Origin of the sequence: Kosakonia sp. (assembly GCF_032052965.1) — a bacterium.
Lineage (GTDB): Bacteria > Pseudomonadota > Gammaproteobacteria > Enterobacterales > Enterobacteriaceae > Kosakonia.
Genome location: NZ_DAMBVN010000003.1, coordinates 112,366 through 170,036 on the forward strand (window position 1 = coordinate 112,366; position 57,671 = coordinate 170,036).

Genomic DNA, 57,671 nt, shown 5'->3' on the forward strand with positions numbered 1-57,671 from the left:
CAATTATTCTCTGTAAAGAATACTCATCATTTAATATCGCATCCTGAGTCAGGAAAACTAAAAAATCGCTTCGCTCAGAATACAATACTGCTTTATTCCGTGTGCCGCCATGATTAAATTCCGCAGGTGATATAACTATTGGCTCAATGTTATATTGACGCGAGAGTTGAATAGTTTCGTCAGAGGATGTTGAATCAATGATAATAACTTGTTGTGGCTGAAGCGTTTGTATTTTTAATGCCTCAAGCCATTCCTGCCATTTTTTTCCTGCATTGTATGTAGGAACAATTAAAGTAAACGTTGTCATTTCGCATCCAAAAGCTCAAGTATTTTACTGCCAAATTCTTTTTTATCAACGACATAAAGTTTGTCGCAATTTTTAACACCTTCCGCGCCAACAGGCGTGGCAACCACATTTGCACCGGCGTCTAATATTTGTAACACCTTAATTTTCACGCCTGCGCCATATAATAGAGGTGCGATATTTAATTCAGCTTTTTGAAAAGCTAATGTTGGATCCGAAACAGGCCCAACAACATGGATGTTTTTGCGGAACGCACCTAATAATCTAAGCGTCATCCGAGGGGCCAGACCCAGAACCCATAAATGGACGTCTTTCTTTTTCTTTATGATTTGAGGAAAGACAAAAAGTATGAACCAGACTATAGACCAATGATTTTCCGAACGTTGCATATTTCCAAAAAAGACAAGGTTGTTTTTATTTTCAAACAGCTTAACAACATCCTCAATCGCCGTGTTGTTAAACACCTGTCCAACCCGTTGTTTTCCCAGTTCGACAACAGAAATATCACCCTGAAAATTTGTTTCTCGTATAAGTTGCTTGTCTTTTTCAGACATAGCCACTATTGCGTGAACCTTACTAAAAAGTCTGGTCTCATGAGCTCTCACAAAAGGAAAAATCATTTTCTTAAGATGTGTTCTGGCAATCCGCTGAAAAACAACGTCATGGGCGAAATAATGTATATTCTTATGCTTAATATGATTCGCAAGGCCTAAAACAGAAGGAAAGTCTAACCAAACTATATCATATTCGTTTTTCTCAAGCATACCATTCACTATGCTGATTAATTTACCAGACACTCGAGTATAAAACCAGGGAGCCAAAAAAGACATTTTTTCAATATTAGATATTATGCTGGTGAAGTACGATATTTTATCTGCAGCAATGACATTATAAGAATTACATAATTTTGTTAGTTCTTCATTTTCACATTGTGAAGTGGGAGAGTTTACAACTACGTCAACCTGATAGCCTTGTTCAACAAACCTTCTCAAGCTATCGCCACAAATAGCCTCTCCCGCTCCGATTTTACCATTTGCGCCTGGATGGAAGGCACTAACGAAAAGTATTTTTTTCATTTTTTAATCTCAGCAGCAATTACTTTTTTGGGCATTACGGAATATATAAAATAAAAAGCAACCATCAGTAAAAATAATAAAGAGATATATTTTACGCCATATGTCAAATCTTTTCTCATTCCTACAAAAATAAGTGATACTAAAGGAAAGTGATAAAGTATCATTTTTGTTCTTTTTGCTGCTCTGTAAAATGAAATTAACAATATTCCCAAAAAAAGACCGTGAACAAAAACACCTATATAACCCATTGCATGAAAGGATTCTGTAAAAATAAACTGCCCACCCTTGTCCATATAGAGTCTTGGTTCACTGTTAACAAAAATTTGATCTTTATTTAAACCCAATAACGTATAAAAGAAAGCTGGAATAATAAACAGTATCGGCATAAGTAGCGTCATCAGCCCGCCATAGGGCATACCGTTATCTAAATGCGTCCTAACCTCGTTGGCAAGTGTCGCCAGGGAAAAGTGAGTTTCATACATTATAGCAAAGGGTATTGCCGTAATAATACTTCCGCCAGAAGTGGATGTTGTTTCACGCAAATAAAGCCCTATACCAGCGAAAAGAAGTATAGCTGATACAAGTAATGTTACTTTAAAAAGCAAGGCCAGATTCAGTTTCCGTCCAATAATATAATATGATACGAAGCATAAAAATAATAGGATCAAATTCTCACGGCGCCCCTGAACGAAAATTGAAAGTAAAACAAAAAAACCAACCAAGATTATCATGCATCCGACAAAAGGGATATTTTTAATGCGCTGCTCAAAAGAAGTCAGGATTGCAAAGATTGCTAATAACCCAGATGACGATATCATTACGTCACGTAATGTGTTCCCTGCGCTACCAGCATATATTGCAATATATGGAGACTGTATGAACTTAATATATCCACCATATTGCGCCACTCCAACAAAAAATGTAACTAATGACATAAAAATAAAGCATGATGAGCAAAACCGTATAAACTCTGTTTTACTGAAATCTTTTATCCCAGGTAATGCTATATAAGAAAAAGTATAGTAACCGAAAATAACGCCCAATGTACCTAAAGATACTACACCCAATAAATCATCGACTGTATTTGGAAATACCAGCGCACCTAAAGGAGAAAGTTCTGGAAACGTTAAATATAATAACCCAAAAAAAATATAAAAAACCAAGATTGATAACCAAAGAATAAGGATCATTGTTCAGTCTCTCATATAATAGTAAGAAATATGATTTGGAAATCATTCTTTTTCTAAGTCAAAACAAAATGCTTTAAAAAAATCATAACTCAGGCTCTTGCCATCGACTCATCAAAAAGCCACACGCGCAAGTTTACTCAATCAATCTCAAAGAAAGTAATGAACAACAATTTTTACTCCCTCAAACTAACCATTTTAACAAACAAGTCATTTTAATATTTTTTTGGTTATTTTTTTCAATAAAGGTGATTTTTTTAATGCTGTAGCGATAGGTCCCAGAATGAATAGCAGATTGGTCATCAATTTTTGGTGGCCTAACCGTTGCTGATAAAAAGCAAACTTATCCCTTTCTTTAGCGTTAGCATATGATGCGATCATCAATGTGGTATATATATATGGGCGTTCTCTGGAGAGGATACTTTCGAATTTTTCTTTAACTAAAGGCTTATTATGATACAAAGCGTCAGAGAGTTTGAAATAGCCAGCATAATCGATAAGAACTCTTTTGGCTTTACCAGCAGATTCAAATGTATCATTATCTCCGCGGCAGAGTGCTAAAGGTTCAGATAAATAACTTAGCGAACTACCTTGAACCTGTATGATCTTTAACAAAATGTAGACATGAGGATATGCTGTACCGATAAAACTTTCATCGAAAGCGATTTCCTGCCACGCCGCGCGCCGTACAATGATAGAGCTTAAATAACTAAATACACCACCTACTGACTCACAATCATTAAAATATTCTATGCGATCGTCATCATTGTTAAAAACGTACTCTTTTGTCCCTTTAGACAACCATTTACGATGCGCATTTTTAACAGTGGACATAGTGATATCCAGCTCACGGCGATCGCATAAATAGATATCAAAACTCTTGTTCAGTTCGTTTTCTATTGATACTAAAGCATCCGATCGCAACATATCGTCGCTACCAAATATCCAGCAGTAATCCCCTGTAGCTAAATCAATAGCCGCCAGGTAGTTTCGATCTGGCCCAATATTATTTGCATGCTTTTTATACCGTATTGGAATGCCAAACTTCTCTTCCCATACAGGGATTAACTCTTCAGTAGAATCAGTGGAAGCATTATCAGCGATACAGATTTCTAAATCAAGACTATGGGCCTGCTGTGTCTTTATACTTTGAAGCAATAGTTCAAGATATACCGCACGATTATAAGTTGGTATGCAGAATGATACTTTCACTTAACAGATTCCTTATTCACTACCTTGAAATATGTCACTGGCAGCCCCCAAAATACAGTCAATAAAAATGAGAGGGTTAATCCAATGAGAACACCTAATATCCCGTATTTACCAGCCAGAACCCACTGAGCCCAACCGCTAATGACAGCCTGACAAGGTACAAAAAACCACAATACTTTTAGAGAATTCATACTTTGCAGCAGCATTGCAAATGTATCGCACCACACTCGTGTCGAAAAATACACTGCCAACAAAATAAAAATATAAATACTGATATTTGTATCTAATTCAGGGGAAAGAATACCGTAAATCGTTTTCTTGCATAAGTAGATGACGATAGTACTGACAATAATAAAAACAATACCAACCGCAATATTAACCGCTACCGTTTTCTTTAACTTTATCCATTCCTTTCGGATTCGGTATTCAGCACAAATGGGCCATAAAGCCTGCAATACGGCCGTATATATAAAGAAAACGAGTCCGAATATTTTCATGGTGATTGTATATTTCACAATATCAGCAGGTGACAGTTTCTGTGAAATAACAATGTAATCTGCTTGCAGAACTAATATGGAAAGTAATGTAAAAATGAAGAAACCGTAAGTCCGTTTCAATATATCCAGATAATATTGTTTGCCCGGCATGACAGCGACCAATTTAAAATACCGGTACACAATATAGAACATTGAAAGCAAGGCAACGGGGGCATACAGCGCAAGTAGCGCTAAGACCACATCGATTTTTATCTGCAAGAAATACAGCACAAGAACACAAATGAGGCCTAAAAGGTAAGATACTCCATTTATTACATTTGCTTTCCAGCCAATCAGTTCAGCAAAGAGGATTTTGTAACCAACAGCACCTACCCCAACCAAACCGAAGACAATAATTGCACTTACAAAGACAAAACTCTCATGCCCTTTTAATGTTTCGCTAAATGATGCCAAATAGAACTCAGAAATTAATTTTGATAATAATACCATGATGCCTATAAAGGCAACGGCTGCAACGAATAGCAATCGTAGGGCAGCTTTAATATACGAGTTGTAATCTTCATTTTTCGCGCGAAGTTCTGATATGAAATTTTGTAAACTACTGCCTATGCCAAAATCAATCAGAGTGCACCATATCATCAATCCTGTTAGCAGGCTAAAAATCGCATAATTATTTTCGCCTAACATTTCCAACAGATACTTCACGCTCAGTAATTGTACGCCTGCAATTATAATTTTTGAAAGCCATGATGAAGCGGCTGTTATCAGATGCGTGGGGATTTTTAACATATTGACCATCAACTAGAGTAAATTTCAGGCGTGTTGCTTCTGTTGCGAATTAAAACAAATGCTCGCTTACGCGAGCATTTATTATTATAAAGAACTGGTCCAATCATACATTCTTTGGACACCGTCTTTAGCAGACACACCTGGATTCCATCCAATAGCTTTATTAATTTTTGTAATATCAGCAACAAATACTTTTTGGTCACTTTCACGGACAGGAAGCTGGGTGTATTTCATCTCAATATTTGCATGTTCTTCAAGAATACCAAACAACTCAAGTAATGAGAGACTATTCTGAATTGTGCCACCTACGTTAAACGCATTGCCTCGGATATTACCAACGTTTGCCAGAGCCGTATAATAAAGAGACACCATATCTTCCGCGTGCAAAACATCACGAACTTGTTTGCCATTTCCGGAGATAGTGAATGGTGAAACGATTCCTTTATGGATTTCGTAGGCTTTCTGGCAGAACCAGCCTACCCAGCCTTGATCGTAAGTCGCAAACTGTCTGCCGCCATACATGGATGAATGTCGGAAGACAACGGTATTCAGACCGAAGACTCGTGCAAAATCGAGCATATACTGATCGGCAGCACCTTTCGAACATCCGTAAGGAGAATGGAAATCCAATTGCGTTGTCTCATCAAAACCGTTCGGTTTTTCGGCACAGACATAGCGGGTTTCTAATTCGTTATAGGTAAACTGTTCGAGATCACCATACACTTTGTTTGTTGAAGAGTAGATGACGTTACATGCAGGATTGGTCTGCCGTATTGCATCCAGCAGATTGAATGTGCCGCCAACGTTGGTTTCAAAATCCGCAAAAGGATTATCGATCGACGTGGTCATTGCCACCTGCCCAGCCAGATGGAAACAGCTATCCGGTTTGTATTTATTTATTAGACGTGTCACGTCATTTTTGTTACGGATATCGCCATGAACAAACTCAAATTTGCCATGAGTTCCTAACCATCCCAGGTTATCAATGGCACCTTTTCTTGATAAATTATCGAAAATGATAACATCATAACCTTCACTGATACCATGAGCAGCCAGATTGCTGCCAAGGAACCCGCAGCCACCAGTAATCAATAATTTCATTTTTTTTCCTTACGAACTATTTCAACAATTGCGTCTTCGTGTGAATATTTCCGTGACCAACCCATAGCATTCAGCCTGGCTGTATTAGCACAGCTGAACATCAGTTCATTACTACGGCTTTCAATCGCACCAAAATTCAGCACCGAATTGCTGCCAGTGCTCCGCCGAACAAGTTCAGCGAACTCCTTAAGTGAAATGCCTTCTCCGGAGCCAACTTCAATCTCATCAATTTTTTCAAAAGAAGATAAATGACGAATAATGACGTCAAAAGCGGACAGCAAATCACCGATATACATAAAATCTCTTTTTTGCACGCCGGAGGTGAGATCAATGCTTTCGTTGGCAAGGCATTTTCTGATAAGCATAGCGGTGAATTTACTATCCGCATCATGCTCACCATAAAAGTGCTCTAACTTTAGTTCAACAAATGAAGCATTTATCTTACTGCTGCTTAACAGACTCTTTGCCAAATCAACGAATTGGTGTTTGGTTAAAGCATACTGGTTAGTTTGTGCAGGAAGGGAGGTACCACAGTTGATAAATACGCTTTTTCTATCAAGCACAGACTCAAGTAAATGAAGCGGGAAAAGAACATTACTTTCTACCAAGGTAGATAAGTTTTCTTTATTTCTGCCGTAGCACGTTACTGTATTAATAATAACATCAGGCTCGTACGCATTTACTTTTTTATGCCAATCACTTTCTGAAATATTTATTTGAAGCCAGGTGCCATCACTTTCTATATTCCGTCGACATAATCCGGCAACGCTATGTCTCTTCGATAAAAAAGCAATCAACTGCCGGCCCAAATAGCCGGTTGCTCCAGATACCAGAATTTTCATATGGCTTGAGGGGGCAATGCCCCCTCCCTTAGTAATTAGAAATTCAAACCAAAGAACTCTTCAAATTTGGACACCACAAAATCCAAATGCTCTTTGGTCAGGCCTGGGTAAATACCGATCCAGAAGGTCTGATTCATAATACGGTCAGTATTTGTCAGCTCACCAACAACGCGGTATTTCACGTTGGCGAAGTAAGGCTGGCGAGTCAGGTTCCCGGCGAACAGCAGGCGCGTACCAATTTTGGCTTCATCAAGGAACTTCACCAAATCAACACGCGTTACGCCGCTGGTTTCTTTCAGGGTAATAGGGAAACCAAACCACGACGGATCGGATTTCTCTGTTGCTTCCGGCAGTTCGAGGAATTCCGCACAGGACTGTAACCCCTGCTTCAGGTACGCAAAGTTCTCTTTACGCAGGCGCACAAATTCGTCAATGCGCTCCAGCTGTGCCAGACCGCAGGCTGCCTGCATATCGGTGATTTTGAGGTTGTAACCCAAGTGGGAATAGGTGTACTTGTGGTCGTAGCCGAACGGCAGAGAACCCAGCTGATGGCCAAAACGCTTGCCACAGGTGTTGTCGCAACCCGGCGCACAATAGCAGTCACGGCCCCAGTCACGGAAGGACTCAATCAGCTTTTTCAGCTCGGAAGATTTGGTGAATACCGCTCCGCCTTCCCCCATTGTGATGTGGTGCGCCGGGTAAAAGCTGACGGTACCGATATCACCGAAAGTACCGACCATTTTTCCGTCGTAGGTTGTACCGAGCGCGTCGCAGCAGTCTTCAATCAGCCACAGATTATATTTATCCGCGATGCGGCGAACTTCAGTCAGATCGAATGCGTTGCCCAGTGTGTGCGCGATCATGATCGCTTTGGTTTTATCCGATACGGCGGCTTCGATAAGTTTGGAATCGACGTTGTACGTCGGAATATCGACATCGATAAATACCGGGATCAGGCCGTTCTGGATGGTTGGGTTAACCGTAGTCGGGAAGCCAGCAGCCACGGTGATCACTTCATCGCCCGGCTTCAGTGCACGATCGCCCAGCTTCGGGGAAGTCAGCGCGGTCAGTGCCAGCAGGTTTGCAGAAGAACCAGAGGTAGTGGTCAGTACATGCGGTACACCGATAAACTCACCCAGTTTTTTCTCGAACGCGTCATTGAAGCGGCCCGTTGTCAGCCAGCCATCCAGGGAGGCTTCAACCATCAATTGAAGCTCTTTCGCGCCAATCACTTTACCAGAGGGCGGTACGACGCTGCTGCCAGCAACAAACGGCTTCGGACTTAACGCTTCGTCAGCATATTGGGCAACTAATTGAGAGATTTGCTCACGCAGGTTGTTTGCGCTCATTGCTTCGTTCCTGTTATTCAATTATTTCAAAGGAGTGTTCATGTATTCGCTGATTTCGTTCCGGGTGCGCATCAGCATGTCTTCGCCAGCAATCCATGCTTTGTGCCACTTCACAATACGCTCCAGCGTTTCAACAAGGTCCCAGCGCGGCTGCCAGCCCAGACGCATACGCGCCTTTGAGCAGTCAAGTTTCAGATAATGGGCTTCATGAGGATGCTCATTACCGTCCAGCAGCCATGCCGCGTCGTCTCCCCAAATGTTCACCATGGTTTCGACGATAAATTGCACCGGCTTTGCATCATCTTCACGCGGACCAAAATTCCAGCCCTCGGCAAATGCCGGCCCTTCGTTATACAGCCGCTGAGCAATCGTAATGTAGCCCGACAGCGGTTCCAGCACGTGCTGCCACGGACGTATCGCGTGAGGGTTGCGGATGATAACAGTTTGTTGCTTCTCAAACGAACGCAGAATGTCAGGAATCAGGCGATCTTTTGCCCAGTCGCCGCCGCCAATCACATTGCCTGCGCGCACGGAAGCGAGTGCAACACCATGTTTTTCGTAATCTTTCTCATTAAAGAAAGAATTGCGATACGCCGAAGCCACCAGCTCTGCGCAACCTTTACTGTTTGAATAGGGATCATATCCCCCCATCGCTTCGTGCTCGCGATAGCCCCAGACCCATTCGCGGTTGTCGTAACATTTGTCGCTGGTGATATTCACCACCGCTTTTACGCCACCAACACGTTTAACCGCTTCCAGTAAATGGACGGTACCCATAACATTGGTCGAATAAGTATCAATAGGCTCATCGTAGGAGAGTCTGACCAATGGTTGCGCAGCCATATGGAAAACAATTTCGGGTTTGAACTCGCCAATCGCCGCGGACAGTTGTTCAAAGTTGCGGATATCACCAATGGTGGAATCAATCAGCTTATCCACCCCGGCGCTGTCGTATAAAGACGGCTCTGTCGGCGGATTCAGCGAATAGCCTTTAAGCACGGCGCCCATGGATTGCAGCCACAGCGTCAACCAGGAACCTTTGAAACCGGTATGTCCGGTAATAAAGACACGTTTGCCCTTCCAGAATGAAGCATCAATCATACGCATTACTCCCACGTTTTCCATGGAGCGGTGCCTTTTTCCCAGAGACCTTCGAGATAAGTTTTATCTCGCAGGGTATCCATTGGCTGCCAGAAACCAGGATGTTCGAACGCCATTAGCTCACCCTGATCGGCCAACTGCATCAATGGTTCCTGTTCCCAGGTCGTCGCATCGTTATCAATTAAATCGATAACGGAAGGATGCAGAACAAAGAATCCGCCATTGATCATAGCACCGTCACCTTTCGGCTTCTCTTTAAAAGAGCGAACTTGCTTGTTCTGGATATCCAATGCACCAAAGCGTCCTGGCGGGAAAGTCGCCGTCAGCGTCGCTTTTTTGCCATGTTGACGATGGAAATCAATGGTGGCGGTAATATCAAGATCGGAGACGCCGTCGCCATAAGTAAAAAGAAAAGCTTCGTCATCTTTGACGTAATCGCGAACACGTTTCAGTCGCCCGCCGGTCATGGACGCTTCACCGGTATCAACGAGGGTAACATTCCAGGGTTCAACGCGTTTTTGATGAACTTCCATGCGGTTTTCCGCCATATGGAAGGTCACATCTGACATATGAAGAAAATAGTTGGCGAAATACTCTTTAATCACATATCCCTTATAGCCGCAGCAAATGACGAAATCACGGATACCGTGAGCAGAGTACATTTTCATAATATGCCACAGGATGGGCTTCCCACCGATCTCAACCATCGGCTTTGGTTTTAATACCGTTTCTTCACTTAAACGTGTACCCAGGCCACCGGCTAATATCACGGCTTTCATATCTTTGTCCTCAAATTATTTTGATACGGTAAACGCGTCTGAATAAAAATGTTTAGCCGGCAATCCCAACGTCATCAAATCCTTTCGACTAGCTTCGATCATCACGGGCGAACCACAAGCATAAACATCAAAATCTTCTAAATTATCGAAATCCTCTACAACCGCATTATGGACAAAACCTCTGCGGCCCTGCCACTCGCCTTGATCGCTGGAGACGACGGGAATAAAACGAATATGGGTATATTGCGAAGACCATTGCTGCGGTAAAGAAGAGTAGAAATGTTCTTCCTGTTGCATGCCCCAGTAAATATAAATATCGCGCTGTGTCTGCTCAGCCAGTAATGACTCCACCATGGCTTTAACCGGGGCAAAACCAGTACCACCAGCAATAAATATAACCGGGCGATCATTTTTACGGATAAAAAAGGTTCCGCATGGGCCTTCAATACGCATTAAGGTATTCGCGGCCAGTCCGCCAAATACCAACTGACTCATTTGCCCGCCGGGTACATTACGGATATGCAGCTCAATGCCTTGTTTCTCATCGGCGTTTGCCACCGAATAACTGCGCGTGACGCCCTGATATTGCAAATTGATGTACTGCCCCGGCAGATAGTTAATTTGTGCGGTCGGCGGAAAGCGGAGGATCAGTTTAAGCACGTCCGCAGAGACATATTCGGCAGAAACGACCTTACAAGGCGTGATTTTTTTCATCTGCCCGGCGAGCTCCGGATAATAGGTCGCCTGCAGCGACACATCTCCAACAGGGTGGCAACTGCAAGTCAGAATGTTATTGCCCGCCGTAATAAGGCTCTCTTGCGCATCGCGAACCTCACCTGAAAGCAATTGCGCTTCGCAAACCCCACAGCTGCCATTCTTGCAACTGTGCTCCAGGTGGATACCTGCATCCAGCGCAGCATCCAGCAGGGTTTTTTCGCTTTCACCGGAAAAGGAGATATCCGCGGGGAAGATTTTAATTAAATGAGACACAGGCTTTTACTCAAACATTTTTGCATCGGTAAAGGAAGGCGCGGCAGCATCTTTCGCCGAGAGCTCGGGCTCTGCGTTAAGCGGCCATTCGATATTCAGTTGCGGATCATTCCAGGCAATGCTGCCTTCAGACTGTGGAAAATAATAGTTGGTGGTCTTATAAACAAATTCTGCCGTTTCACTGAGAACCACGAATCCGTGAGCAAATCCTTCCGGGATCCATAGCTGGCGTTTATTTTCCGCCGACAAATGCACGCCGACCCACTGGCCAAACGTGGAGGAGCTTCGGCGGATATCTACCGCCACGTCAAACACCTCACCGGCAACCGCGCGAACTAATTTGCCCTGCGCATGAGGTGCCAACTGATAATGCAGACCACGCAGCACCCCTTTTTTGGATTTGGAGTGATTATCCTGAACAAAACGGACTTCGCGGCCAACAGCCTCTTCAAAAATGCGCTGGCTAAAGCTTTCAAAGAAAAATCCGCGATCGTCACCAAAGACTTTAGGTTCAAAAATCAGTACATCGGGAATCGCAGTTTTGACAATATTCATCTTAATAACCTTTAACCATTTTCAGCAGATACTGACCATAGGCATTTTTTTTCAGCGGTTCTGCTAAAACTTTCACCTGCTCCGCATCGATAAATTTCTTACGGAAGGCAATCTCCTCAGGGCACGAAACTTTCAATCCCTGGCGCGCTTCGATGGTTTGAATGAAGTTACTGGCTTCAATCAAACTCTGGTGCGTGCCGGTGTCCAGCCACGCATAGCCACGCCCCATCATCGCCACGGACAAACGGCCCTGCTCCATATAAATCCGGTTGATGTCGGTAATTTCCAGTTCACCGCGTGCAGAAGGCTTAAGATTTTTCGCCATGTCGATAACATCATTATCGTAGAAATAGAGCCCGGTCACCGCATAGTTACTTTTCGGCTCAAGCGGCTTCTCTTCAAGGCTGATGGCAGTGCCTGCACAGTCGAACTCCACCACACCGTAACGCTCTGGATCGTTAACATGATAAGCAAACACCGTCGCGCCGCTCTCCTGATTAACCGCAGTATCCATCAGTTTTGGTAGGTCATGGCCATAGAAGATGTTATCACCCAGCACCAGCGCACAAGGATCGTTGCCAATGAACGCTTCGCCGAGGATAAAAGCCTGTGCCAGGCCATCCGGGCTTGGCTGGAGTTGATATTGCAGATTAAGGCCCCACTGGCTACCATCGCCGAGCAATTGTTCAAAGCGAGGCAGATCCTGTGGCGTGCTGATGATTAAAATGTCGCGTATCCCTGCCAGCATTAACGTGGACAAAGGATAATAGATCATCGGCTTATCATAAATTGGCAGCAGTTGTTTACTCACAGCCATGGTCACCGGGTACAGGCGTGTGCCGGAACCGCCCGCCAGTATAATTCCTTTACGTGTTTTCATTTTGTTATCTCGAACAAAAGTGGCCATCACACAGAAAAATGACGCCTCGTTAAAGCGTCACAGAGGTAAAAAGTTCTTCCAGCATGCGTTTTACACCCGTTTCCCATTGCGGAAGCACAAGCCCAAACGTGCGCTGGAATTTCTCTGTGTTGAGGCGTGAATTATGCGGGCGTTTTGCCGGTGTAGGAAAGGCTTCAGTGGACACGGCATTAACGTTGTTTACCGCAAGGGTAATGCCCGTTTTACGCGCCTGCTCGAAAACCAGTTGCGCATAGGCATGCCAGGTGGTTGTTCCGCTGGCGACGAGATGGTAAAGCCCCGCGACGTCAGGCTGCTGCTGTGCAATGCGAATAGCATGTGCCGTACAGTCAGCCAGCAGTTCCGCGCCGGTCGGCGCACCAAACTGATCGTTAATCACGGACAGGGTTTCACGCTCTTTCGCCAGTTTTAGCATGGTTTTAGCGAAATTATTCCCTTTACCGGCATATACCCAACTGGTACGAAAAATCAGATGTTTCGGGCAAAACTGCTGTACGGCCTTTTCGCCCGCTAATTTTGTTTCACCGTAGACATTCAGCGGTGCCGTTTCATCGTTTTCGCACCAGGGTTTATCCCCGGTCCCCGGGAAAACGTAATCGGTCGAGTAGTGAATCAGCCATGCATTGAGGGCGGCAGCTTCGCGCGCAATCGCGGCAACACTGGTCGCGTTTAACAGTTCAGCAAACTCGCGTTCTGATTCTGCCTTATCTACCGCGGTGTGCGCTGCGGCGTTAACAATTACATCAGGACGGATACGGCGCACCGTTTCAGCAACCCCATGCGGGTTGCTGAAGTCTCCACAGTAGTCGGTGGAGCTTACATCAACCGCGATAACATTGCCCAGCGGGGCGAGCGCGCGTTGCAGCTCCCAGCCGACCTGCCCGGTTTTGCCGAATAACAGAATATTCATCATGAGCGTTTCTCGTAGTTCTGTTCGATCCAGCTTTTGTAGGCACCGCTTTTAACATTCTCAACCCATTGCTGGTTATCCAGATACCACTGCACAGTCTTGCGGATACCGGACTCGAACGTTTCCTGCGGTTTCCAGCCCAACTCGCGGCTGATTTTATCCGCATCGATCGCATAGCGGCGATCGTGACCGGGACGGTCAGTAACATAGGTGATTTGATCGCGGTATGACCCAGCCTTCGGCACCATTTCGTCCAGCAGATCGCAAATGGTGTGCACCACTTCCAGGTTCTGCTTCTCATTATGGCCGCCAATGTTGTAGGTTTCACCCGCCACGCCGCCAGTCACCACGGTATACAGCGCGCGAGCGTGGTCTTCTACATACAGCCAGTCGCGGATCTGATCGCCTTTACCGTAAATTGGCAATGGCTTACCTTCGAGAGCGTTGAGGATCACCAGCGGGATCAGTTTTTCCGGGAAATGGAACGGACCGTAGTTGTTCGAGCAGTTGGTCACGAGGGTCGGAAAACCGTAGGTTCTGCGCCAGGCGCGAACCAGGTGATCGCTGGAAGCTTTAGAAGCAGAGTAAGGGCTGCTCGGCGCATAGGCGGTCTGTTCTGTGAACAGCGGCAGCGCCTGCCCGGCGGAGACTTCATCCGGATGCGGCAAATCGCCGTACACTTCATCCGTCGAAATATGGTGAAAGCGGAAAGCCTGTTTTGCTGTGCTCTCCAGCGTGGTCCAGTATGCGCGCGCCGCTTCAAGCAAAACATAGGTACCAACAATGTTGGTTTCAATAAAAGCGGCCGGGCCAGTAATAGAACGATCGACATGGCTTTCGGCCGCCAGATGCATGACGGCATCCGGTTTATGTTCCGCGAAAATACGCGCCATCTCTGCGGCATTGCAAATATCGGCATGCTCAAAAAAATAGCGGTCATTGTCCGCAACAGTAATAAGTGATTCAAGGTTGCCGGCATAGGTTAATTTATCAACGTTAACCACAGAATCTTGCGTATTATTAATGATATGCCTGACAACGGCCGACCCAATAAAGCCAGCGCCACCTGTGACCAGTATTTTCACGAGATTTTTCCGTTCTTGCTTTGCATTGTCTTAAATGAAGGAGAGCGATGAAGAATAACGCAGGGAAATTCAGACACGCTACCGCCCCTGGCTCTTCAGCTACCAGTGTACTGTACGATGACGGCTCATTTTTATGCCAGCGCATTTAGCTGACCATCAAGCACAAAAAGTTAAACGGCTATTCTCCGCCGAAACAGCCCCGGAAACAAGGGAAAATCACACCCTCCCCCTTGTATTGCTCACACACTGACCTTTGCTTATTTATTGATTCATATACAAAATAAAAGGGCAGAAAGAATATGCCGAAGACATTATCGTCTTACCGCCACTCTTTACTGCCCCTGCAAACGTATTGCGAATTATTCGCTTATTGCGCCAGCAATTTTTTAATGCTTTCGCGGAATTTCTGGCCTTCTTTCAGATTACGCAGCCCATAGTTAACAAAGGCCTGCATATAACCCATTTTTTTACCGCAATCGTAGCTTTCGCCGGTCATCAGCATCGCGTCGACGGACTGTTTATTCGCTAATTCAGCAATGGCATCGGTTAACTGAATACGGCCCCATGCGCCCGGCTCGGTTTTTTCCAGCTCCGCCCAGATATCGGCAGAAAGTACATAACGCCCTACCGCCATCAGATCGGAGTCCAGCGTCTGTGGCTGATCCGGTTTTTCAATAAACTGAACAATACGGCTGACTTTTCCTTCGCTGTCCAGCGGCTCTTTGGTCTGAATCACTGAGTATTCAGAGAGGTCGCCTTTCATGCGTTTCGCCAGCACCTGGCTACGGCCCGTTTCAGCAAAGCGCGCAACCATCGCCGCGAGGTTATAGCGCAGCGGATCGGCGGTAGCGGTATCGAGAACGATATCCGGCAGAACGACAACAAACGGGTTATCGCCCACAATCGGACGTGCGCACAAAATCGAGTGGCCCAGCCCCAGCGGCTGTGCCTGACGCACGTTCATAATGGTCACGCCCGGCGGGCAAATGGATTGCACTTCCGCCAGTAATTGACGCTTAACACGCTGTTCAAGCAGCGCTTCAAGCTCATAGGAGGTGTCGAAGTGGTTCTCAACCGCGTTTTTAGACGAGTGAGTGACCAGCACGATTTCTTTGATCCCTGCAGCAACAACTTCGTCGACGATGTACTGAACCATCGGCTTGTCGACAATCGGTAGCATCTCTTTTGGAATTGCTTTGGTGGCGGGAAGCATATGCATCCCCAGACCCGCTACCGGAATAACTGCTTTCAAATTAACCATTGATTTCTTCCACCTATAAATAATTGGATGAATTATAGACCTTTACGCTATTTTCGCCAGTGGGTTCGCAGCCCGCTACAGTGAAAGATTGTTACGCCAAATGTCCCGGGCTGTAGATTTACGCCTGTCCTGCAGATCAAATCACCAGGATTTATCGTAAACTGACTTATCGTTTTTGAGCGGGTAAACGGAAATTCAAATTATTGGTATTCACCACATGCTGATCGACATTGTCGATATCCACTGAACTTTGCCCATGTTCATTTACCGCATGAATATTCGCCAGCGACAGCAGCGTATCTTGTTTGGCCATAAAACGGCCACGCACATCTTTGCGTAAATCAAAATTCAACTTCAGCGCCGGGCCGACTGCGGCTTCCTGCATCACATTGATATCACGTAAAAAAAGATGCTGAGGTTTGTTATGCAGCGTGAGCGTTGCGCGTTGCATTTTCAGTTTTGTTATTGCCACAAACGAGGTGGCATTACCCGATGATATCTGGATACCGCGCAGCTTATATTTACTGCTGGTGTTGTCCTGATGGATGTCGTTGAGCTTAAAATTCTGAGGAATTGAGAGGTAGTTACCCTTAATCACCCCATAGCCGATTAACATTCCCGCACTGTTAACCATGCTGACATTATCAATCACAAAGTTGTCGCAGCCATAAATGGCCACCGTCGCATTATCAATCCCCGCCGTTTTGCTGAAATCCGGGGTGATATTTTCCGCTTTGATATTACGGATAAGGAAGTGCTTACCGTTCTCCACATGCACCAACTGACGACAGTTGCTGCCAGTGATATTCGCCACAACAAAATTCTTAACCGCCTGATCTTCAGGGTAAGTATTGTCGTAGGTACTGCCCGCCAGACCAATACCGATGCCCCAGTTCACCTTGCCGTTTGTGCAATCGATATTGTTGATGACATGGTCAGAAATCAGAATGTTGCGATCGTTAATCGCCACGTTCCATTCAATCGCATCGCCCTGCAAATCACTAAAATGACCGTTGGTAATGCGCACGCCATCCAGCTGATTATGATAGCCCTGACGCAGGATCGCGTAGTTTGCTTTGGTGACGGTGATTTGGTCGATCACCAGGTTGCGCATCACCCGTTTTTCTTTGCCGCCAATGTAAATTTGCATCACCGGCCCATAGCCGCTCATCGATACGCCTTTGATGACGCAGTCAGAGCCGCGCACATCCAGCGTAATGTTGTAGAGGCTACCACCGTTCTCGCCAATGACGCGGCTACCATCCTGCAGGACAAAACGACCGCGGCCGCTGCCCTTCAGGGCTCCGCGTATCAGCAACGTTTTGCCTGCCGGTATAAAAATCCCGGTGTTGATATTTTCACACACCAGGCCTGCGGGGATCTCCACCGTTTGCCCATCGTTAAAGGCCTGCTTCAACGCCGCAGGCCAGTCGTTATTATTGTACTTACGGATATCAACGGTGCCGCCCCCCGTGACCGCACGCGCGGCCGGAGAGTGCAAAAGGGGCAAAGCCGCCAGGGCTGAACCGGCGGCGAGGAAGGAACGTCGGGTAAGGGCTGTTGATTTCTTAGCGGCCATAAAACCTCTGTTCAAAGCGTTTGCAGCAGACTTGCCAGTTGCTGATTAATGATTTTTTGGTTGAAGTCGGACTCGACCTTTTCGCGCGCACGGGTAACGACCGGCACCAGATCCTGATCCTGCATCTTGCCGAACGCCGCGAGGCGCTGCGCCAGCGCTTCCGCATCGTTTTCCGGTACCAGCCAGCCAGATGCGCCAGCTTCAATCAATTCCGGAATGCCGCTGTGCACCGTAGAAACCACCGGGATCCCCACCGCCATAGCTTCCATCAAGGCCACCGGAATGCCCTCCATGTCGCCATCCGCGCCGGTAACTGAAGGCAGCAGAAACACATCTGCTTCATCGAGCATCGCTTTGACTTCATGGCTGGGCTTGAAACCCGGCATCTCAATGACATCTTCCAGTTGAAACTGTTCGATCAGCGTGCGCAGGCGTCGTTCCCACGGGCCAATGCCAAGAATGCTGTATTTAAAGGCGACGCCACGTTCTTTTAGTAAACGGCAGGCTTCAATCGCCACATGCAAGCCCTTCTTCTCGGTCAGGCGGGCAACGGAAATAATCTGCAGCGGAGAGCCTGGCGCCTTGACCGGACGCAGGCTGAAGCGGGTCATATCAACACCCATGCGTGAAACGGCAATTTTCTGTTCCGGGCAGCCCATACTCTTCAGGCGCCCGGCCCACAATTCACTGATCGGCAACATCAAATCGCCACGCTGAAACAGTCGCTGATACTCCGGGGTGTAGTGATTAAGCACCTCGCGGTGCGAAACATCGATACCGTGAAAAACCGTCGCAATTTTACCCTTCAGCACCCCCAGCTCGCGCAGCTTAGCTGCCGTGACGCCCGCGGGACCAAAATGGGCAATAAACACATCCGCGCTAAAGGCGCGCGGTGCGAGCGCGCAAATGGCCGAGAGGATCAAATTGCGCGCTTCATCCCCGTAGCGTGACATGTTCAGCGCTTTCCAGGTGGACGATTTCCAGCAGCCGCGCGCGATGGCTTGCGCGCGATAGCTCAGTTTCGCCAACTTCCCTTCCGGCTCAGCCAGCAGCCAGTGCGTCTTCTCCGCTAGCTTATAGTCGGTATACGCTGCGTGCGTATTACTCATATCGCCCTTATGCAGGGCGACGATTTCCACCTCAAATCCCATATTGATAAAAGCAACAATCTGGTTGAGGACAAAAGTTTCAGACGAGAGAGGAAACTTCAGCAGAAAAAAGCTGACTTTCATTTCACCCCCTGCACGCGATCGAGCACCGATTTCACCATCGTCATGCCCTTCTCGCGCTCCGCCGCCACTGCGGTCGCCAGGCGCGCATTGATGGCAGGCAGTTGACCAAGCGTATCGGCAGCCATTGATGCCAGCGAACCATCCAGCAGGTGGCGAATATCCACGGCCATTTCCGGCATCCCAAGTTGTTGCATAATGCCGGCCGACTTGTGTTCGTAGTTAATGGCAATTGCCGGCGTGCCAAAGTTCATGGAGATAATGGCCGAATGCAGACGCGTCCCCACGGTTAAATCACAAGCGCCGAGGATTTTGCCCATTTCCAGGTCGTTCAGCTCATCCATGACCACATGGTAGCGCGACGGGTCGCTGACATACTGGCGCATATTCAAGGCCACCATCCGGTCATCCTTGTTATAGCTATCGATCCCGGTACAGGTCGACAGAGCAATAACCTGGTAACCCGCATCAATAATACGATTCACCACGCCTGCAAAGGCCTGTTCGTAGGCTTGCTGCGTGGTGTTAAGGCGCTTATCAAACGGCGCCAGCTCACGCAGCGTGATCGCCACGGTCTTCTCTTTCGCCGCCAGATCCAGCCAGTGCTGCACCGCATAGCTGGCAACAAAATCCTGCTGGTGATGATCTACCAGCCAGGCCGTGTCGACGCCCTGCTCCACTTTGCTGGTGGTGATATTGCTTTGCTTCATTAAGTTCAGGCTGACGGTTTCACGCAGTATCAACGCCTGGCAGTGACCGAACACATAATTCGCCAGTTGATTGAACTGCTCATTCTGGAACGGCCCAACGCTGTGACCAATCATGTAGAGCGGTTTTTTCGCCATAAACGTACAGAGTGCATGCTCAAACTGCGGCACGCCATAGAGATCGACGAAGAAGGAGCCGCCCACCTGAATAATGGCGTCGTAGCCGGAGAGTAGACGAACAAAATCGGTAAAGCCCTGCGCAATCGCAATGTTGCGCAGCTTGCCGGTGTCGGTCACGCGCGACAGCAGCACCTGGTGCTGATAGCGGCGACGCAGCACTTTTTTCACGCGCCCCATCAACCCGGCTGCGTTATTGTGCTCTTTCATCTGACTGTAAAGGGGATCGCCCATCACCGGGCGATTTAACAACCACGATGAGCTCACCGGATAACGGCTCATCACATCGACTTCTGCGTCAGGCTCAATCAGGGCAATCGCATCCAGCAATCCGCGTAAAATTGCGCTGTCGCCACGGTTACCGCAGGTGTGATTGCCAAGGATCAATAATTTCATAACGACCTCTTAAAGGGGTTCAATAACGTTTCTTAGCCTGCGCGGAGCAGCGTTTTTAATTTCTCGTTGCGGCAGAACTGACGCTTCATTTCCACCACCAGCGCATTGCGCGAAACAATCAGCATCAGCGCAAAAGCGACCACACCGGCAGCAACCTGAATTGCCAGCATGGCGGCCAGCGGCATATGGCCATTCAGTGCCAGCCCCAGGCCATAGCTGACCACCAGCGTCGGCAATGACAGGTAGAACGGTAGCCACAGGCTCAAAATGTACTGACGGTAGCTGGAGCCCAGTACCGGTTTAATCATCACGAAGTAGCTCAGGATGGTGTTGATAATTTGCACCAGCAAGAAACCAAGCGTTACGCCCAGCGCGCCAGCCAGATGCCCGCCGATGATGATGGCCGGGATAAACAGAAACGTTTTAAAGACATTGAATTTAAAACTGATATCCACGCGCGCTTTTGCCATCAGCAGTGAGCCAATCGGGTTACCGACCGCACGCAGCAGCCCCACGATGCACAGCAACTGCAGGATCGGAATAATGCTGTTCCATTTGTCGCCAAATACCAGTGGCACGAAGTTATTCGACACCACCATCAGCCCGAGCAGGATTGGAAAATTAATGATCCCCACGACCGACAGCAGTTTGTAGAAGTTCACGCGCAGTTTCTCAGTATCGTCCTGAATTTTTGCAAAAGCCGGGAACAGCACGCGGGTGATAATTGGGTTTAACTTCATCGGCGGCACCACCGCCACGTTGTACGCCAGGTTATATCCCCCGGCGACGCTGGCACCAAGAATGCGCGCCAGCACCAGTGTTGAGAGGTTGGTGTTGACGTAATTGATAATGCTGTCTGCGGTCAACCATGCGCCAAAACGCAGGTTTGAACTTACCGATGCCAGGGAAAAATGCAGCCCGGGACGGTAGATCTTACGACCAAAATAGCCGAACAGCAGCGTGCGCACGGCGCTATTGACCAGATAACCGAGGATAGCGGTCATCGCCAGCGGCCAGAAAAAGGCGCTCACCACGGTGAAGCTAAAGCCCGCCAGTACCGACAGCGTTTCAATGGCGCCGATTTTGTTGAACTCCAGCTCCTTTTGCATCAAGGCGCGGAACTGCTGACCGTGCGGGATAACCACAAAAGCCAACGACAGCGTCTTGATGAGCGGCGCCAGGTCCGGGTTATTCAGCACATCGGCAATCACGCCGCTCAGGGAAAAAACCGCCACGCAGACCACGATCCCCAGCCCGACGTTCAGCCAGTAAAGCGTGGTCAGCTCAAGGTGGCTTATCTCTTTGCGCTGAATAATAGAGTTAGCGATACCGAAATCCGACAGCGTGTCCGCCAGGGCGATAATCACTAGCGATACGGTCAGCAGACCAAACTGGTGATTATCGATAATGCGCGCCAGAACCGTCATCTGTACCAGCCCCAGACCAATAATGGTCAAGGTGGCCATGGCTGACCACTTGGCGCCGCTGATGGTTTTCTCTCTCAGGCTCATGACCTTTCCTTAATACGCCGCTTTGTTAACAAAGCCTTTAAAGATGGTCAGAAAAACAATTTTGATATCGAACCACAGGCTCCACTCACGGATATACTCAAGGTCGAATTCAATACGTTTTTCCATTTTTTCCAGCGTGTCGGTTTCGCCACGCCAGCCGTTGATCTGCGCCCAGCCGGTGATGCCAGGTTTCACTTTATGACGCAACATGTAGCCTTCAATCAGCGAGCGATACTGCTCATTGTGCGCAACCGCATGCGGACGCGGCCCAACGATGGACATCCCACCAGTAAGCACGTTGATAAACTGCGGCAACTCATCCAGCGAGGTCCGGCGCAGGAAACTGCCGACGCGAGTAACACGGGGATCGTTCTGTGTGGCCTGCGTCACCACTTTGTCGTTCTCCATCACGCGCATTGAACGGAATTTCCACACTTTGATAGGCTTACCGTCCATACCGTAGCGGGTCTGGCGGAAAATAATCGGCCCCGGTGAGCTCATTTTCACCGCCACGGCAATGGCCAGCAGCACCGGCGAAATCAGCAGCAGGATCAGCGACGAGAGCACAATGTCTTCAATACGCTTCAGGATACGGTTTACCCCGGACAACGGCGTGTCATACAGCGGGACAACCGGCACGCCATTCACTTCTTCAATACGTGAATGCAGGATATTAAAGGTAAAGACATCCGGAATAAGGATCACCGAACAGGTGGTATCCGCCAGATCGCGCACCAGCTTTTTAATGCAACGCGAGTCATTCATCGACATAGCGATATAGACATTATGGATTTTGCCAGACTTGGCATCCTCAACCAGTTGATCCAGATTGCCAGCCCAACCGGTGGTAATACCGCCAGGCTGCGGATCGTGGTACACCCCCACCACATCAAACCCCAGCCAGGGCTCATTACGGAAGCCTTCAAGCAGTTCCTGGCCGATGGGCAGGTCCCCGGCCACCGCGACGCGTCGGGTGTTGTAACCCAGGTTACGCAACCAGCCCGCGCCGAAACGTATCACCGCACGGCTCAGCATTAAGCCCATACTGGTTAACAGATACCAGGCAAGGTAGATATTGAAGGTGTTGTCAAAATCATTGTTGAACGCCAGCACGCCCGCGCTGAAGATCAGACTTAATGTCCAGTTCTGCAGCAGCAACGTCAGTTCAGTCATCATTTTGACGCCCCGCCAGGAGCGATAAAAATCAGTCATCCCGCCAATCATCTGGAAGACGACCAGGGTAATCAGAGCCATCATGAGATGCATGTAAAAAAACGGCAACCCGTTCACCTTGCACACCACCCACAGCCCGCCAAACATAATGGTGATGTCAGAGAAGCGCTGCACGATGGAGATTAACGATGCATTCGTTTTGGCCCGGTCACGCTTTTTTAGATTCGTCATCGTTGTACCTGCCTGTTTGTTCGCTCTCCCCCGACCAGGGGAGAGGAACGCCTCATAGTTACTGATTCAACAGCGCCAGAATTTCCTGCGTTCGTGCTTCCATCAACGAGACATCGTGACGGGATTCCACGTTCAGACGCACCACCGGTTCGGTGTTGGAAGAGCGCAGGTTAAAGCGCCAGTCGGCGAAAGCGATGCTGATCCCGTCCGTGCGGTCGATCTCCAGCGCACCCGGGGTAAAATGTTGTTCAACACGGGCAATCGCCGTGGCCGGATCGGCCAGTTTGCTGTTGATTTCACCGCTTGCGGGGAATGCCACCATGCGATCGCTGACCAGTTCAGCCAGCGTTTTGCCTTTCAGGCACAGCAGTTCGGTTACCAGCAGCCAGGGGATCATGCCGCTGTCGCAATAGGCAAAGTCGCGGAAGTAGTGGTGTGCGCTCATTTCGCCACCGTAAATGGCATCTTCATGGCGCATACGCTCTTTGATAAAGGCGTGGCCGGTTTTCGACATTACCGGGGTACCGCCAGCGCGGCTTACCACGTCGACGGTATTCCAAGAGAGACGCGGATCGTGGATGATCCTGGAGCCGGGGTGTTTTTCCAGAAACGCTTCCGCCAGCAACCCCACGATGTAATAGCCTTCGATAAACTGGCCGTCACCGTCAAACAGGAAGCAGCGGTCAAAGTCGCCGTCAAACGCAATACCCATATCGGCGTTGTGTTCAATCACCGCATTACGGGTATCGGCGCGGCACTCCGGCAACAGCGGGTTAGGAATACCGTGCGGGAAGGTGCCATCCGGGTCGTTATGCACTTTCACGAAGGTTACCGGCACATTCAGTGCCTTAAAGCGGGCTTCAATCGCATCGATCACCGGGCCTGCGGCACCGTTACCGGAGTTAATCACCAGTTTTAACGGCGTCAGGTTGTTGGTGTCGATATAGCCAAGCAGATGGTCAATATAGGCATCGCGCAGGTCGATTTGTTGATAGCTCCCGCGTTTTTCCGGGTTCACCGGCGGGAAATCGTTCGCTTCCGCCAGACGCTGCACATCGCGCAGACCGGTATCACCGCTGATCGGGCGCGCACCCTTACGCACCAGTTTCATCCCGTTGTAGTCCATCGGGTTGTGGCTGGCGGTGACTTCAATGCCGCCGTCCACGCCGAGGTGGAAGGTGGCGAAATAGATCTCTTCCGTACCGGAAAGCCCGATATCAAGCACATCGACGCCGGCGTCCTGCAGACCCTTTGCCAGCGCCATTTTCAGCGACTCGCTGGTCTGCCGTACATCACCGCCCAGCACAATTGTCTCGGGCTTCAGGTATTCACCGTAGGCGCGGCCAATACGCCATGCAATATCTTCATTCAGTTCATCGCCCAGCTTTCCACGGATATCGTAAGCTTTAAAACAGGTTAATTTTTCCATCATTACCTCTTCTTCAGGCAACAGTCAGCCTTGACCGCAAAATGGCCATCAATATGGGATTAAAAAAAGTGTGCAGACCGGATGAGGTCGCCTCATCCGGTGTCGGGCGTTACACGCGCCCGTAACGATCCTTGAACCGCACGACATCGTCCTCTTCGAGATACGAACCGGAGCGCACCTCAATCAGATCGAGCGGGATTTTGCCGGGATTTTCCAGGCAGTGACGCGCGCCCAGCGGGATATAGATAGACTCGTTTTCGCCCAGCAGCTTGACGTCGTCGTCAATGGTCACCTTCGCTGTGCCCGCGACCACCACCCAGTGCTCGGCACGGTGGTGATGCATCTGCACGGAAAGCCCCTCACCCGGCTTAACGGTTATGCGTTTTACCTGATAACGGTCGCCGGAATCGATAGAGTCATATTTCCCCCACGGGCGATAGACTTCGCGGTGGATATGGTGTTCATGGCGACCATCCGCTTTAATTTTTTCGACCACTTTTTTCACATCCTGCACCTGATTGCGGTCAGCGATCAGCACAGCATCTTTGGTCTGCACTACGACTAAATCTTTTACCCCGACGGTGGTGACCAGCCCGGACTCCGCATAAACATAGCTGTTTTCGGTGTTGTGGCTAATCACGTCGCCGTGGTGGACGTTTCCCTCCGGCGTGTGCTGGCTGATTTCCCACAGCGAAGACCATGAGCCCACATCGCTCCAGCCTGCATCCATCGGCACGACCACCGCATCAGCGGTTCTTTCCATGACTGCATAGTCAATAGACTCTTCCGGGCAGGCCAGGAACGCCTCTTCATCCACACGGATAAAGTCCATATCCGGGTCGGTAGCCTCCATCGCCTGTTCGCAGGCGGTGAGAATATCCGGACGGTATTTTTTCAGTTCTTCAAGGAAGCGCCCGGCACGGAACAGGAACATACCGCTGTTCCAGTAATATTCGCCTGTCGCGACATAGCCTTGCGCGGTTTCAAGGTTTGGCTTTTCAACGAACTGCGCTACGTTAAACGCAACCGCGTCGGCCTTGCCTTCACAGACCTCGCCACGACGGATGTAGCCATACCCGGTTTCCGGCAGATCCGGCACAATGCCGAAGGTCACCAGTTTGCCGCTCTCTGCATACGGAATGGCGTCTCGCACCGAGCGGCGGAACGCTTCTTCATTCTGGATCACATGGTCAGCCGCCAGCACCAGCATTAACGGATCGCTATCCGGGTTATGGCGTTTCACCGCCAGTGCCGCCAGCGCGATAGCCGGTGCGGTATTGCGCCCGGCAGGTTCGAGAATGATATTCTCGGTCAGCTTGTTCAGCTGACGCAGTTGCTCGGCAACAATAAAACGGTGTTGCTCATTACAAATCACCACCGGGCTTTCGCACTCCACCCCATTCAGACGGCTGACGGTGGTTTGCAGCATGGTGAGATCGCCCTTGAGGCAGAGAAATTGTTTAGGGTAAAGCACGCGGGACAGCGGCCACAGACGACTGCCAGAGCCTCCGGCCATCACCACCGGATACAGTTGCGTTTGACTCATGATTTATCCCCATTGCCGTCGAAATTCAGGCTGCTGTGATGCGCATGCGCGGCCACAGGCTGAGCCGAATCCTCCGGGCTGATATCAGCAATAAATTGGCGTAACACGTTCTCTTTTTCGAGCGTGCGTTCGGCATATTCACGTGCCACCGTGTTGTTTTTGGGCAGCGCCAGTGCGCGTTCAATGCCCCAGACCAGCGTATCCACCGATTCCGGCTCCACGCAGACCGCAATGCCAGGCTGGGTCAGACACAGCTGGCCGAGTTCAGTACTCTCTTCCGCGGTGATCACCGCGTTGCCACCTACCGCCAGAATGTTGGTTAATTTGGACGGCAAAACAGCATCCGCCGCACCGCGCTTCTGGATAACCAGGTGGCAGTCGCCCATGCGTAATAGCGCGGGCAACGCGTCATAAGGCTGTAACGGGAAGAACTTCACATTGCTCAGGCCCCGTTCGCTTACCATTTTTTCCAGGCGTGCTTTACCGCCGCCCTGTCCGACAATGACAAATAGCCACGGATGGCTTTGCAGCCGGGCAGCGGCTTCAATCACGCTCTCCAGCCCCTGCTTTTCACCGATATTGCCGGAATAAAGAATGATTTTTTTATCCTCCGGCAGACCAAGGTTGCGGCGTAATTGCGCGACGCTCTCCGCGTCGACATCGCGGAAACGCGCAACTTCAGACCAGTTGGGGAAAAAGATAATCTTGTCCGCAGCAACGCCTTTTTCCCGCGCTTTATTCATCATTGAACGGGAAATGGTCGATACGTTGTCCACGTTGTGCAATCCACTGCGCTCAAAGGCCATCGCCAGTCGCGCCACACGACCGTTTTTGCCTTTGCCGGCCATGCCCAGACCGAGCATGGCGTCGACTTCATAATCCTGAATATGCAACAGCGTTTTCGCACCGCTCAGTTTGGCAAGCAGACGCATACCTGGCGTGCAAAACAGCGTCGGGACGACACCGATAATGCGATCGGGTTTCCAGCTACGTTGCGCCATCAGCGGAAAGAAGCTGCTCAGGGCAAAACTCCCCAGATGCAGCAATCGTTTCAGCGTTGACGGCTGCTTAGGAACGTACAGCGGGCAACGCCAGACGGTCGCGGCCCCCTGCTCTTTACGCCAGCGCCAGGCGCTGTAGTGCTCGCCCACTTTCCATTCCGGGTAGTACGGCGGCGCGGTGATCACGCGCACGTCATGGCCCTGACGGGCCATCCATTCCACCATCTCGCCGGTGTACTTACCGATCCCGGTCAGCTCCGGCGAATAGTTAATGCCATAGACCAGGATTTTCATAAGCCCGGCACTCCCTGTGCGTCGAGGAAATAGGCGCGGCTATTGTCATGCACCAACGGATCGGCAATCAGCGACTCCGGCGTTCCCCAGCGATAATCATTGTGCTGATCCGTTGGCAGTTCGAGCGTCTGTTCGTCTACCCGCAAACGGAATCCCAGCACAATGTAATGGGTGGAGAAGTCCGGGCCGGAAAAGTTATCGTCATAGAAGTGCTGCCAGACGCCGTAGAACTCGCCCGCCGACATCGGCAGGCGCAGTCCCAGTTCAGCCTGGGTCAGACGCTCGAAAGCGGCCGCCAGCGGCTCATCCTTCTGCACGCGTCCGCCCGGTACGAACCAGTAACCCTGGGCCGGACGGTTAGTGCGTTTGCCGAGCAAAAACTCGCCGCGTGAATTTTCCACGATTAAATCGATAGAAATCAGCGGGGTTGAACGCACCACCGTGGCAAAATCTTCCTGACTCAAAAACATGCCTACCCCCGGAACCGGTGCTGGTTTTCAAGGAACCACTGGTAGGTGCTCGCAAGCCCTGCTTCCAGTGAAATCTCGTGATACCAGCCAAGCTGATGCAGGCGCGTCACATCCAGCAATTTACGCGGCGTACCATCGGGTTTGGTGGCGTCAAACACCACACGCCCTTTGTAACCCACCACGCTAGCAATGGTCTGTGCCAGCTCGCGAATAGTGCAGTCCACACCGGTGCCTACGTTAATGTGCGACAGCATCGGTTCGGTATTTTCCTGCCACACTTCGCTGGCCAGTTCCTGAACGTGAATGCTGGCCGCGGCCATATCATCCACATGCAGGAATTCGCGCATCGGCGTACCGCTGCCCCACACCACCACATCCGGCGCATTTTCCGCTGTGGCTTCATGGAAGCGGCGCAGCAGCGCCGGGATCACATGAGAATTGCTCGGATGGAAGTTATCGTGCGGACCATACAGGTTGGTCGGCATTACCGAACGGTAATCACGACCGTACTGACGGTTATAGGATTCGCACAACTTGATACCGGCAATCTTGGCAATCGCATAAGGTTCGTTAGTCGGCTCCAGCGTACCTTGCAGCAGTTCGCTTTCCGCGATCGGCTGGTGCGCCAGTTTCGGATAAATACAGGACGAACCGAGGAACAACAATTTGTTCACGTCATGCTGGTGCGCGGCGTGAATGATGTTGCTCTCAATCATCATGTTTTCGTAGATGAAGTCCGCCGGGTAGGTATTGTTCGCCACAATACCCCCCACCTTCGCAGCCGCCAGATACACCTGGTCGATACGTTCATTCGCGAAAAACGCATGCACGGCGGCGGAATCCAACAGGTTCAGTTCCTCACGGGAACGCAGCACCAGTTCAACATCCGCACGCTGTTCCAGCTGCCGTACGATGGCTGACCCCACCATCCCGCGATGGCCAGCCACAAAAATACGTTGTTTCGTCATGCTCAGGACTCCAGTGCGATCGCAACCTCGTAACCATGGGCCTTAAGCAGTGAGTGTTTTTTCGCTGCTTCCAGATCTTTCGCCACCATCTCGGAAACCATTTCCTGCAGCGTCGTTTCCGGTTTCCAGCCCAGTTTTTCGTGCGCTTTGGTCGGGTCGCCAAGCAGGGTTTCTACTTCAGCAGGACGGAAGTAACGCGGGTCAACGGCAACAATCACATCACCCGGTTTTACGCCTGGCGCATCGTGGCCAGTCACGGAAACAACAATACCTTTCTCTTCCACGCCCGTACCTTCGAAGCGCAGTTTGATACCCAGTTGTGCTGCCGCCATTTCAACAAACTGACGCACGGAGTACTGCACGCCGGTCGCAATAACGAAGTCTTCCGGTTTTTCCTGTTGCAGCATCATCCACTGCATTTTCACGTAGTCTTTGGCATGGCCCCAGTCACGCAGGGAGTCCATGTTGCCGAGGTACAGGCAGGATTCCAGACCCTGTGCGATGTTGGCGATAGCGCGGGTAATTTTACGGGTGACGAACGTTTCGCCACGGCGCGGAGACTCGTGGTTGAACAGGATGCCGTTACAAGCGTACATGCCATAAGATTCACGGTAGTTCACGGTGATCCAGTAGGCATACAGTTTGGCAACAGCATACGGAGAGCGCGGGTAGAAAGGCGTGGTTTCTTTCTGCGGGATCTCCTGCACCAGGCCGTACAGCTCGGAAGTGGATGCCTGGTAGAAGCGGGTTTTCTTTTCCAGACCGAGGAAGCGAATCGCTTCCAGCAGACGCAGCGTACCCATGGCATCCACATCGGCGGTGTATTCCGGGGACTCGAAAGAGACCGCAACGTGGCTCATCGCACCCAGGTTGTACACTTCATCCGGTTGAACTTCCTGCAGGATACGGGTCAGGTTCGACGTATCAGTCAGGTCACCGTAATGCAGGTGGAACTTCGGATTGCTGGTGTGCGGATCCTGATAGATGTGATCCACACGCTCGGTATTGAATGAGGAGGCGCGACGCTTAATGCCGTGGACTTCATAGCCCTTTTCCAGAAGCAGTTCTGCCAGATAAGAACCATCTTGCCCGGTTACGCCGGTGATGAGAGCGACTTTAGACATAATTTATTTTCCTCAATGTTCCCTGTTAGGGGGTTACCTTTTCAACGCGTTCGCGCGTCACCACTGCGGGATTGCCACGGCAAATCGCATTTGCCGGTAGCGTTTTAAAAACACTGCTGCGCGCACCCACCACCGTCCCGTCGCCGATGGTCACGCCGGGAGCGACAAACACATCTGTCGCCAGCCAGCATTTCTCGCCAATCACAATTGGCGTCGCGTTAATATCGAAATGCGCGCTCATATAATCGTGACTGCCAGTGCACAAATAACATTTCTGTGAAACAACTGAATTCGCACCGATAGAAATATCACCCAGCGTGTATAACACTGCGTCATCTCCTACCCAGCAGTAATCGCCTAACGTTAATTTCCACGGGTAGGTGATTTTCACCGAAGGGCGAATAACCACGCCCTTACCTACCTTTGCGCCAAACAGGCGTAATAAGAATGCACGCCAGCGATACAGCACCTGTGGGGACCATGCGAATAATGTCGCCTGAACCGCCCACCACAGTTGAACCTTAATAGCGTTGCCGCCCCGAAAGCCTTTCGGCACGGAGAATCCTTGTAAGTCCTGCATCGGTTTTCCTTATATTTGAGCGTTATGCTTTGTTATATAAGGCCTTTGCTTTGCCTGTCGTCCGCAGACGCAATAAATAGGACAATTGCGCCCAAAAACCTGGCACTCGCAATATTGTGCGCTGAACTTTTCGGGCATCCTGACAGAGTTCAAGGTTATTCGATGTAGAAACACCGCCCATAGAAAATTCAGACACCAGGCCTTTCAAACGCTTAAACGGAAAACCCGCTTTAAACATTCTGGCTGCTAACGCGTAATCGGAAGAGACTTTAAATTGCAGATCGTAGGGGTATGTTTTTAGACCCGTCACCGGGAAAAATATTGCCTGATGGCTTGCTGGCAGGCTGTGATAAATATACCAGCCGTGTTTTGCCGTGCGGCGAATTTTAGTACCATCGCCAAAATCCAGCATCGCATCACCAATATACATCGCGGTTTCGGTTTGATCTTCCAGCTGACGAACAACATCCACAATTTCTTCATGGAATATATCGCCGGAATTGAGGAATAAAGCGAAGCGGCCTGACGCCATATCAATGCCTTTATTCATAGCATCATATATGCCTTTGTCACGCTCACTGATGTAACGTAAATTATATTGACCGTTAAGACTTTTCAGAAAATCCGCAGTTCCGTCCTGCGAGCCGCCATCAACCACAATCCATTCGAACTCGATATCCTGCGCTTTCGCCAGATGGGCCAGAGACTGCCAGGTCTTCACCACACCTTCATGATTGCGAAATGCAACAGTAATAACAGTTAGCAGCATGTGACCCACCTCATCATCTTGCCGTTATATTCAACGCCTTGCGCAGAATAAATGGACAAACAATTAAAAACGCATATTCCGGGCTAAAAATTGACCCCGTAAAAAACAACGATATCGGAGTGAACAAGTAAAGCTGAACGCGAAAATTCTGATTATTGCCAAAGGCGCTGATCATCATTTTCCCAACTTTAAACAGGTACCATCCGGTCAGTATTACTGCGAACCATGAAAAATAAATGATCAGCAGATACAACCCATTGTCTATTGTTTTCCCGACGTCTGCACCGTTAAAGATTCCGAATGATGCGACATATTCATAAAGTGAGCCGAATCTTACTACCCCGTCGATATTGGTCAGGGAATATCCCACCATCACTAACGGACCGATAATACGGTAATAAGAGGAAGAACCTTCCGTCCCTAAATCGCCAATGCGTGTGGCGATATATGGAAAAGCAAATACCAGGCCGACAATAAACACTGCCAATGAAATAATTGCTAACGGTAACTTTTTACGGATCGCGTCTTTGTTCAGATACTGGAAAGCCCACTCCAGCAGGTAGAACAGGATAAACGTCATTACCCCAGAGAACGATCCCGAAAGTACTATCCCTGCCAAAATCATAGCATCGGTCTTTGGCGTTTTGATACCGAACTGTTTCACGCTGAGCCAAATTGAGATTAATGCCAGAGCGAAGAAGGCCGGTTCGAAATAGAGTGCCGTGGTTCGCTTACCGCCAAATTTGATGAAATTCAGCACGTAACTGTTGCTGTAGATGAGATATTTCGAGATCGTTTCCATCAAACTGCTGCCGCCAGTAAGGATAATCTGCGCCATTTCCATTGCCGCAAGCATTACCACAAACGTCACCACCATATAGAAAAATCGCAAAATCTTATGGTAGTTATGCGGCGATATGGTTTTAAACCGAATACTCCATACCATGCCGATAATAATCACGATGTAGACAAACAGCATCGTCGACGTGACATATTTACTGGCGTCCAGCGATTTACCGAACACGAAGTTGAACAGCGTCAGCCCTGCCCCGGCGCCTAATGCGATCATCAGCTTTTTCACGCTGATCCTGTCCACGTACAGCAGCAGCAGTAGCGGAAGGAACGTCACAATGGTGACCGGGAAGCTTTCGCCGAGCGAAATTATCTTAACGTTGACCAGCAGGTAAATCAGCGGCAACAAAAGATAACTACAGACCCTGATAGAATGAGACATATTCCTCCAGCATCTGTTGTCCACTGTAGGCCTGGCGGCTGCGGGCGCGGAACGCCTCCAGACTGTCGCCAAACACCGCCTGCGCGATCTCCGCTTTATGGCACTGCACCAACGGCAGCACCTCTTGTTCGCTAAAGGTTTTCCCGCCAGATTTTTGCAGTACTTCGCGCGCCGCATCACTGTGAGTGGCAATCACCGGTACGCCAATCGATAAGGCTTCACATAAGATCAACGGGTAGTTATCCACGCGCGAGGTAAATAACAACGCATCCATCTGATTGAGTTCACTCATCAGTTTGCGTTTGTCAGTGAGAAAACCGTGGTTCACTACGTTTTTCGCTTCAAAGGGCGAAAACTTGCCGAAAGTGTGCAACTCAACGCGGTCATCCAGCGCCATTATGTCGCGCACCAGCTGCTGGTTCGTTTTACCGTCGTAGCGCAAATCGTGGGCCACCACAGCAATTTTGGGTTTCCCCTGGGTTACGGTCACGGGCGAAAGCTCTGAGAGAATCGCTTCTGTCGCCACATCGATGCCGTTATTAATAATGCGGCAACGGCCTGCGCCATACAGGCTATTAAATGCGTCCGCAACGTGCTGGCTGGGCGAGATAAACTGGCAACCCAGCGCCAGCATCTCGTTAAAGAGCGCACGCTTACTGGCCACTAACTGATGCGCACGATCCACTTTCACCGGCGGATAGTTAGTCAGCGTTGGGCATTTCTGGCAGTTGTTTTTCCAGCCTTCACAGCCATCGGTAAAGGCGCAGCGCCCTGTCACGCTCCAGTGATCGTGCAAGGTCCAGACAAACGTGACATCGGGCTTATGCGCTTTCACCTTCTGGCAAAATTCGACCACCTCTTTCAGGTTTAACCAGTAGCTGTGCATCACATGAAAATGCAGCACCACTGGCTCTGCCGTGCGGGTAATGGTGCGATAGAGATTGTTTAAATTGCCAAACACATCTCGGTTAAACAGGCGAAACAGCGCCAGGTTGGCCATCGACGTCAGGCGCGGTGTCTGTTTGTAGACCTGCGGATAGTCATCGTGACTGACGCTTTTTTTGCCGCCTTTGCCATACCCATAGATAAAACGCGACTGCATCCCTTTTTGTAGCGCACGCTGGTGCAAATCGAGCGCAACACCCGCCGCGCCGCCTTCGGCAAGGCGGACATTAAACTGCAAAATATTCATTTGATCACCTTCACACGCGCTTTCTCACCGACCACTAACGCGTTGTCCGGCACACTGTCGAGCACGACGCTGCCCGCCCCAATGGTGACGTTGTTGCCGATGGTGATATCGCCAATCATCACCACATTGGCACCGAGTTCAACGCCATTACCAATGACCGGACATGCCAGATTATCTGCCCCGCGGTTTCCAATCGTTACGCCATGACGAATAGTGAAGTCATCGCCCGCTACGGTATTTTTGTTGATAACCACGGCATAGCCATGATGAATGGTGAAACGGCGGCCAATGGTGGCGGCGGCCTGGATTTCATAGCCGAACAGGCATTCGGTGACAAAGCGGTAGAGCAGCAAAACAGGGGCTGCCCAGAGATTGTTAATCACATGCTTTTTGCGCCATACGGAGCAAAAATGGGCAATGCGGTAGGCCGCAACCATGCAGCATGGGCGCAGACTCCAGTGGTTTGCGCGAAAGTCTTCCAGACGCATTATTTCCCCCGCAATCCATCAGCCAGACGTTTACCGTTGCGCAGTGAAAACAGCGTTAACAGCGTGCGCCAGTTCATGCGCTTATTGCGGATTTGGTACAGCGTAAACAGTTGGTATTTTTTACTGGCGCGGTCGAACTTCGCTTTGTGCTTACGGTAAAAATGGAAATAGCCGGAAAACTTCTTCGGCGACGAGGTGATCTGCATTTCACCGTGATTAATGTGCAGGATCTGCGTAGCTTCTTCGATTTTCGCTGGCTCGCCGTACTCTTCCACCATGCGCAGGAAAATGTCGTAATCCTGCGCGGCTTTCAGTTGGGTATCAAACAGGCTTTCTTTAAAGCGCCATGCCCAGGTAAACACCTGATTACCCACAATGTTGCGCTTGTAGAACAGCTTGCGCGAGAACGGCGATTTCGGGTACAGCGGCAGACTGGCTGGCTGGCTATACACTTCGCCCTGGCAGACATAGTCATTGGCGTAGAGAAAGCCGCGCGTGTTCAGCAGATCTTTATGTGCCAGAAAGACAGACAGACGGTTTGGTGTCCATTCATCATCGTCATCAATGCCGGTGATGTATTGCCCCTTCGCCTGCAAAATCGCCTGGTTGCGCACCGCGCAGGCACCCGAGTTGAACGCGTTGCGTGTATAGCTGACACGCGGATCGCCCAGTTCTTCTATAAATTGTTGTAACTGCTCAAAGGAGGCGGAGCAGTCATCAACGATGATCATTTCCCAGTGCGGATAATCCTGGCGCAGTACCGATTTGATGGCGCGGATCGCCAGCTGCTGCCGGTTCCAGGTTGGCATATAAATTGAAATTAACGGATTTGCTGTTGTGCTCATGATGCGATCCCTAATACGTTCAACATGCCGCTTTCGCCCTCACTCCCGCCCTCCCCCGCTATTTCGGGAGAGGGAGGAGCGCGCTGAGGGTAGAGGTGAAGGTCTTGTTATTTCGAATCGGACTTGTATTCGTACTCGTAGTAACCGTAATCCTGATAGCCCGTGGCCCGGCGGAAGATCGAGTTCAGGATCACGCCCTTAACGTCAATGCCGTTCTGCTCGAAGCGGCTCAAACTGGTCTGGATCTCTTTCAGCGTGTTCACCGCGTAGCGGGCAACCATCAGAGTCGTGCCAGCGTGACGACCCACGACGGCCGCATCGGTCACGGCAAGAATTGGCGGGGTATCAATCAGTACCAGGTCATAGTGGCTGCTGGCCCACTGGATCAGCTGTGCGAAACGCTCGCTCATCAACAATTCAGAGGGGTTCGGCGGGATCTGCCCGCGCGGCACCAGGTCAAAGTTGCTGATGGAAGTCGGTTTGGCGCAGTTTTCCACCGGGCCTTTACCGGCCAGCACATCAGACAGGCCGTTGATGTTGTCGGTGCCCAGCAGTTCGTGGGTATAGCCTTTACGCATATCGCAGTCGATCAGCAGTACGCGTTTGTTGGCCTGGCTCACCACCGCGGCCAGGTTGGCGCAGACGAAGGTTTTACCAATTGACGGGCTGACCCCGGTCATCATCAGGACATTGTTACGCGACTGCATCATGGCGAAATGCAAACTGGTGCGCAGGCTGCGAATGGCTTCAATCGCCAGATCCGTTGGGTTACCGACCGCCAGCAACTGGCTCTGTTTGTAACGCTTAACGCCTTTATTGGTTTTGATGGTGTCGCGTGCTTTTTGCCATTCCGACAGCGGAATGCTGGCATAAACGGTCATACCATGCTCTTCCAGTACCTGCGGGCTTTCAACACCACGGTTGAACAGTGAACGCAGCAGTACGGCCACTATTGAGACAATCAGACCAAGAATAATGCTGCCGAGAATAATCAGCGCCTTCTTCGGTTTCAGCACACCAGGTTGGGTAATCGCCGGATCCACGATACGCACATCGCCAACGGTACTCGCCTGGGTGATACGCAGTTCCTGCTGTTTATTCAGCAGTTGCATGTAGACTTGCTGGCCAGATTCGACATCACGGGTCAGACGCACAATTTCTTGCTGCGTTTGCGGCATGGCGGTGATGCGATCGTTCAGTTTGGCTTTTTCATCTTCCAGTGCGCGGCGTTTTTCCAGCAGTGTGCGGTAAGCCGGGTGCACTTTGGTGTACAGCTTGGAAATCTCGGCCTCACGGAAGGTCAGCTCGTTTAACTGCGCATCAATGTTGACCATCGAATCCAGCACGGATTTCGCTTCCAGTGGCAAATCCACTGAATCTTTCGTCTGACGATAGGCGTTCAGTTTATCTTCGGCGACGTCGAGATTGTGGCGCACTTCTGGCAACTGCTTATCGAGGAAAATCAGGCTCTTGGCGGCTTCTTCTGATTTGCGCTCAATATTCTGCTCAAGGTAATTGCGGGTAATGCTATTAAGGATGGCGCGGATCTGCTCACGATCTTCGCCGGTAAAGCTCAGGCTCAGCACCCCGGTATCTTTACCTGTCTCGGTGACAGTAAGGTTGTTCTGCAGGTTGTTGATCATCCCCAGCGTCGAAAACTTGGTTACGGTAAACTCGCTATCCGGAGACGCCTGAATCGACCCAACCATCATGCTGACGCCGGATTTGCTCAGCAACTGCCCCACTTCACCGCGGGCTTCAAAACCATTATCACTGGACAGAATGTACTGTTTCGGGCCAAGCACCTTCACCGTAAAGGTGTCTTCATTCATGCCTTTCGGCAGCGTAAAGGTGGTGACTTTTACCGTTTCATTCTGGCGCCCCATCAAGCGGTCCCAACCGGCACCAAATAACGGGAAGGTGTTTTTGACCACGGAAATATCGAGGTCGAGATCATCCACGGTTTTGCCCAGCACCAGGCGTGACTGGATGAGCTGGATTTCTGCTTCCGAGGCGGGTGGTTTGTTCGACAGTGCACTGTTCAGATCCTGAACCAGTGAACTGCCCGTGTTCTGCTCGATTTGCACCAGCGCGTCTGCGCTATAGATCGGCGTAGCAAACAAGCAATATACGACGGCGATAAGCGCAAACACCGACGTAATGCCGAGCACCCACCAGCGAGCTTCAACAATTGTGCCCAACAAACGGCCAATATCAATTTCGTCATTGCCCACCGCCGGGGCAGCATGATGCGATTGGTGTGTTTTCTCTGTCATTGTTATCCCTGCTGAGCTTGCAATGCCTGCGCCCATTGGCGGGCAGACTGATCAAGTAAGGTGTAAACGGCTTCAAAGGCTTCGCGGCTTTTGCGATAGGGATCGGGGATTTCCCGTTCGTTATCCCAGTGGCCAAACAGCATGACCTTTCCACGCATTTCCGGGGCAATCTCGCACAGCGCGGCAATATGGCGCTTTTCCATGACCAGAATCAGGTCATATTCGCGGCACATTTTCCCGGTAATTTGCCGCGCGATGTGCCCCTCCAGAGAAAGTTGATGATCCGCCGCCACACTTACGGCGCTGGCATCGGCGCTACGTCCAGACAGCGCCCCCAGACCAGCAGACTCCACAATTAATGCGGGTTGGTATTTTTTCAGCAGCCGCTCTGCCGTGGGGGAACGGCAAATGTTCCCCACACATACCACCAAAATTTTATTGAACATTGCGCATTACCATTTATGTATGGTGCTGGCCGAATCGGTCATGTAGCGAAGGCCACTGATTGTCGGCAGCAACTGGGAGATAAGACGATTCCAGCGCGCCACCGGAGCAGTTGTGACGTACACCACGTCATACGGCTGGAGTCTGAAATTCGTCGCCATCACCAGTGACGTGGCGTCTGACATATCCAGTTGGTAAATATTGGCAATCTTGCCGCCGCGACCGTTCTCGCCTGTCAGCGGACGGATCACAAACACACCACTGGCGTTGGAGGTTGTCAGATCGATACCTTCGGCCTGGCCCAGCGCTTCGGTCAGCGTCATGCCGCTGAAGTCCATTTTGAGGGTGCTCTGTTTTTTCACTTCACCCATCACGAAGACTTTCAGATCGTCATTACGTGGAACGAAAAGAATGTCGCCCGGGTAAAGCAAACGGTTCTGGCTTAGGTCGCCGTTTTGCATCAGCGCTTGCAGAGAAATGCGCTGCTCTTTCCCCTGGTGGGTCAGAACAACGTTGCGCCAGTCGGCATTATCGGTCAGACCGCCCGCGGCGTTGACCGCATCAAGTACGGTAAGCGGCACGTTGGTAATGGCCTGTTGACCGGATTTGCCCACCTGGCCTGAGATATAGGCTTTTTGCGAGCGGAAGGCGGCGATATTAACGTCCACCTGCGGGTCAGCGATGTACGTCGCTAAACGGCCGGTAATATCACTACGGATTTCGCTAAGCGTTTTGCCGGCAACCTGAATGCGGCCGACATAGGGGTAAAACATGGTGCCATCTGGCTGTACCCAGTTACCGGCATCGCTGGAGCTGCGATACTGACCGGCCGGGGTGGTCAATTCCGGGTGATCCCAAACGGTGACGTTCAGGACATCGCCAGGGCCAACACGGTACTGGTAGGCCGCAATTTCCTGATCCAGCGACATATTTGGCTGAGCAACATTCGGACGCGGGCGCAATTGTTCAATCAGACGCGGCGTCAATGGGTAAACGTTCACCATGCGGTCTAAATCAAAGTCTGCATCCTGCTGTTTAATCACATCCTTTCCCATCGTAGACATATTGCTACCGGGGAAAACTGTGCAGCCACTCATTAAGCTTATGGACACCAATAATGGCATCAATTTCGTTTTAGATTTCATCATTGATTAATTATCACTTTGGCAGAGTAATTATCCTGTGCGATTTATATAAGCGCTCAAGCTGTACACAGATTCAGAATGCAGTTAATCGCGAAGAAATATAACTGGCATCAGTCCTAAAAAGAGCTTATTCAACCACATGCGAATACAGAATAATCTGGGTTATCTGACAACTGTCGGGCACGCTACCGCCCTTGGCTTTCAGTAACCAAACCACTGATTCGACGCTAAGGTATTGCCAGACATCCTTTTTATCCTCTTCTGACGATGACACGAGACAGGTCAGATAAAATACTGCGGGTGGTGTTTTTAGCACTGACAAACAATGCTGAAAATAACATCGCTGGTATATTTGAATGATGCACGGAGAATTGTTGCAGCTAAGCGAATAGCAGGCAAGTTAACATCTGGTGATTAACATCTTTTTAAGAATAATATTAAGGCCAAACTTTTCGTTTTTTAGGATTTTACGTATATTGACAAATTCAATATCCACGACTACCCATGCGAAATGTCTTAATTTGATTATTATTCAGATACTATTAATCCCAATAAAAATAGGGAAAAGAGATTGTCATATATCCTGTTTGGCATATTAAATAAGATTAATCGTAGGCTGGCGTTGCATTTTCTGTCGGCTTTATCCATGATCGCCCTGTGACAATTGTCATATCACTGAAGGTGTTACGTTAACGATGGAATGGATTGCCGATCCGTCAATCTGGGCTGGGCTGGTCACGCTAGTGGTGATCGAACTGGTGCTCGGGATTGATAACCTGGTTTTTATTGCAATTCTTGCAGAAAAATTACCCCCCGCAGAACGCGATCGCGCCCGTGTGACCGGGCTTATTCTCGCCATGCTGATGCGCTTACTGCTACTGGCCTCGATCTCCTGGCTGGTGACACTGACCAACCCGCTATTTACGGTACGGGATTTAAGCTTCAGCGCCCGCGATCTGATTATGTTAATTGGCGGCCTGTTTCTGCTGTTTAAAGCCACGGTCGAACTTAACGAACGGCTGGAAGGGAAAGATAGCGATAACCCGTCGCAGCGGCGCGGGGCAAAATTTTGGGGCGTGGTGATACAGATAGTAGTGCTGGATGCCGTCTTCTCCCTCGACTCGGTGATCACCGCGGTGGGCATGGTTGACCACCTGGCGGTAATGATGGCGGCAGTGATCATTGCTATCTCCCTGATGTTGATCGCCAGCAAATCGCTGACCCGCTTCGTCAACAGCCACCCAACGATTGTGATCCTCTGTTTAAGCTTCCTGCTGATGATTGGCTTTAGTCTGGTCGCAGATGGCTTTGGTTTCCATATACCGAAGGGGTACCTGTACGCGGCGATTGGTTTCTCTGTAATGATTGAAGCCCTGAATCAGCTGGCGATTTTCAACCGGCGGCGCTTCTTATTCGCCAATCAGACGTTGCGTCAGCGCACCACCGAAACAGTAATGCGCCTGCTGAGCGGGCGGAAAGAAGATGCCGAGCTGGACGCCGACACCGCGTCGATGCTACGCGATAGCGATGACAACCAGATTTTCAACCCGCAAGAGCGACGCATGATTGAACGTGTACTGAACCTGAATCAGCGTTCCGTCAGCAGCATTATGACCTCGCGCCATGATATTGAGCACATTGATCTCAGTGCGCCGGAAGCGGAAATCCGCGCCCTGATCGATAAAAATCAGCATACCCGGATGGTCATCACAGGCGGAGATGATGAAGAAGAGTTGCTCGGTGTCGTGCATGTGATTGATCTGTTGCAGCAGTCGCTGCGCGGGGACGCCCTGGATTTGAAAGCCTTAATCCGCCAGCCGCTGGTATTCCCGGAAACCCTGCCGCTGTTACCGGCGCTTGAGCAGTTCCGCAATGCCCGTACGCACTTTGCTTTCGTGGTGGATGAGTTCGGTTCCGTAGAAGGGATTGTCACGCTAAGTGACGTGATGGAAACCATTGCCGGTAACCTGCCCAATGAAGTCGAGGAGATCGACGCCCGCCATGATATTCAGAAAAACAGCGACGGTAGCTGGACAGCTAACGGCCATATGCCGCTGGAAGACCTGGTGCAATACGTTCCCCTGCCGCTGGACGATAAACGTGAGTACCACACCATTGCCGGCTTGCTGATGGAATACCTGCAACGGGTGCCACAGCCCGGCGAAGAGGTACAGGTGGGTAACGTCATGCTGAAAACGCTCGAAGTGGAAAGCCATCGCGTGCAGAAAGTGCAGTTAATCCCCCTGCAAAGCGAAGACGATCTCGATTACGAAGTGTAGCCCGCCAGGCCACGAAGGCCCGGCAGGACTTCAGGCTTTGACAATCGCGATCCCCCGGTGCGCAAACCCCGCCAGACTGCTGGTGTCGGTTTGCGCATCCACCACCAACGTATTGACCAGCGAGATATCGCCAATCACCCATGGTGAGGCAGTATGCAGTTTTTCCGGAGAGGCCAGCACTACCGTTTCTGCCGCCCTGTCTGCCATTGCTCGCTTGATCCGCGACTCTTCAAAATCCCCGGTGCTCAGACCGGCCTCCACATGTACGCCTGTCACACCCATAAAGAAGAGATCGGCGCGCACGCGGGAAATGCCTTCCAACGCCGCAGCACCAACATTGACGATCGAGTGCTTATAAAGCTGACCGCCAATCATTATGACCTTGATCAACGGATGTTGTGCCAGCCCTACCGCAATGCCCGGGCTGTGAGTCACTACCGTCAGATGGAGATCCGGCGGGAAGAAAGTGATCAGTTCGGCAGTCGTTGTTCCTCCGTCAATCATCACCACCTGGCCCGGCGACACCAGCTCCGCCCCTTTTTGTGCAATGCGCCGTTTGGCGTCCGATTGCAGGCTCTGGCGTTCTGAAAAAGTGGCGATAGCCGCAGAAGCTGGCAGCGCCCCGCCATGAACACGCTGGAGGCGTCCCTCAGCGGCCAGCTCACGTAAATCGCGGCGCACGGTATCTTCAGAAACGCCAAAAAGCTCGCTGAGATGTTTAGACAGCACCTGCCCCTCTGCGGCCAGGCGCTCAAGGATCAACTGCTTACGTTGTGAGGTCAGCACTGCGCACTCCTGTTTGCACGAAATATCTTGATAATGCACGAAACTGCACGTTATGCTGCAAATATTACGTCCACAGGAGCCACCATGCAAACTGAACATGCACAAATACGCATTATTTCCTCCAGGCCACTATCAGAACACTGGGGAAAACTCACGCAATACACTTTCGACTTCCGTCGTCGTGATGGCGAATACCAGCGCCAGACCCGCGAAGTGTACGATCGTGGTAACGGCGCGGTGATCCTGCTTTATAACAAAGCCCGCCGTAGCGTTATCCTCACCCGGCAGTTTCGCCTGCCGCTGTTTGTTAATCAGCACGATGGCTTTTTGCTGGAAGCGGCTGCCGGGCTGCTGGATGCGCTTGAACCGGAAGAACGGATCAAGCATGAAGCGGAAGAGGAAACCGGCTATCGCCTTGAGCAGGTACAGAAGGTTTTCGAAGCGTGGATGAGCCCTGGTTCGGTCACGGAAAAGTTGCACTTTTTTATTGCCGAATATGACGACAGCAGACGCATCAGCGATGGCGGCGGGCTGGCAGACGAAGGCGAAGATATTGAAGTGGTGGAAATGGAATTCAGCGCTGCGCTGGCGGGGATCCGCAGCGGTGAAATTGCCGACGGCAAAACCATTATGCTGCTACAACACCTGGCACTCGAAGGCATAATGTAATGCCGCAATGCGCTGCGCATGTCCGGCCTGCACGAGGCCGGACAGGGCGTTACATTTTATCGAGCAGTTTTTTTACATCTTTACCGCTCTGACGATCTTTATTGCGATCCGCCCAGTCACTAAGGCGGCGTTTGGCTTCATCCTGCAAATGCTTACGCAGCAATTGATCGACCTGCAGACTGTAATTCAGCGCCTGCCATTTACCGTAAACGGTAAGCGGGATTGGGGTGTTTTTCAGGAACTCGACCAGCTCTCCCTCACCCTGCCAGCCTTTCAGCACCCGCACATTAAAGCGCGAATTCGCCGTCTCCTGCAGCAAATCCATGTGCCCTTCGCCAGTCAGCGACAGCACCGGGGAACTACCCTGCATATCGCTGAAAGTGACCTGACCTTCTTCCAGCGAAAGATCGGTGGTGAACGTGTCCAGCCGTGTGGCCGTTTCAAAATTATCCTGCGCCTTTACATCACTGCTGCGCGCAACAGCCTGCTGGACGAGTTGCTGGAAGTTAAGCCCTTCCATACGACTGTTTTTCAGATCAATATGCGCTTCACCCTGCCAGTGACGACGGAAATTGTCCGCGTCGATACGTGGCCCGGAGAAATCCCCCGCCAGCGTCAGGTCGCCACTGAGGCCGAGAGGATAGTTGAATGCCTTAAGAATGGTGCCGATCTCAATGTCGGTCAGACGCGGCTGGAACATGGCCTGCGACTGCTCGCTACGCACATCCAGCGAGCCAGGCAGCGATATCTGACCATTGCCCATTTTCCCTTCGAGGGTCGGAATGGAAAGCAGGCCCTGCTGGTTATTAAACAGCCCCTTCACGTCGGTAAATGTCATGCCGCGCCAGCGCAGCGTCTTCGCAGTCAGGCCAATCTGCGCGCTATAGTCGCGCAGGCTGTTATATTGTGGCATATCCTGGCTGTTGGCGATCACCGGCCGGGGCAGGCGGTTTTGCGCCTGCCCCGGCTGCTGCACGTCGGCACTGGCGGCGGCGGACGCTTCCGGCACCAGTAAGTTATCCAGATTCAGGTTGGCGAACTGCAACTCCAGCGCCCAGACCGGCTTCTCACCCAGCGTCACACTGCCATTACCCGTTAAGGCGCTGTCGTTGGCTGTCAGACTGAGGTTGCTTAGCGTCACCCGCTGTTGGGCGCTCTGCCACTGCACTTGCAACTGCCCTTCCCCGGCAATGCCTTGCGCCGGGATATCGCCGCCCTGCACTTGCCATTTCAGATTGTCGATCACCGCGGTAAGCGTGTGCGGGTAATCGTGGGCATCCATTTTCGCACTGAGCGACAACGTCAGGTCGCGCTGATTGCGGTTCACGCGCCCGGAGAAATCCAGCGTCGCCTGATGGCGGGCATCCTGTTCCATTTGCAGATGAATATCGCGTACGGTGACCTGTTCATCATTTTCATGCTGTAGTACCAGTACGCTGTCGGCCACCTGCAAACCGGCAATGTCCCACGACCAGCCGCGATCGTCCGCCACATCCGGCAGGGTATTTTCTTGCGGTGCCACCGGCGCGTCTTTTTGCGCCACGGGTTTGCTGCCGGGGATCAGCTGAATAATCGCCCCTTTCAACATCACCTGCTTGACCTGCAACTGGTGTGAAAGCAGCGGCCAGAGCGCGACATCAAGACGCATATTGTCGGCTTTTATGACCGGCGTTTGTGCCCCTGGCGCGGTTAAAGTCATGCGTCCGGAAAGAATGCTAAGCTGCGGCCAGACATGCCAGCGCAACGGGCCATCAAGCTGAAGCTGATAGCCGCTGCGCGTTTCGACCTGGCGCACCATGTAAGCGCGAAAATCGTTGGGATTGACCAGCAATACCAGCGCCGACAGGCCGGCTACCAGCACGACCAGTAAAATCATCAGCGTGGTTAACACTCTTCTCATGGCATCCTCAGTACGGATAAGTCACTCAGTCTTTATCAATACGGCTGGCTACAGCGCCTTGCTGATCGCGGTACTTGGCATCTTCACGGCGGTTATAGGGACGATCGGCCGGGCCGGAGAGCGGTTCAAAACTCAGCGCGCCAATCAGCATACCCGGACGCAACGCCAGCGGTAACTTGCCCGAATTATAGAACTCCAGCACGATACAGCCAGACCAGCCCGGATCGATACGGTGTGCCGTAACATGCACCATCAGGCCCAGGCGCGCGAGCGACGAGCGGCCATCCAGCCAGCCCACCAGATCCGCAGGCAACGTCACGGACTCGTAAGTGACAGCCAGCGCCAGTTCACCCGGATGCAGATAAAACGCCTCACCCTCAGCGAGGACAATTTCATCACTCATCACGCGGTCGAGTGCGGCACTGACCTCATGTTTCGGGCCGCTTAAATCAATAAACGCCGCCGTATGCCCACTGAATGTGCGGAATTTGTTGCCCAGACGGACATCAACAGTAGCGCCATTAATTCGCTCTACCGGCGGACGCGGGTTAATCGCGAGGCGGCCCTGATCCAACCAGGCTTCAATATCGCGGTCACAAAGACGCATGGCACATTCTCCTTTTGGTGCGACATCCCCCTGAAGTTTCCTCAGGGGTCAGTGAGTTAATACTGAGTGTTACAGCCTAACATGTATTATTCAAAAAATTGGCTGATTTTGGCTTTCAGGATGTCAATGGCGATACGGTTTTTACCCCCGCGCGGCACAATGATATCTGCGTACTGTTTGGAAGGTTCAATAAATTGCAGGAACATCGGACGCACCGTTTTTTGATACTGGGCCATGACCGAGTCCATTGAGCGCCCGCGTTCATTCACGTCGCGCTTGATACGGCGCATCAGGCAGATGTCCAGCGGGGTATCGACAAATATTGAGAAGTTCATCTCACCGCGCAGGCGGGAATCCGTGAGCAGCAGGATCCCTTCAAGGATGATCACTTTTTTAGGCTCAATAAGAATCGTTTCCTGCGTACGGGTATGTTCGACATAACTGTACACGGGCAATTCAATGGCTTCGCCGCGCTTAATAGACTGTAAGTGCTGGAATAAGAGGCTGTGATCCATCGCGCTTGGATGGTCGTAGTTGGTTTTGACACGTTCTTCCATCGACAAATGACTTTGATCTTTGTAATAGCTGTCTTCCGGAATAACGCCAATGTGTTCATCACCAACCTGTTCGCGCAGCTCACGATAGAGTGTACTGGCAATAAGACTTTTACCTGAAGCGGAGGCGCCGGCGATACCGATGATGACGCACTGATGAGACTTATCAGTCATAAATTTAGCGACCTGATTAACCTGGATGTAAAGGAAGGACGACGCCGGGGCGTCAAACGCGGCAATTATAGGGATTTCGCGGTCGCGATACCAGTCGAATACGCGCGTGATGAAGGCCATGGCAAACGGCGGGGATTTTCAGCCAGCAGAGTGACTTTGGGCAAATTTAAACGTGCAAAAATGACGCAGCGTGCGCCATTTTTCGACCGACTAAGTAATTAATATCATTATGATGTCAAATTATGAGCGGCTACCATAGGAATTGTAAATTGTTTGTACTAGCATAATCCAAAATTCAAATTTATACGTCCGGACTCCGTTCCCGACGGAACAGGATTTGCGGATTAGGCGGTAATGAAGAAACAATACCAGCGCGTTTTGGTTACCACACCCCATCCTGGACTGCGGCTCGTCAGTTTAGGTCTGCTCTCTTTTATCTTCACCCTGTTCTCGCTTGAGCTGATTCGTTTTGGCACGCTGATCGCGCCGCTGTGGTTTCCGACCGTCATTATGACCGTCGCCTTTTATCGTCATGCCGGGCGGATGTGGCCGGGCATTGCTTTCGCCTGTGTATTAGGCAATGTGGCCGCCACCGTCTTTCTCTTCTCGGTGAATTATGTCGATTTACGCTATACGGCAATCAATATTGTCGAAGCTGCCGTCGGCGCTATCTTGTTGCGCAAACTGCTCCCCTGGTACAACCCGCTGCAAAATCTCGGTGACTGGATCCGCCTCGCTATCGGCAGCGCGCTGATCCCTCCGCTGGTCGGGGCCGTTCTGGTCTGCTTGCTGGTACCGGGCGACTCGCTGCTGCGCACTTTCCTGACGTGGTTTTTATCCGAGTCGATTGCCGCGCTGGCCCTGGTGCCGCTGGGTTTGCTATTTAAACCGCACTATTTATTACGTCACCGTAAACCGCAATTGCTGGTGGAAACCCTCGCGACCCTTGCGGCCACGCTGGTACTGAGCTGGCTGGCGCTGCATTACTTGCCCTGGCCCTTCACCGCCGTGATTGTGCTGTTGATGTGGAGCGCGGTGCGGCTGCCACGTGTCGAAGCATTTTTAGTGTTCCTGAGTACGGTGATGATGGTCTCAATGGTCATCGCGCTTGACCCGCAACTGATTACCCAGCCAAGAACCGGCGTGATGATCAACGCCCCCTGGCTGCCTTTCCTGATGATCCTGCTTCCGGTTAACGTGATGACGATGGTGATGTACGCGTTTCGCGCGGAGCGCAAACACATTACCGAGAGTGAGGAACGGTTTCGTAACGCCATGGAATACTCGGCCATCGGCATGGCACTGGTAGGAACCGACGGCCAGTGGCTTCAGGCCAACAAGGCGCTGTGCAAGTTTCTCGGCTACAGCCAGGAAGAATTGCGTTTAATGACCTTTCAACAGCTGACCTGGCCGGAAGATTTGAGTGCCGATCTTGAACAGATGGCGCAGCTGGTGCGCGGCGAGATCCCCAGCTACTCCATGGAGAAACGGTATTACACCCGCAGTGGCGATCTGGTCTGGGCGTTACTCGCCGTTTCGGTAGTGCGCCATGCAGACGGTACGCCGCTCTACTTTATTGCCCAGATAGAAGACATTAACGATCTGAAACAGACCGAATGGGTAAATAAGCGGTTAATGGAGCGCATTACGCTCGCCAACGAAGCTGGCGGTATTGGCATCTGGGAGTGGGAGCTGGAGCCAGACATTATCAGTTGGGATAAGCGGATGTTCGAGATGTACGAAGTGCCCTCGCACATCAAGCCCACCTGGCAATTGTGGTATGAGCGTGTGGTGCCGGAAGACCGCGCTGAAATCGAACGCGTGATTCGCGACTCGCTGGTCGCACGCATCGCCTTTAAGCTAGAGTTCCGCATTAACGTAAAAGGCGGCATTCGCCATATTCGTGCGCTGGCGAACCGGGTACTGAACAAAAACGGCGAAGTTGAACGCCTGCTGGGCGTCAATATGGATATGACCGAGGTTAAGCAACTTAACGACGCGCTGTTCCAGGAAAAAGAGCGCCTGCACATTACGCTGGACTCCATCGGCGAAGCCGTGCTTTGTACAGATGTCGAAATGAATGTCACCTTTATGAACCCGGTGGCTGAAAAGATGAGCGGCTGGTCGCAAGAACAGGCGATGGGGCAACCGCTGCTCACCGTGTTGCGAATCACCTTTGGCGATCACGGCCCGACGATGGAAAATATTCACAGCGGAGATATGTCCCGTTCGGATATTGAACAGGATGTGGTTTTGCACTGCCGGACAGGCGGCCATTTCGATATCCATTACAGCATTACGCCACTCAGTACGCTGGACGGGCAAAATATCGGTTCGGTACTGGTCATTCAGGACGTCACCGAATCACGTAAAATGCTGCGTCAACTGAGTTACAGCGCCTCTCACGACGCCCTCACCCACCTGGCAAACCGCGTCAGCTTTGAAAACCACCTGAAACGCCTGCTGGTGACCGTGCAGGAATTCCCGCTGCGCCATGCGTTGGTGTTTATCGATCTGGATCGTTTCAAAGCGGTGAACGACAGCGCCGGGCACGCGGCTGGCGATGCATTGCTGCGCGAAATCTCCTCGCTAATGCTGAGCATGTTACGTTCTACCGACATCCTCGCCCGCCTCGGCGGCGATGAGTTTGGCCTGTTACTCCCGGATTGTAATATTGAAAGCGCACGCTATATTGCCGGGCGTATTGTCGAGGCCATCAATGATTACACTTTTGCGTGGGAAGGCAGTCAGCACCGGATCGGCGCCAGTTGCGGCATCACACTTATTGATCAGAACAACCACCAGGCGACCGACGTGATGTCGCAGGCGGACATTGCGCTCTATGCTTCGAAGAATAAAGGCCGCGGCGTGGTGACCGTTTACGAGCCGCAGCAGGACATGATGACGCAAGAACGCAACGTGATGTCGCAGGACGAGCAGTGGCACATGATCAAAGACAACCATCTGCTGTTAATTGCGCGCGGTGTTGCCTCACCACGCGTGCCCGAAGCCTGTAATTTCTGGCTGATCTCCCTGCGTTTGTGGACCAGCGAAGGAGAAGTCATGGAGGAGTATGCTTTCCGGTCTGGCTTAACCGAGTCAGAACTGATCCGCGCGCTCGATCGCCGCGTCTTCCACGAGTTCTTTCGTAATCATGCCACTGCCGTCGCCGGGAAAGGGCTGGGCATTGCTTTGCCACTCTCCGTCTCCGGGCTTGCCAGCGTACCACTGGTGGATGAGCTGCTGGATCTGCTGGAACATGGCCCAATGCCGGGACGTCTGCTGCACCTGGTGATCGATGCCGATGCGTTAATGCATGAAGGCCCAACCCTGACAGAAAATATGAAGCGCCTGCGTCATGCTGGCTGCCGCATCATTTTGAGTCATATTGGTCACGATCTGGAGGTGTTCAACCGCCTCGCCCCCCATATGGCCGACTATTTACTGCTGGAGCCAGGGCTGGTGGCCAATGTACAGGGCAATTTGATGGATGAGATGATGGTGACCATTATCCAGAATCACGCCCAGCGCCTTGGCCTGAAGAGCATCGCCGGGCCGACCAATCAGCCCTTGATGATGGATACGCTATCCGGCATCGGTATCGATTTAATTTATGGCGATATTATTTCGCAGCCACAACCGCTGGATTTAATGCTCAATACCAGTTATTTCGCCATCAACTGAGGGCGCATACCCTCCAGGTCGCCATACCGTAGAAAATCACACGCTGACCGGGTGCCAGGCGGCCAGACCGAAAGCTTTATTGCTCGTCAGGTTGCCAGCCATCCGTATACCATATATGCAGCAAGGCATATGAACGCCACGGCTGCCAGCGCTCTGCATAACGCCGGGTTTGCGCGGGCGTCATTCCGGCGAAGCGTTGTTTAATCAGGTAGTCATCTGGCAGAAAAATATCCGGTGCCTGCCAGCCACGCAGCGCAAAATAACTTGCCGTCCAGCGTCCGATACCCGGAAATGTCTGTAACGTTTTTATTCCCTGTTCCACATCGGCAGGCTGTGAAAGCGGCAAACGCCCGTCACATGCCGTTTGCGCCAGATAAATCAATGACTCGGCACGTTTAAGCGGCATTCCTAATGCTTTTAGATCTTCCGGCCGGGCTTGTGCTAACTGCTGCGGCGTGGGGAAACAGATAAAACCCGGCGCTTCTTCAAGCGCTTCACCGTAGCGCTGTGCCACCTTTGCCGTCAGTTTTGCCGCCATCGCCACGCTCACCAGTTGCCCTAAAATAGCGCGAACCCCTTGCTCAAAAGGATCGACACAACCGGGTAAACGCAAACCGGGGCGCGCGGCACCTAACTCGCCCAGCACAGAACCGATTAATTGCGGATCGCACTGCAGATCGAACAAACAGGCCACCCGCTGCAGACAATGATCGGCGATGGGCTTCAGGCCTTCGCTAAGAGTAATATTGAGCGTTGCCGTCGCCGCATCCGGTTGCGCGGTAATCAGCCCCCGGTAACCGTCCCGGGCATACGAGCGCACATAACGCATTTCGTCGATCGCTTCGACGCCCGCTACCGCACGCGCACCTAAAAAACTCAGCATCCACGCCCAGTCGTAGGGCGGCTGCCAACGCAGTGTGTACATAACAACTCCTGAAGTGTGAGGCTAACAGCATAAATACCTTAGCGGATCTGCGCCTTGCTTTCATATTCCGGTTGTCGCCTGACGTGCATTCGGCTAAAGTCGCCCCCCTTCTTCACTGGCATGGGGATCACTACGTGTTTGTAGGTTTTGACTACGGTACAGCGAACTGCTCAGTCGCCGTCATGCGCGACGATACGCCGCAACTTTTGACCATGGAAAATAGCAGCACGCTGCTGCCGTCGATGCTTTGCGCACCTACGCGCGAAGCGGTCAGCGAATGGCTGTTCCGCCATCATCAGGTTCCGGCAACGGGAAGCGAAACCCAGGCGTTGCTGCGCCGGGCGGTCAGCTTTAACCGCGAGGAAGATATTGAGGTTTCGACAAACAGTGTGCAGTTTGGCCTCGCCTCACTGCGCCAGTATGTCAGCGATCCGGAAGAAGTGTACTTCGTTAAATCGCCGAAGTCCTTCCTGGGTGCCAGCGGGCTAAAACCCCAGCAAATCGCGCTGTTTGAAGATCTGGTTTGCGCCATGATGCTACACATTCGCCTGCAGGCCGAGTCGCAACTGCCTGAAGACATTGACCAGGCAGTGATTGGTCGCCCGATCAACTTCCAGGGGCTGGGCGGAGAAGAAGCCAACGCGCAGGCGCAGGGGATCCTGGCGCGGGCGGCCAAACGCGCGGGCTTCCGCGATGTCGTTTTCCAGTATGAACCCGTGGCGGCAGGGCTCGATTTTGAAGCCACGCTCAGCGCAGAGAAACGTGTTCTGGTTGTCGACATCGGCGGCGGAACAACCGACTGCTCCTTATTGTTAATGGGGCCGCAATGGCGCGCCAGGCAGGATCGTGCTGACAGCCTGCTCGGCCACAGTGGTTGCCGCGTGGGTGGTAACGATCTGGACATTGCGCTGGCGTTTAAAAACCTGATGCCGTTACTCGGCATGGGCGGACAGACAGAAAAAGGCATTGCGCTGCCGATCCTGCCGTGGTGGAACGCAGTGGCAATAAACGATGTGCCGGCGCAGACGGAGTTTTACAGCGCGGCGAATGGCCGGTTGCTGAATGATCTGCTGCGCGATGCGCGCGACGCTGACAAAGTCGCACTGTTGCATAAAGTGTGGCGTCAGCGTCTTAGCTACCGCCTCGTGCGCAGCGCTGAAGAGAGTAAAATTGCCCTCTCAGAACAGGCAGACACCGTCGCGCAATTGCCGTTTATTAGCGACAGCCTGGCGACATCCATCAGCCAGGAGGGACTGGAAGCAGCACTCAACCAGCCGTTACAGCGGATCCTTGAGCAGGTGCAACTGGCCCTGGCAAACAGCACCACCACGCCGGAAGTGATCTACCTGACAGGCGGTAGCGCCCGCTCACCCATTATCAAAAAAGCGTTGGCGGAAACGCTCCCTGGTATTCCCATCGCGGGCGGAGACGATTTCGGTTCTGTAACGGCGGGACTGGCGCGCTGGGCGCAGGTATTGTTCCGTTAATCTTCTGCCGGGTGTCCTCCACCCGGCATTATTTTCTGCGCCAGAATACCCCTAACGCAAATTACCATTCCTTGTATACGTTTCCAGACAGTGTTTCATTTTTCCTCCATTTTTCTGCGGCATAGCATTACTAAACTAGTATTATTGCGGCAATCGTTTTTTGGATGAGATACATATTACGATGAAAGGCAGTGTTAGTTTCAGCCGCGCGATTGTCGCGGTCGTGGTCATCGCGGCGATTGCCGCTGTCTGGTACCACTTCAGTCATAAAGAGAACTCACCTGCTGCAACCGCGCAAATGCAGGGCCCGGGCCCGGGCCCGGGGGGCGGTCGCCATGGTATGCGAGGCGGCGCACTGCCGCCAGTACAGGCGGCTCAGGCAACGCATGAATCTGTACCCCGCTATCTCTCCGGTCTTGGCACTATCACCGCCGTTAACACCGTCACCGTGCGCAGCCGCGTCAGCGGCCAACTGCTGGCGCTCCACTTTCAGGAAGGCCAGCAGGTGAAAGCAGGCGATCTGTTAGCCGAAATCGACCCGAGCGAATTCAAGGTTGCGCTGGCGCAGGCGCAAGGGCAACTGGCGAAAGATCAGGCGACTCTGGCGAATGCCCGTCGTGACCTGGCGCGCTATCAGCAACTGGCGAAAACCAGCCTTGTTTCCCGCCAGGATCTGGATACCCAGCAAGCGCTGGTCACCGAATCAGCCGGTACCGTAAAAGCGGATGAAGCCGCCGTCGCCAGTGCGCAGTTACAACTCGACTGGAGCCGTATTACCGCGCCGGTATCAGGCCGCGTGGGTTTAAAACAGGTTGATATTGGTAATCAAATCAGCAGCAGCGACACGACGGGCATTGTGGTATTGACGCAGACTCATCCCATTGATTTGGTGTTTAGCCTGCCGGAAAGCGACATTGCCACCGTTATGCAGGCGCAGAAAAACGGGCAGGCATTGTCTGTTGAAGCCTGGGATCGCACCAATAAACAGAAGCTCAGCAGCGGTACGCTGTTAAGCCTGGATAACCAGATCGATGCGACAACCGGCACCATCAAGCTGAAGGCCCGTTTTGATAATCAGGATGATTTGCTGTTCCCCAACCAGTTCGTCAATGCGCGAATGCTGGTGTCCACGCAACAAGATGCGGTCGTGATCCCGGCAGCTGCCCTGCAAATGGGTAATGAAGGTAACTTCGTCTGGGTGTTGAATGACAAAAATCAGGTCAATAAACACATCGTCACGCCAGGGATCCAGGACAGCCAGAAAGTGGTGATCGCCGCCGGGTTATCCGCTGGCGATCGGGTAGTGACAGACGGTATTGATCGTCTGACGGAAGGGGCTAAAGTCGAAGTGGTGGATGCTAAGAGCGCGCAGGAGATACCAGCCAGGCGTGAAAATCCCGCCAGGGGAGCGCGCGCCTGATGCAACTGTTACCGCCAGGGAGAACCGGCGGCCCTTCGCGCCTGTTTATTTTGCGTCCCGTCGCCACCACATTGCTGATGGTGGCCATTCTGCTTGCCGGGATTATCGGTTACCGCTTCCTGCCTGTTTCTGCCTTGCCAGAAGTGGACTACCCCACCATTCAGGTGGTAACGCTCTATCCCGGTGCCAGCCCCGATGTCATGACCTCGGCGGTGACCGCACCGCTTGAGCGCCAGTTTGGGCAAATGTCCGGGTTAAAACAGATGGCATCGCAAAGCTCTGGCGGCGCCTCGGTGGTCACGCTGCAATTCCAGCTCACCCTGCCGCTGGATGTGGCGGAACAGGAAGTGCAGGCAGCCATCAATGCTGCCAACAGTCTGTTGCCCTCCGATCTGCCCAATCCGCCGGTTTATAGCAAAGTGAACCCGGCGGATCCGCCAATCATGACACTGGCAGTCACCTCTTCTGCCCTGCCGATGACGCAGGTGGAAGACATGGTGGAAACCCGGGTCGCGCAAAAAATTTCCCAGGTTTCTGGCGTCGGCCTGGTCACGCTCTCGGGTGGTCAGCGCCCGGCGGTTCGCGTCAAGCTCAATGCGCAGGCAGTCGCCGCGCTGGGATTGACCAGCGAAACCATCCGTACCGCCATCAGTAATGCCAACGTTAACTCGGCGAAAGGTAGTCTCGACGGCCCGACCCGTGCCATCACCCTTTCAGCCAACGATCAAATGCAATCCGCGCAGGAGTACCGTCAGCTGATTGTGGCTTATCAAAATGGCGCACCGATCCGTCTGGGGGATATCGCCACGGTCGAACAAGGGGCAGAGAATAGCTGGCTCGGCGCATGGGCGAATAAGCAACAGGCGATTGTGCTGAACGTGCAGCGCCAGCCCGGCGCGAACATTATCAATACCGCCGACAGTATTCGCACGCTGCTGCCGCAACTGACTGAAAGCCTGCCGAAATCGGTGACCGTGAAAGTGTTGTCTGACCGCACTACCAATATTAGGGCCTCGGTTAGCGATACGCAGTTTGAACTGATGCTGGCCATCGCGCTGGTGGTGATGATCATCTACCTGTTCCTGCGTAATATTCCCGCCACCATTATTCCTGGTGTTGCCGTTCCGCTATCGCTGATAGGTACCTTCGCGGCGATGGTATTTCTGGACTTCTCCATCAATAACCTGACGTTAATGGCGCTCACCATTGCTACCGGCTTTGTCGTGGACGATGCCATCGTGGTCATTGAAAACATCTCGCGATATATCGAAAAGGGCGAAAAACCGCTGGCGGCTGCGCTGAAAGGTGCGGGCGAAATTGGTTTCACCATTATCTCGCTGACTTTCTCGTTGATTGCCGTGTTGATCCCGCTGCTGTTTATGGGCGACATTGTGGGCCGCCTTTTCCGTGAATTCGCCGTTACGCTGGCCATTGCAATCCTTATCTCGGCGGTGGTGTCCCTAACGCTGACGCCCATGATGTGCGCACGCATGCTGAGCGCAGAATCCTTGCGCAAGCAGAACCGTTTTTCGCGTGCCTCCGAGCGTTTCTTCGAGCGGGTGATTGCCGCCTATGGTCGGTTACTGGCCAAAGTGCTTAATCACCCGTGGCTGACGCTGAGCGTCGCCGTGGGCACGTTATTGTTGTCGATCATGTTGTGGGTGGTGATCCCGAAAGGCTTCTTCCCTGTGCAGGACAACGGCATTATCCAGGGGACGCTGCAAGCGCCGCAATCGGCCTCTTTCGCCAGCATGGCCGAGCGCCAGCGCCAGGCAGCAGACGTTATTTTGCGGGATCCGGCGGTAGAGAGCCTGACCTCGTTTGTCGGCGTCGACGGTACCAATCCCTCTCTGAACAGCGCGCGCTTGCAAATCAATCTAAAACCGCTGGATGAACGCGACGATCGCGTGCAAGCGGTGATCGAACGTTTGCAGCAGGCAACGGCGAAAGTGCCTGGAGTCTCGTTATACCTGCAACCGATCCAGGATTTAACCATCGATACTCAGGTCAGCCGCACACAGTATCAGTTCACTTTACAAGCGAACTCGCTGGACGCCCTGAGTACCTGGGTGCCGCAGTTGGTCAGTAAATTAGAGGCGCTGCCGCAGCTCGCCGATGTTAGCAGCGACTGGCAGGATAAAGGCCTGGTGGCCTATGTGAACGTTGATCGTGACAGCGCCAGTCGTCTCGGTATTACCCTGTCTGATGTGGATAACGCCCTTTACAACGCTTTTGGCCAGCGACTGATCTCAACGATTTATACTCAGGCTAACCAGTATCGCGTGGTGCTGGAGCACGATACGGCGCAAACGCCTGGCCTGTCTGCTTTGGATAATATCCGTTTGACCAGCACCGATGGCGGCGTCGTGCCGCTGTCGTCGATTGCCAAAGTTGAACAGCGTTATGCCCCGCTAAGTATCAACCACCTGGATCAGTTCCCTGCCACCACCATCTCTTTTAATGTGGCCGACGGTTATTCACTCGGCGAAGCGGTACAGGCTATTCTCGATAGCGAAACAACGCTCAACTTCCCGACCACCATTACTACCCAGTTCCAGGGCAGTACGCTGGCCTTCCAGGCCGCGCTGGGCAGTACGATCTGGTTGATTGTGGCCGCTGTGGCGGCAATGTATATCGTGCTCGGCGTGTTATATGAGAGTTTTATCCATCCGATCACGATCTTATCCACGCTGCCCACCGCCGGTGTGGGCGCTCTACTGGCACTGTTGATATCCGGTAGCGAACTGGACGTGATAGCCATTATCGGCATTATCTTGCTGATCGGCATTGTGAAGAAAAACGCCATCATGATGATCGACTTCGCCCTCGCCGCCGAGCGTGAAGAGGGCATGTCGCCGCGGGAGGCCATTTTCCAGGCCTGCTTATTGCGTTTCCGCCCGATCCTGATGACCACGCTGGCGGCCCTGCTCGGTGCGTTGCCATTAATGCTGAGCACAGGCGTTGGCGCGGAGCTGCGCCGCCCGCTGGGCATCGGCATGGTCGGCGGCTTACTGGTCAGCCAGGTGCTGACGCTGTTTACCACCCCGGTTATTTATCTGCTGTTCGACCAGCTGGCTTTGTGGGCGAAAAACCGCTTCCCCCGGCGTGAAGAGGAGGCGTAAGTGAAGTTTTTTGCGATCTTCATTTACCGCCCGGTGGCCACGATTCTGATTTCGCTGGCCATTACGCTGTGCGGCATTCTCGGCTTCCGGCTGCTGCCGGTCGCCCCACTGCCGCAGGTGGATTTTCCGGTGATCATGGTCAGCGCCTCGCTGCCCGGCGCCGCGCCGGAAACCATGGCCTCGTCGGTCGCCACGCCGCTGGAGCGCTCACTCGGCCGTATTGCCGGGGTCAGCGAGATGACCTCAACCAGCTCACTGGGCAGCACGCGAATTATTCTGGAGTTTAACTTCGACCGCGATATCAACGGCGCGGCGCGCGATGTCCAGGCTGCGATCAATGCTGCGCAAAGCCTGCTGCCGAGCGGGATGCCCAGCCGCCCGACCTACCGCAAAGCCAATCCGTCTGACGCGCCGATCATGATCCTGACGCTTACGTCAGACACGTACTCGCAGGGCCAGTTGTACGATTTTGCCTCGACCCAGTTAGCGCAAACCATCGCGCAGATCCAGGGGGTCGGCGATGTGGATGTAGGCGGCAGCTCGCTGCCTGCCGTGCGGGTCGATCTCAACCCGCAAGCGCTGTTTAATCAAGGCGTCTCACTGGATGCTGTGCGCACCGCCATCAGCGACGCCAATGTGCGCCGGCCGCAAGGTGCTGTGGAAGATGGTACGCACCGCTGGCAGATTCAGTCCAATGATGAACTGAAAACCGCCGCCGAATACCAGCCATTGATTATTCACCACAATAACGGTGCCGCAGTGCGTTTAAGCGATGTCGCAACAGTCACGGATTCAGTCCAGGACGTGCGCAACGCGGGGATGACCAATGCCAAACCGGCGATTTTGCTGATGATCCGCAAACTGCCGGAAGCCAATATTATTGAAACCGTCGACAGTATTCGCGCGCGCCTGCCGGGGCTGCAAAAGACCATTCCGGCGGCAATTGACCTGCAAATCGCCCAGGATCGCTCTCCGACCATTCGTGCATCGCTCGCGGAAGTCGAGCAAACGCTGATTATTTCCGTTGCGCTGGTGATCCTGGTGGTATTTCTGTTCCTGCGATCGGGGCGGGCAACGCTGATCCCGGCAGTGGCAGTACCGGTGTCGTTAATTGGTACCTTTGCCGCCATGTACCTGTGTGGGTTTAGCCTGAATAACCTGTCGCTGATGGCGCTGACCATTGCCACGGGCTTCGTGGTGGATGATGCCATCGTGGTACTGGAGAATATCTCCCGCCATCTCGAGGCGGGCATGAAACCGTTGCAGGCGGCACTGCAAGGCACGCGGGAAGTGGGTTTT

Annotated in this window: 48 protein-coding genes (2 of these 48 only partly in view); 7 read left to right on the forward strand and 41 right to left on the reverse strand. The window is 51.7% G+C overall.

What is annotated here, in order from left to right; genetic code table 11:
- The 36 genes from RTX30_RS05680 to RTX30_RS05855 form a co-directional block, all read right to left on the reverse strand.
- Positions 1-307: the 5' portion of a glycosyltransferase gene (locus RTX30_RS05680; protein WP_312687691.1), read on the reverse strand. Its footprint begins 626 nt before the window's first position; 307 of the gene's 933 nt are visible here — the first part of the coding sequence; the start codon lies at positions 305-307; its stop codon lies beyond the left edge, outside the window.
- The gene (locus RTX30_RS05685) at positions 304-1,380 is read right to left on the reverse strand and encodes a glycosyltransferase (protein ID WP_312687693.1); all 1,077 of its coding nucleotides are present in this window, start codon (positions 1,378-1,380) and stop codon (positions 304-306) included. Before RTX30_RS05685 ends, RTX30_RS05680 begins: the two co-directional genes overlap by 4 nt.
- A complete protein-coding gene (locus tag RTX30_RS05690) occupies positions 1,377-2,570 on the reverse strand; it encodes an O-antigen polymerase (RefSeq protein ID WP_312687695.1) in 1,194 nt (397 codons plus the stop codon). The genes RTX30_RS05685 and RTX30_RS05690 overlap by 4 nt, the downstream gene beginning before the upstream one ends.
- Before the next feature lie 207 nt (positions 2,571-2,777).
- Positions 2,778-3,779 (reverse strand): glycosyltransferase family 2 protein, encoded by a 1,002-nt coding sequence (locus RTX30_RS05695; RefSeq protein ID WP_312687697.1) that lies wholly within the window; start codon positions 3,777-3,779, stop codon positions 2,778-2,780.
- Positions 3,776-5,065 carry an MATE family efflux transporter gene (locus RTX30_RS05700; RefSeq protein ID WP_312687699.1) on the reverse strand — a complete coding sequence of 430 codons (1,290 nt, stop codon included), beginning with the start codon at positions 5,063-5,065 and terminating at the stop codon, positions 3,776-3,778. Before RTX30_RS05700 ends, RTX30_RS05695 begins: the two co-directional genes overlap by 4 nt.
- Positions 5,066-5,149: 84 nt before the next feature.
- Positions 5,150-6,166, reverse strand: coding sequence for a CDP-paratose 2-epimerase (gene rfbE / locus RTX30_RS05705; RefSeq protein WP_312687700.1), 1,017 nt, complete (start codon positions 6,164-6,166; stop codon positions 5,150-5,152).
- Entirely contained in the window at positions 6,163-7,008 is an 846-nt protein-coding gene (locus tag RTX30_RS05710) for an NAD-dependent epimerase/dehydratase (RefSeq protein ID WP_312687701.1), read from the reverse strand. Before RTX30_RS05710 ends, rfbE begins: the two co-directional genes overlap by 4 nt.
- A 35-nt stretch (positions 7,009-7,043) precedes the next feature.
- Positions 7,044-8,357: a lipopolysaccharide biosynthesis protein RfbH gene (gene rfbH, locus RTX30_RS05715; protein WP_312687703.1), complete on the reverse strand. Its 1,314-nt coding sequence runs from the start codon at positions 8,355-8,357 to the stop codon at positions 7,044-7,046.
- 21 nt (positions 8,358-8,378) lie between these two features.
- On the reverse strand, positions 8,379-9,458 hold the full coding sequence (rfbG, locus tag RTX30_RS05720) for a CDP-glucose 4,6-dehydratase (protein ID WP_312688206.1): 1,080 nt from the start codon (positions 9,456-9,458) through the stop codon (positions 8,379-8,381).
- A 5-nt stretch (positions 9,459-9,463) separates the two neighbouring features.
- A complete protein-coding gene (gene rfbF / locus RTX30_RS05725) occupies positions 9,464-10,237 on the reverse strand; it encodes a glucose-1-phosphate cytidylyltransferase (RefSeq protein ID WP_312687705.1) in 774 nt (257 codons plus the stop codon).
- Positions 10,238-10,252: 15 nt separating this feature from the next.
- On the reverse strand, positions 10,253-11,227 hold the full coding sequence (locus RTX30_RS05730; protein ID WP_312687708.1) for an FAD-binding oxidoreductase: 975 nt from the start codon (positions 11,225-11,227) through the stop codon (positions 10,253-10,255).
- A 6-nt stretch (positions 11,228-11,233) separates the two neighbouring features.
- The gene (gene rfbC, locus RTX30_RS05735) at positions 11,234-11,782 is read right to left on the reverse strand and encodes a dTDP-4-dehydrorhamnose 3,5-epimerase (RefSeq protein ID WP_312687710.1); all 549 of its coding nucleotides are present in this window, start codon (positions 11,780-11,782) and stop codon (positions 11,234-11,236) included.
- Between the two features lies 1 nt (position 11,783).
- Positions 11,784-12,662, reverse strand: a complete 879-nt coding sequence (gene rfbA / locus RTX30_RS05740) for a glucose-1-phosphate thymidylyltransferase RfbA (protein WP_312687711.1) — start codon at positions 12,660-12,662, stop codon at positions 11,784-11,786.
- 49 nt (positions 12,663-12,711) lie between these two features.
- Complete coding sequence (rfbD, locus tag RTX30_RS05745) at positions 12,712-13,611, reverse strand: dTDP-4-dehydrorhamnose reductase (protein ID WP_312688208.1); 900 nt, start codon at positions 13,609-13,611, stop codon at positions 12,712-12,714.
- The gene (gene rfbB, locus RTX30_RS05750) at positions 13,611-14,696 is read right to left on the reverse strand and encodes a dTDP-glucose 4,6-dehydratase (RefSeq protein WP_312687712.1); all 1,086 of its coding nucleotides are present in this window, start codon (positions 14,694-14,696) and stop codon (positions 13,611-13,613) included. Before rfbB ends, rfbD begins: the two co-directional genes overlap by 1 nt.
- Before the next feature lie 367 nt (positions 14,697-15,063).
- The gene (gene galF / locus RTX30_RS05755; protein ID WP_312687713.1) at positions 15,064-15,957 is read right to left on the reverse strand and encodes a GalU regulator GalF; all 894 of its coding nucleotides are present in this window, start codon (positions 15,955-15,957) and stop codon (positions 15,064-15,066) included.
- Between the two features lie 166 nt (positions 15,958-16,123).
- Positions 16,124-17,536, reverse strand: a complete 1,413-nt coding sequence (wcaM, locus tag RTX30_RS05760; protein ID WP_312687715.1) for a colanic acid biosynthesis protein WcaM — start codon at positions 17,534-17,536, stop codon at positions 16,124-16,126.
- Positions 17,537-17,547: 11 nt separating this feature from the next.
- Positions 17,548-18,768, reverse strand: coding sequence for a colanic acid biosynthesis glycosyltransferase WcaL (wcaL, locus tag RTX30_RS05765; RefSeq protein WP_312687717.1), 1,221 nt, complete (start codon positions 18,766-18,768; stop codon positions 17,548-17,550).
- On the reverse strand, positions 18,765-20,045 hold the full coding sequence (gene wcaK, locus RTX30_RS05770; RefSeq protein ID WP_312687720.1) for a colanic acid biosynthesis pyruvyl transferase WcaK: 1,281 nt from the start codon (positions 20,043-20,045) through the stop codon (positions 18,765-18,767). Before wcaK ends, wcaL begins: the two co-directional genes overlap by 4 nt.
- Before the next feature lie 32 nt (positions 20,046-20,077).
- On the reverse strand, positions 20,078-21,556 hold the full coding sequence (gene wzxC / locus RTX30_RS05775) for a colanic acid undecaprenyl disphosphate flippase WzxC (protein WP_312687722.1): 1,479 nt from the start codon (positions 21,554-21,556) through the stop codon (positions 20,078-20,080).
- Positions 21,557-21,565: 9 nt separating this feature from the next.
- On the reverse strand, positions 21,566-22,960 hold the full coding sequence (gene wcaJ / locus RTX30_RS05780; RefSeq protein WP_312687725.1) for an undecaprenyl-phosphate glucose phosphotransferase: 1,395 nt from the start codon (positions 22,958-22,960) through the stop codon (positions 21,566-21,568).
- Positions 22,961-23,018: 58 nt separating this feature from the next.
- On the reverse strand, positions 23,019-24,389 hold the full coding sequence (gene cpsG, locus RTX30_RS05785; RefSeq protein WP_312688210.1) for a colanic acid biosynthesis phosphomannomutase CpsG: 1,371 nt from the start codon (positions 24,387-24,389) through the stop codon (positions 23,019-23,021).
- A 109-nt stretch (positions 24,390-24,498) separates the two neighbouring features.
- Positions 24,499-25,935, reverse strand: a complete 1,437-nt coding sequence (gene cpsB / locus RTX30_RS05790) for a mannose-1-phosphate guanyltransferase (protein ID WP_312687727.1) — start codon at positions 25,933-25,935, stop codon at positions 24,499-24,501.
- Positions 25,932-27,230, reverse strand: coding sequence for a colanic acid biosynthesis fucosyltransferase WcaI (gene wcaI / locus RTX30_RS05795; protein WP_312687728.1), 1,299 nt, complete (start codon positions 27,228-27,230; stop codon positions 25,932-25,934). Before wcaI ends, cpsB begins: the two co-directional genes overlap by 4 nt.
- A complete protein-coding gene (locus RTX30_RS05800; protein WP_312687730.1) occupies positions 27,227-27,700 on the reverse strand; it encodes a GDP-mannose mannosyl hydrolase in 474 nt (157 codons plus the stop codon). The genes wcaI and RTX30_RS05800 overlap by 4 nt, the downstream gene beginning before the upstream one ends.
- 2 nt (positions 27,701-27,702) lie before the next feature.
- On the reverse strand, positions 27,703-28,668 hold the full coding sequence (locus RTX30_RS05805; RefSeq protein WP_312687732.1) for a GDP-L-fucose synthase: 966 nt from the start codon (positions 28,666-28,668) through the stop codon (positions 27,703-27,705).
- A 2-nt stretch (positions 28,669-28,670) separates the two neighbouring features.
- Positions 28,671-29,792, reverse strand: coding sequence for a GDP-mannose 4,6-dehydratase (gmd, locus tag RTX30_RS05810; protein WP_044173143.1), 1,122 nt, complete (start codon positions 29,790-29,792; stop codon positions 28,671-28,673).
- 25 nt (positions 29,793-29,817) lie between these two features.
- Complete coding sequence (gene wcaF / locus RTX30_RS05815) at positions 29,818-30,372, reverse strand: colanic acid biosynthesis acetyltransferase WcaF (RefSeq protein WP_312687738.1); 555 nt, start codon at positions 30,370-30,372, stop codon at positions 29,818-29,820.
- A 22-nt stretch (positions 30,373-30,394) separates the two neighbouring features.
- A complete protein-coding gene (gene wcaE, locus RTX30_RS05820) occupies positions 30,395-31,141 on the reverse strand; it encodes a colanic acid biosynthesis glycosyltransferase WcaE (protein ID WP_312687740.1) in 747 nt (248 codons plus the stop codon).
- Positions 31,142-31,154: 13 nt separating this feature from the next.
- Positions 31,155-32,375, reverse strand: a complete 1,221-nt coding sequence (gene wcaD, locus RTX30_RS05825) for a colanic acid polymerase WcaD (RefSeq protein ID WP_312687742.1) — start codon at positions 32,373-32,375, stop codon at positions 31,155-31,157.
- Positions 32,350-33,567 carry a colanic acid biosynthesis glycosyltransferase WcaC gene (gene wcaC, locus RTX30_RS05830; RefSeq protein WP_312687744.1) on the reverse strand — a complete coding sequence of 406 codons (1,218 nt, stop codon included), beginning with the start codon at positions 33,565-33,567 and terminating at the stop codon, positions 32,350-32,352. The genes wcaD and wcaC overlap by 26 nt, the downstream gene beginning before the upstream one ends.
- Positions 33,564-34,055, reverse strand: coding sequence for a colanic acid biosynthesis acetyltransferase WcaB (wcaB, locus tag RTX30_RS05835; RefSeq protein WP_312687745.1), 492 nt, complete (start codon positions 34,053-34,055; stop codon positions 33,564-33,566). Before wcaB ends, wcaC begins: the two co-directional genes overlap by 4 nt.
- Complete coding sequence (gene wcaA, locus RTX30_RS05840) at positions 34,055-34,900, reverse strand: colanic acid biosynthesis glycosyltransferase WcaA (protein WP_312687747.1); 846 nt, start codon at positions 34,898-34,900, stop codon at positions 34,055-34,057. Before wcaA ends, wcaB begins: the two co-directional genes overlap by 1 nt.
- Positions 34,901-35,007: 107 nt before the next feature.
- The gene (wzc, locus tag RTX30_RS05845; RefSeq protein WP_312687749.1) at positions 35,008-37,176 is read right to left on the reverse strand and encodes a tyrosine-protein kinase Wzc; all 2,169 of its coding nucleotides are present in this window, start codon (positions 37,174-37,176) and stop codon (positions 35,008-35,010) included.
- Between the two features lie 2 nt (positions 37,177-37,178).
- Positions 37,179-37,622 carry a low molecular weight protein-tyrosine-phosphatase Wzb gene (wzb, locus tag RTX30_RS05850; protein ID WP_312687751.1) on the reverse strand — a complete coding sequence of 148 codons (444 nt, stop codon included), beginning with the start codon at positions 37,620-37,622 and terminating at the stop codon, positions 37,179-37,181.
- 6 nt (positions 37,623-37,628) lie between these two features.
- Positions 37,629-38,768 carry a polysaccharide export protein gene (locus RTX30_RS05855; RefSeq protein WP_312687753.1) on the reverse strand — a complete coding sequence of 380 codons (1,140 nt, stop codon included), beginning with the start codon at positions 38,766-38,768 and terminating at the stop codon, positions 37,629-37,631.
- 692 nt (positions 38,769-39,460) lie between these two features.
- Here RTX30_RS05855 and RTX30_RS05860 point away from each other — a divergent pair.
- Positions 39,461-41,044, forward strand: coding sequence for a TerC family protein (locus RTX30_RS05860; protein WP_312687755.1), 1,584 nt, complete (start codon positions 39,461-39,463; stop codon positions 41,042-41,044).
- A gap of 30 nt (positions 41,045-41,074) precedes the next feature.
- Here RTX30_RS05860 and RTX30_RS05865 read toward each other — a convergent pair whose 3' ends face one another.
- Complete coding sequence (locus tag RTX30_RS05865; RefSeq protein WP_312687757.1) at positions 41,075-41,830, reverse strand: DeoR/GlpR family DNA-binding transcription regulator; 756 nt, start codon at positions 41,828-41,830, stop codon at positions 41,075-41,077.
- Positions 41,831-41,914: 84 nt separating this feature from the next.
- On the opposite strand from RTX30_RS05865, the gene RTX30_RS05870 reads away from it, so the two are divergent.
- Positions 41,915-42,499 (forward strand): NUDIX domain-containing protein, encoded by a 585-nt coding sequence (locus RTX30_RS05870; RefSeq protein ID WP_312687759.1) that lies wholly within the window; start codon positions 41,915-41,917, stop codon positions 42,497-42,499.
- 49 nt (positions 42,500-42,548) lie between these two features.
- Here the strand turns inward: RTX30_RS05870 and asmA are convergent, their stop codons facing one another.
- The 3 genes from asmA to udk form a co-directional block, all read right to left on the reverse strand.
- Positions 42,549-44,399 (reverse strand): outer membrane assembly protein AsmA, encoded by a 1,851-nt coding sequence (asmA, locus tag RTX30_RS05875; protein WP_312687761.1) that lies wholly within the window; start codon positions 44,397-44,399, stop codon positions 42,549-42,551.
- 25 nt (positions 44,400-44,424) lie between these two features.
- Positions 44,425-45,006 (reverse strand): dCTP deaminase, encoded by a 582-nt coding sequence (dcd, locus tag RTX30_RS05880; RefSeq protein ID WP_312687764.1) that lies wholly within the window; start codon positions 45,004-45,006, stop codon positions 44,425-44,427.
- Between the two features lie 86 nt (positions 45,007-45,092).
- The gene (gene udk, locus RTX30_RS05885; RefSeq protein WP_312688212.1) at positions 45,093-45,734 is read right to left on the reverse strand and encodes a uridine kinase; all 642 of its coding nucleotides are present in this window, start codon (positions 45,732-45,734) and stop codon (positions 45,093-45,095) included.
- A 354-nt stretch (positions 45,735-46,088) separates the two neighbouring features.
- Here udk and RTX30_RS05890 point away from each other — a divergent pair, with 354 nt between their 5' ends.
- On the forward strand, positions 46,089-49,418 hold the full coding sequence (locus tag RTX30_RS05890) for a diguanylate cyclase (RefSeq protein WP_312687766.1): 3,330 nt from the start codon (positions 46,089-46,091) through the stop codon (positions 49,416-49,418).
- A 76-nt stretch (positions 49,419-49,494) separates the two neighbouring features.
- Here RTX30_RS05890 and alkA read toward each other — a convergent pair whose 3' ends face one another.
- Positions 49,495-50,343 (reverse strand): DNA-3-methyladenine glycosylase 2, encoded by an 849-nt coding sequence (gene alkA / locus RTX30_RS05895; RefSeq protein ID WP_312687768.1) that lies wholly within the window; start codon positions 50,341-50,343, stop codon positions 49,495-49,497.
- 134 nt (positions 50,344-50,477) lie between these two features.
- On the opposite strand from alkA, the gene yegD reads away from it, so the two are divergent.
- The 4 genes from yegD to mdtC form a co-directional block, all read left to right on the forward strand.
- Positions 50,478-51,830, forward strand: a complete 1,353-nt coding sequence (yegD, locus tag RTX30_RS05900) for a molecular chaperone (protein WP_312687770.1) — start codon at positions 50,478-50,480, stop codon at positions 51,828-51,830.
- 181 nt (positions 51,831-52,011) lie between these two features.
- Positions 52,012-53,250: an MdtA/MuxA family multidrug efflux RND transporter periplasmic adaptor subunit gene (locus RTX30_RS05905; protein WP_312687773.1), complete on the forward strand. Its 1,239-nt coding sequence runs from the start codon at positions 52,012-52,014 to the stop codon at positions 53,248-53,250.
- Complete coding sequence (locus RTX30_RS05910; protein ID WP_312687775.1) at positions 53,250-56,372, forward strand: MdtB/MuxB family multidrug efflux RND transporter permease subunit; 3,123 nt, start codon at positions 53,250-53,252, stop codon at positions 56,370-56,372. Before RTX30_RS05905 ends, RTX30_RS05910 begins: the two co-directional genes overlap by 1 nt.
- Positions 56,373-57,671, forward strand: partial view of a multidrug efflux RND transporter permease subunit MdtC gene (gene mdtC, locus RTX30_RS05915; RefSeq protein WP_312687777.1) — the 5' end (the start) only. It continues 1,779 nt past the right edge of the window; 1,299 of the gene's 3,078 nt are visible here — the first part of the coding sequence; its start codon is at positions 56,373-56,375; its stop codon lies beyond the right edge, outside the window.

Excerpts from the sequence above, each read along its gene's own strand:
- RTX30_RS05905 (WP_312687773.1), top strand. The coding sequence starts at position 52,012 with ATGAAAGGCAGTGTTAGTTTCAGCCGCGCGATTGTCGCGGTCGTGGTC.
- wcaC (WP_312687744.1), bottom strand. The coding sequence starts at position 33,567 with ATGAATATTTTGCAGTTTAATGTCCGCCTTGCCGAAGGCGGCGCGGCG.
- RTX30_RS05910 (WP_312687775.1), top strand. The coding sequence starts at position 53,250 with ATGCAACTGTTACCGCCAGGGAGAACCGGCGGCCCTTCGCGCCTGTTT.
- rfbD (WP_312688208.1), bottom strand. The coding sequence starts at position 13,611 with ATGAATATTCTGTTATTCGGCAAAACCGGGCAGGTCGGCTGGGAGCTG.
- gmd (WP_044173143.1), bottom strand. The coding sequence starts at position 29,792 with ATGTCTAAAGTCGCTCTCATCACCGGCGTAACCGGGCAAGATGGTTCT.
- RTX30_RS05710 (WP_312687701.1), bottom strand. The coding sequence starts at position 7,008 with ATGAAAATTCTGGTATCTGGAGCAACCGGCTATTTGGGCCGGCAGTTG.
- alkA (WP_312687768.1), bottom strand. The coding sequence starts at position 50,343 with ATGTACACACTGCGTTGGCAGCCGCCCTACGACTGGGCGTGGATGCTG.
- rfbF (WP_312687705.1), bottom strand. The coding sequence starts at position 10,237 with ATGAAAGCCGTGATATTAGCCGGTGGCCTGGGTACACGTTTAAGTGAA.
- rfbG (WP_312688206.1), bottom strand. The coding sequence starts at position 9,458 with ATGATTGATGCTTCATTCTGGAAGGGCAAACGTGTCTTTATTACCGGA.
- RTX30_RS05690 (WP_312687695.1), bottom strand. The coding sequence starts at position 2,570 with ATGATCCTTATTCTTTGGTTATCAATCTTGGTTTTTTATATTTTTTTT.
- wcaA (WP_312687747.1), bottom strand. The coding sequence starts at position 34,900 with ATGAGCACAACAGCAAATCCGTTAATTTCAATTTATATGCCAACCTGG.
- wcaD (WP_312687742.1), bottom strand. The coding sequence starts at position 32,375 with ATGTCTCATTCTATCAGGGTCTGTAGTTATCTTTTGTTGCCGCTGATT.
- RTX30_RS05870 (WP_312687759.1), top strand. The coding sequence starts at position 41,915 with ATGCAAACTGAACATGCACAAATACGCATTATTTCCTCCAGGCCACTA.
- rfbE (WP_312687700.1), bottom strand. The coding sequence starts at position 6,166 with ATGAAATTATTGATTACTGGTGGCTGCGGGTTCCTTGGCAGCAATCTG.
- RTX30_RS05800 (WP_312687730.1), bottom strand. The coding sequence starts at position 27,700 with ATGTTTTTGAGTCAGGAAGATTTTGCCACGGTGGTGCGTTCAACCCCG.
- cpsB (WP_312687727.1), bottom strand. The coding sequence starts at position 25,935 with ATGAGTCAAACGCAACTGTATCCGGTGGTGATGGCCGGAGGCTCTGGC.
- RTX30_RS05685 (WP_312687693.1), bottom strand. The coding sequence starts at position 1,380 with ATGAAAAAAATACTTTTCGTTAGTGCCTTCCATCCAGGCGCAAATGGT.
- wzxC (WP_312687722.1), bottom strand. The coding sequence starts at position 21,556 with ATGAGCCTGAGAGAGAAAACCATCAGCGGCGCCAAGTGGTCAGCCATG.
- wcaL (WP_312687717.1), bottom strand. The coding sequence starts at position 18,768 with ATGAAAGTCAGCTTTTTTCTGCTGAAGTTTCCTCTCTCGTCTGAAACT.
- wcaF (WP_312687738.1), bottom strand. The coding sequence starts at position 30,372 with ATGCAGGACTTACAAGGATTCTCCGTGCCGAAAGGCTTTCGGGGCGGC.
- rfbC (WP_312687710.1), bottom strand. The coding sequence starts at position 11,782 with ATGAATATTGTCAAAACTGCGATTCCCGATGTACTGATTTTTGAACCT.
- wcaK (WP_312687720.1), bottom strand. The coding sequence starts at position 20,045 with ATGAAATTATTGATCCTTGGCAATCACACCTGCGGTAACCGTGGCGAC.
- dcd (WP_312687764.1), bottom strand. The coding sequence starts at position 45,006 with ATGCGTCTTTGTGACCGCGATATTGAAGCCTGGTTGGATCAGGGCCGC.
- RTX30_RS05700 (WP_312687699.1), bottom strand. The coding sequence starts at position 5,065 with ATGTTAAAAATCCCCACGCATCTGATAACAGCCGCTTCATCATGGCTT.
- RTX30_RS05860 (WP_312687755.1), top strand. The coding sequence starts at position 39,461 with ATGGAATGGATTGCCGATCCGTCAATCTGGGCTGGGCTGGTCACGCTA.
- RTX30_RS05805 (WP_312687732.1), bottom strand. The coding sequence starts at position 28,668 with ATGACGAAACAACGTATTTTTGTGGCTGGCCATCGCGGGATGGTGGGG.
- RTX30_RS05890 (WP_312687766.1), top strand. The coding sequence starts at position 46,089 with ATGAAGAAACAATACCAGCGCGTTTTGGTTACCACACCCCATCCTGGA.
- wcaI (WP_312687728.1), bottom strand. The coding sequence starts at position 27,230 with ATGAAAATCCTGGTCTATGGCATTAACTATTCGCCGGAGCTGACCGGG.
- rfbH (WP_312687703.1), bottom strand. The coding sequence starts at position 8,357 with ATGAGCGCAAACAACCTGCGTGAGCAAATCTCTCAATTAGTTGCCCAA.
- galF (WP_312687713.1), bottom strand. The coding sequence starts at position 15,957 with ATGGTTAATTTGAAAGCAGTTATTCCGGTAGCGGGTCTGGGGATGCAT.
- wcaE (WP_312687740.1), bottom strand. The coding sequence starts at position 31,141 with ATGCTGCTAACTGTTATTACTGTTGCATTTCGCAATCATGAAGGTGTG.
- rfbA (WP_312687711.1), bottom strand. The coding sequence starts at position 12,662 with ATGAAAACACGTAAAGGAATTATACTGGCGGGCGGTTCCGGCACACGC.
- udk (WP_312688212.1), bottom strand. The coding sequence starts at position 45,734 with ATGACTGATAAGTCTCATCAGTGCGTCATCATCGGTATCGCCGGCGCC.
- wcaJ (WP_312687725.1), bottom strand. The coding sequence starts at position 22,960 with ATGACGAATCTAAAAAAGCGTGACCGGGCCAAAACGAATGCATCGTTA.
- RTX30_RS05855 (WP_312687753.1), bottom strand. The coding sequence starts at position 38,768 with ATGATGAAATCTAAAACGAAATTGATGCCATTATTGGTGTCCATAAGC.
- wzc (WP_312687749.1), bottom strand. The coding sequence starts at position 37,176 with ATGACAGAGAAAACACACCAATCGCATCATGCTGCCCCGGCGGTGGGC.
- asmA (WP_312687761.1), bottom strand. The coding sequence starts at position 44,399 with ATGAGAAGAGTGTTAACCACGCTGATGATTTTACTGGTCGTGCTGGTA.
- cpsG (WP_312688210.1), bottom strand. The coding sequence starts at position 24,389 with ATGGAAAAATTAACCTGTTTTAAAGCTTACGATATCCGTGGAAAGCTG.
- wcaM (WP_312687715.1), bottom strand. The coding sequence starts at position 17,536 with ATGGCCGCTAAGAAATCAACAGCCCTTACCCGACGTTCCTTCCTCGCC.
- wcaB (WP_312687745.1), bottom strand. The coding sequence starts at position 34,055 with ATGCGTCTGGAAGACTTTCGCGCAAACCACTGGAGTCTGCGCCCATGC.
- wzb (WP_312687751.1), bottom strand. The coding sequence starts at position 37,622 with ATGTTCAATAAAATTTTGGTGGTATGTGTGGGGAACATTTGCCGTTCC.